Source organism: Pseudomonas sp. P179, from assembly GCF_000478485.2.
Lineage (GTDB): Bacteria > Pseudomonadota > Gammaproteobacteria > Pseudomonadales > Pseudomonadaceae > Pseudomonas > Pseudomonas aeruginosa.
Genome location: NZ_KI517354.1, coordinates 1,277,496 through 1,334,043 on the forward strand (window position 1 = coordinate 1,277,496; position 56,548 = coordinate 1,334,043).

Below are 56,548 nucleotides of genomic sequence, written 5' to 3' on the forward strand. Positions count from 1 at the left end.
CGCCTGCGCCTGCCTGGCGCGCCACCGCAGCGCCAACGACCGGGTGCTGATCGTCTCCGCATCCGGGGTGCACCTGGTCAAGCCGATCGCGGCGCGGATCGGCGTCGACGAAGTCCTCGCCATCGATCTCGAAGTGCTCGACGGACACTACACCGGCCGCACCCTCGGCACCCTCACCTATCGCGAAGGCAAGGTATTGCGTCTGCTCGACCTGCTGGAAGGAGACGATCGCCAACTGGCCGACGCCTGGTTCTATTCGGACTCGCGCAACGACCTGCCGCTGCTGAAGCTGGTCGGCCATCCGAATACGGTCAATCCGGACCCGACCCTGCTCGCCTACGCCAAGGAAATGGGCTGGCCGGTCAACACCTGGCGCTGACAGGCTCGCTGCGAAAGCGCGAGCGGATCGCGCTTTCCATCGCCTCGCCGAAGCGGCCCTTCAGGCCAGCGACGGGTCCACCACCAGCACGACCTTGCCCTGCACCTGGTTGCTCGCCAACGCCTCGAACGCCGCCTCGGCGTCGCCGATCGGGAAGGTTCGCTCCAGCTGCGCGCGGAGTTTCCCGGCGGAGAACAATGGCCAGACCTTCAACCCCAGTTCGGCGATCAACTGCGCCTTGAACTCGGCATCACGGGTACGCAGGGTCGAGCCGGTCAACTGGATGCGTTTGCCTAGCAGTTGAGCCAGGTCCAGTTGCGCCTCGCGGCCGCCCATCAGGCCGATGATCACCCAGCGCCCGTCGCGCCGCAGCAACTCCAGGTTCAACCCGGCATAGCGGGCGCCGACCGGATCGAGGATCACGTCGAACGGGGCGAAATCGCGCAGCGATTCCAGGCTCTGCTTGCGCAGCACGCCGCCGGCGGCGCCCAGGGATTCGCAGTAGGCCAGGCGTTCGGCGGAACCGACGCTGACCCAGCAGGGGTTGCCGAACGCCTTGCACAATTGGATGCCGGCCGAACCGACGCCGCTGGCGCCGGCGTGCAGCAGCACTTTCTCGCCGGGCTGCAACGCCGCCAACTGGAACAGGTTCAGCCAGGCCGTGGCGTAGACCTCCGGAATCCCCGCCGCCTCCGCCAGGCTCAGCCCTGCCGGGACCGGCAGTACGTGGCGCGCGTCCACCACCACTTCCTCGGCCATGCCGCCGCCGGCGAGCAGCGCGCAGACCCGGTCGCCGACCTGCCAGGTGCTGCCCGCGCCCACCTCGCTGACCACACCCGCACACTCGAGCCCCAGCGCCGGGCTGGCGCCGGGTGGCGGCGGGTAGAGCCCGGCCTTCTGCAACAGGTCGGCGCGGTTGAGTCCGGCGGCCGCCACGCGGATGCGGATTTCGCCCTGACCGCAGGACGGGGCGGCGATTTCCGACCACTCGACACGACCTTCGATACCTTGCAATGCGTTCACGCTGCCTCCATAGTGGGGTTGTCACGGCCCGATCACCCAGAGTCGGGCTTTTTGCATTGCGCCAAGGGAACCCGGCGCCGGCTAATAAGGCCTAATATGCGTCATTACTCCGCGATCAGTCGAATCAGCATGAAGCGTTTTCTGCCCCGTACCGCCCTGTTGCTCCTCCTCGGCGCCAGTTCGCTGCCGCTGTTCGCCTCGACCGCCGTCTCCGTCGGCAGCGCCCAGAATTCCTGGGACAGCCTGCAGCCGGACCGCGAGCAGGTCATCGCCAGCCTCAACGTCGTGGAACTGCTCAAGCGGCACCACTACAACAAGCCGCCGCTGAACGATGAACGCTCGGCCAAGATCTACGACAGCTACCTGAAGATGCTCGATCCGGCGCGGATGTACTTCACCGCCGGCGACATCGCCGAGTTCGATCGCTGGCGCAACAGGTTCGACGACTTCCTCAAGAGCGGCGACCTCGATCCCGGCTTCGTCATCTACAAGCGCCACCTCGACCGCCTGGAAGGTCGGCTCGACTATGCCCTGGCGATGCTCGACAAGGGCGTCGACAAGATCGACTTCAGCGTCGACGAGAGCCTGCTGATCGACCGCGAAAAGGCCCCCTGGGCGAAGGACACCGCAGAGCTCGACGACCTCTGGCGCAAGAAGGTGAAGGACGAGGTCCTGCGCCTGAAGATCACCGGCAAGGACGACAAGGCGATCCAGGAACAGCTCACCAAGCGCTACAAGAACCAGCTGTCGCGCCTGAAGCAGACCCGCAGCGAAGACATCTTCCAGGCCTACATCAACGCCTTCGCCCAGTCCTACGATCCGCACACCCAGTACCTGTCGCCGGACAACGCGGAAAACTTCGACATCAACATGAGCCTCTCGCTGGAAGGCATCGGCGCGGTGCTGCAGAGCGACAACGACTACGTCAAGGTCGTACGCCTGGTGCCGGCCGGCCCGGCGGCGAAGAGCAAGCAGATCGCCACCTCCGACAAGATCATCGGCGTCGCCCAGGGCAAGGGCGAAATGGTCGACGTGGTCGGCTGGCGCCTGGATGAAGTGGTCAAGCTGATCCGTGGGCCGAAAGGTTCCCAGGTACGCCTGGAAGTGATTCCGGCGAGCAACGCGCCGAACGACCAGACCAGCAAGATCGTCGCCATCACCCGCGAGGCGGTGAAGCTGGAGGACCAGGCGGCGAAGAAATCCATCATCAAGGTCGACCACGAAGGCCGCAGCTACAAGCTCGGCGTGATCGACCTGCCGGCCTTCTACCTGGACTTCAAGGCCTACCGCGCCGGCGACCCGAACTACAAGAGCACCACCCGCGACGTGAAGAAGCTGGTCGCCGAGTTGCAGAAGGACAAGGTCGATGGCATCGTCCTCGACCTGCGCAACAACGGCGGCGGCTCCCTGCAGGAGGCCACCGAGCTGACCGGCCTGTTCATCGACCAGGGCCCGACCGTACTGGTGCGCAACAGCGACGGCCGCGTCGACGTGCTCAACGACGACGAAGGCAAGGCCTTCTATACCGGCCCGCTGGCGGTACTGGTCAACCGTCTCTCGGCCTCCGCCTCGGAGATCTTCGCCGGCGCCATGCAGGACTACCACCGCGCGCTGATCCTCGGTGGACAGACCTTCGGCAAGGGCACCGTGCAGACCATCCAGCCGCTCAACCACGGCGAACTGAAGCTGACCCTGGCGAAGTTCTACCGAGTCTCCGGTCAGAGCACCCAGCACCAGGGCGTGATCCCGGACATCAGCTACCCGTCCATCGTCGACGACAAGGAAATCGGCGAAAGCGCCCTGCCCGACTCGATGCCCTGGGACACCATCCGCCCGGTGGTGAAGGACGAGGCCAACCCGTTCAAGCCGTTCCTCGCGCAACTCAAGGCCCAGCACGACGCGCGCACCGAGAACAACGCCGACTTCGTCTACGCCCGCGAGCGCCTGGCGCTGGCCCAGGAGCTGATGAAGGAGAAGACCGTCAGCCTGAACGAGGCCAAGCGCCGCGCCCAGCAGACCAGCATCGAGAACCGCCAGTTGGCCATGGAGAACGCCCTGCGCAAGTCCAAGGGCCAGGAGCCGCTGAAGGAACTCAAGCGCGAGGACGAGAACGCCCTGCCGGAAGAGGACGACAAGACCAAGCCGCAGGACGACGCCTACCTCACCGAGTCCGGGCACATCCTGCTGGACTACCTGAACCTCAACTCGGCGGTGGCCAAGCACTGAGTTCAGCGGGAGCGTCATAAAACAGTCATGGGACTGTCGTGAAATACGGGGCCGGTTGCACAACCGGCCCTTTTTCATTGCAACGAGAGCGTTCCATGACCGTCACCGAGCAGTTGAGCGCCCTGGACAGCATCCTGGCCCACGGCGACCTGCACTGCCTGTTCCAGCCCATCCTCTCGCTTTCCGAACGGCGCCTGGTCGGCTACGAAGCGCTGACCCGCGGTCCGTCCAACAGCCCGCTGCACTCGCCCCTGGCGCTGTTCGCCGTGGCCCGCCAATGCGGACGGCTGAGCGAACTGGAACTACTCTGCCGACAACGCGCCTTCAGCCGCTTCCGCGACATCCAGGGCGACGCCATGCTGTTCCTCAACATCTCCCCGGAGTCCCTCCTCGAGGCCGGCCATCCGCCCGGCCGCACCCTGCAATTGCTGCAACAGCTGGGGATCTCGCCGAACCGGGTGGTGATCGAACTGACCGAACAGACCCCCATCGACGACTTCGACCTGCTCGACACCGCGCTGCACCACTATCGCGCCATGGGCTTCTCCATCGCCCTCGACGACCTCGGCGCTGGCTACTCCAGCCTGCGCCTGTGGTCGGAACTGCGTCCGGACTACGTGAAGATCGACCGCCACTTCGTCGACGGCATCCACCTGGACACCGTGAAACGCGAGTTCGTCGGCTCCATCCTGAAGATGGCGCGGGCCTCTCGCGCCCAGGTCATCGCCGAAGGCATCGAACTGCCCGAGGAACTCGCGGTGCTTAGCGAGATGGGGGTCGACCTGGTGCAAGGCTATCTGTTCGGCCGCCCGCAGGAACACCCGGCGAGCGACGTACAACAGATGCTGCCCAGCGCTGGCGCCCCCAGCCAGTCATCCGGCGACGAGCACGGCGACCTGCGTGCGCTGCTGCTGGAACAGCGCGCGGTCGACGTTCGCACCTCGCCCCAGGAAGTGGTGGAAATCTTCCGCCACCAGGCCAACCTGAACTCCCTGGCGATCCTCGACGAAGAAAGGCGTCCCATCGGCATCGTCCATCGCCACGCGCTCACCGACGCCTTGCTCCGGCCCTTCGCCTGCGACCTGTTCCTGCGCAAGCCGATCAGCCGCCTGATGAGCGACGATTTTCTCGCCGTGGAACTCGGTCAGACCCTGCAGCAGGTCAGCCGCCTGCTGACCAGCCGCGCACGCCAGCGTATCGAGGAAGACTTCATCGTCACCCGCGGCGGGCACTATGCGGGAATGGGCCGGGTGATCGACGTGCTCAGGCTGATCACCGAGGAAAAGCTCCAGCAGGCGCGGCACGCCAATCCGCTCACCTTGCTTCCCGGCAACGTGCCGATCCAGCAATGCCTCGAACGCCTGCTGCAGCAAAGGCGCGAGGCGGTGATCTGCTACATCGATGTCGACAGCTTCAAACCCTTCAACGACTTGGGTGGGCTTCACTATGGCCTGAAATCGCTCACTTCTACTGTCTGGATATGCAAATGCTGCGGAGGTACTAACAGAGCAGAGTTGGCTCCGTGTGGAGACTCAGCTAAATCTGCACGGGCCAGAGTTGACCTTACCCTTCAGTGCTGCCCCCTGCCCCCATCCGGGAAGGCGTAAGCCAGGCAAGGCATAGCGGCATATCGACAGCATGGTCAGCTTTCAGTTAGGGTTCGGTCATAGAAACACCCGAACAACCTAAGTAATGGATTACACGTCGATATGACGCAGATAATAAACCGGGATGCTGCTGACAAAACAAAAGGCTTCCGGCTCCAAAAGCTCCGGGCTGCAACGCTTCTACTGAAAGCAGCAAATGACTTGTCGAATGTAAACTTCTACTACGCAGCGATTGAAGCGGAAGAAGATGTAACAATAATAAAAACTGTAAATCTAAGCACAGAGCAAATAATTGAAGAAGACAAAAACTATAGCTCTGATAGCAACTTCACCATATACTCAGAAGCCGTACTAAACACCCTCGTAAGCTTTTTCGATATCTATATAGGCAAGTGGCATAAAAGCCAATCCACAGTATTCAATTTTAGCTTTTACACCACGACGAACTTCGGAAAAGAGAAAAAGAAAGAACTTGCAGACGGAACAACCATAGAGCTTCCCGACAAGCCTATCCTTGAAATCCTTAAAAATTCATCTGAAATCCCCGACAACATATCCAGTATTGTCAAAGCCATTCTGCTTTCAGAATACAAAAAGCAATATGAAAAAATCCCCGGCAATGGCTACCTCAAAGCTCTAGAAGACATTTCTTTAGAAGACTTCAAGATTTTTCTTAAGAAAATAAACTGGCTATCTGGGCAAGAAGACGAGTCAGAACTCCAAGACAGTGCAGAGAAACTGATAAAGAGCTGTAAATATTATCAACTCAGCATGAGCGGAAAGGAGCAACTGATCCTCGCCAAAATTCTCGACAAAATTGATGAAAAGCAACACTTCGAAGACTTTGCAGAGAGATTTATAAACTCGGCCGAGGTAGAGCTAATTTTCAAAATGGCAGAATCCGAAGTCAGTGAACAACTGCTCGACCCCATATGGAAAGAACTTCAAGAGCTATCAGCCAAAATCACCGACAAACGCAATTTAGAAGAAAAAATACTAGATAGTTGCCCTGCATACCCAAAATCAAAAATTGCAACCCTTGCAAGAAAAGCCTGTAGTTCGAAAACAGAAGAAGAAGCAAGCAACAGAAGCTTTTTATCATTAAAGTATCGAGTTTTTGAAGCCTGCGAAGACTATTTTTTCGATAACAACAAATTCAGCGACACCGTTAATCAAACTTCAATCGACACCACAATAAAATCATTACAGCAAAAAGCAGCAGACACGATTAAAGAACTAAAAAAGGATTACACATACACAGTATCAAACAAAGAAACCATCAACGGAATAGTAGTAAACTTAATAGATTCATGTTTCATATGCTTCGACGAGGAGAAATCCGAATGAACGAGGCAGCCAAAAAGAACTTAATGTTCATATCATCTGATGACTTCTATCTACTAACATACGCGACAATAATTATCCTTGACTGCCTTAACTGCACCAAGGGGCGAGTCTTTAAAGACTACAGAAAAATTCCATTCATAATAGAATTAATAACTAACAATCGAAACATACTAATATTAGAATCCTCAGCCACAGAGAAGCTACACAAAGGCGATAAAGACTTTCTTTTTCACAGCTATACAAATGGTCTTGCAAAAAGAAGCGAAACATTAAAAATTTTATTCACTCTTGAAAAAAAGGGATATATATCTCTCCACAAGGGGGACACAGAATCACTAGTCAACATAGCCCTAAACAAAGAAGAGCTACCCTCGGGCTTTCTATCCAAGGAAGTCTTCAAGAGCGAGTACATGAATTGCGAGAAATTCAAGAGGACAATTCAGAGAAGCACAGCTATTACTCTTGATACATTTCTTAGCAAGACATATCGGGACAGAGGTATAAAAATATGGGAAGTTTAAGAATTCAGAAGGTAGTTTATGAGGGCGCAAATTACCATTTCGAATCCCCCCTATTTGATGAAAACCTCATTCTTATAGAAGGTGACAACGGAACGGGCAAGAGCACCTTCTGCAATTTGATCTATTATGGGCTTGGCGGGCGAGTTAGCGAATTCAGCCGTAAAGAGAAGAAAGAGCAGCACAAACAAATTACAGAAGACAAAGACAATCGCGTAGAGCTTTACATAAAAATAAACAATGAAAGCTACAAATTAACTCGCCATATAGACGACAACGATATAGCTGTATCATCTACCCTAGAAGCCTGCGACATCGGAACCAAATCACCAGTATTAATATACAACAACGATGAGCCCACCTCCATATTTCAGGTATTTCGTTCTCCTGAAGTTGAGTATATATTTTCCGACTGGATTCTCTCGAAGCTTGGAATAACCGTTGTAGAGCTATACCAAGGCTATAGAAATTTCAAAATTAATTTTACTGATCTTATGCGGCTTATCTATCACGACCAGCAGCCCGACCCTAAAGGGGTTTACAAAAAGATAGATACCCAAAGCAATTTCATGAATGACTCAGAGCTTCTGAGAAAAGCCATCTTTGAGCTTTTAGTCGGGAAAACATTTTCGGAATACTACGAATCCCTTTCTAAGTCAAAAGCACTAGAAAAAGATAAAAATATTGCAGCGGGGCTTCTGAAAGAATATTCCCGAATCATTGAAGAGCTATCTGGAAGCTCAGAACCGCTAAATATTTCGTTCCTTCAGACGTCCCTGCAAGAAAAAGAGAATCAATTAGAACGTTTGCACAACGCTAGGAACAAATTCAAAAGCAATAGAGAGGTCAGAGGCACAGTAGTAGACCATGCACTGATAGACATCAAAAATCAAATCACCGAAAAACAACTAAAATTAAGCAAATCAAATCAAGACCTGATCTCAACCTTAGGTGAAAAACAACAACTAAATACCGTAAAAGAAAATACTCTAAGAGAAATCTCTCAAATCGTAAAAATCATACACTCGCATGATCAACTAAATTTATTCTCGGCAGACACATGCCCTTACTGCTTAGGAAAGGTTGAGCGAGCAACAGGTCATTGTGTATGCGGCTCAGAAATACAAGAGGAACAATATCAACGCTTCTTCTACACATCAAAAGAATACAAAGAAATCTATAAAGCAAAAATCAAGACAACCCAAACCATTGAAATAGCGATAGCTGATTGCGACCAAGACCTAAATACTATTCAGAATGACATTCGCAGACTAGAAACAGAAATTCCAGAGTTAATGCGAAAAATAGAAGAACGGATTGACAACCTAGATACTCCAGTAGACCTAGACACAATTAATGATATTGACGATGAAATTCTAAACACTCGTCAAGACATAGAAAAAATACGCCAGCAAATTGAAGCAGAAAGCAAAAATGTTCGCCTAACAAATGATTATGAGCGAAAGAGAAGCGAGCATGAAAATTCAAAGCTGCAAACAGATGAGTTAGAAGCAAAAGCAAAAATAGATATTCAAGAGAAGGTAGGGAAGCTCAGCTCCATCTACAACAAGTTAATGACCGACTCTCTACCTGACTGCAACACTGCTCGCATAAGCTTAGATGACTACCTCCCGATAGTTGGTAGCGGGGAGTATAGAGAGGCCAGCTCAGCCGTATCAAGGCGACTCATGTATTATCTCGCCCTCATGAATCTATCCCTCTCACAAGAAGACGTACCATTCCCTAGATTCTTGCTTATCGATACACCAGAAACATCAGGAATTGAGCTAGATAATCTTAAACGTTGCCTTGAAAAAATTGGCGAGCTTGGTAGCTATGGAAAATCTTATCAAGTCATACTCACTACCGGCCTCAAAAAATATCCTGACAGTTTTAAAGAGCATAGAAAAATATATCTTCCAGATAAGCAGCATCGCTTATTAGTCAAAAACTAAAATCCCAGTAAGGGGGCTACACTTTTTTCACAAATTGTGCCCCCAACGTCTTGTAAAGATCTGCTTGTGCCGCAGAGTATGAAATTTCACGAATTGAGCCGTTGACCGATCTCTACGGCTACGCCCGCGGCGACGACTTCATGCTGGTGCTCGGCCCCGAGGACTGGCGCACACGGATCGACCGATTGCTGGAAACCTTCCAGAGCCAATGCCGACGCTTCTACAGCCGCGAGCACCTGGACGCCGGCTGTTTCGTTGCACACAATCGCCATGGCCAGCGCGAGGAGTACCCGCTGCTGTCATTGTCCGTCGGCGTGGTGCATCTACCGGCCGAAGCCTGCCAGGGAATGGATGCCGCGCACCTGGCGACGCTGGCCTCCGAGGCCAAGCGCCAGGCGAAGGCGCTGCCAGGCTACAGCCTGCACCTGATCGAGGCCGCCTGAACCGTTCGTTCAGCTATAGACCGAGCGCGGACGCCCGTTGCGCATAGTGCTCGGCGCGCTCGCTGTCCGGCGCCAGGCCCGGGCCTCCATCGCGGTAGAGTTCCGCCAGCTTGCGCGCCGCCAGCGGGTGGCCCGCCTCTGCCGCTTGCGCCCAGTGGCGGCTGGCTGCCAGCGCGTCGGGCGCTTGCCGGCTGTCGCCCTTGAGCGCCTGCACGCCGAGCTGGTAGGCCGCTTTCCCATCGCCCGCGCTGGCAGCCAGGCGCAGCAGGCGCAGGCCCTCCTCGCGTGCGCCGAAGCCCTGTCCACGGAACAGCAGCAGGTGACCGTAGAACGCCTGGGCGTCGCGGTGTCCGAGGTTGGCCATGCGCGAGAACTGCCCTTGCATCCACTGCCAGGCTCGCGGCTGCTTGACCAGCCAGGGCCAGCCCAGCAACTGCCGGGCCACGCCGTAACCGAGGCGGGCGCGCAGGCGCCAGATCCATTCAGAGTTCATCGGGATACTCGAATTCGAAGACACGGACCACTTCCGCCGCATGCCAGCCAGCCGCGGCCGGGCCGTCCGGCGGACCGGAAAAACGCCCGAGGCGCTCCACGCACTCGAAGAAACCGGTGCGCGGCAAGCGGCTTGCGCCCTGGCTGATGACCAGCGAACTGCGCAACGGACGCCCCGAGCGCGCATCCAGCGATGCCAGGTGCTCGAGAGCCGCGGTGAGGGTGGTCATCGCCGGAGTCGGCAGTTGCAGGCGCTCGATCAGCGCCCGGTAGGTGAGCAGATGACGCTGGCGACGCGCATCCTCGATTTCCAGCAGCAGGCTATCCCAGTGTTTACGGCTGATCAGCACACTCAAGGTCAGGCCCCCGTCGCTTTGCCCAGCACACGCTCCAGGGCGAACAGGATGGCCTCGCTGGCCTCGCGTTCGCCGCGTTCGATCATCGTCATGTAGGAAGGACTGATACCGACCTCCCGGGCCACCTGTTCCAGGCTCAGGCCGCGCGCCTCGCGGCGCTCCAGCAGGCTCGCGGATGGCACCGCCGGCGCGGTCGTCTCCACCGCGACACTGGCGGCCGGGCGACCGGCGGCGGCCAGCAACGCCTGGTATTCGGCCCAGGGCAACACCGCGTATTCCGCCTCGCCGTCTCGCGTGATCACTTGGACATTCATGTCGGTCTCCTTGCAAGCCGCCATCTTATCAGGCACCGCGCCGCTGCGGACTGGCTATACTGCTGCCCTGGTCACACAGTCTGCCTGGTGGAGGAGCCCACGGGTGCGCCGGAGAAGTCTTGGTTTGTGCATCCTGCTGGGAGTCGGACAGGCCTTCGCCGGCGAGCTGCGCTGGGGCTTCAGCCCCGCCGACGGCATGCCCTACGTGGACATCGTCGATCACCAGCTGCAAGGCGGCTTCACCCGCCAGTTGGGGGAGCGGGTCGCGCAGCGGCTGGGATTGTCGCTGCGTTTCGTGGAAACGCCGAACCGAAGGATCGACGGCTTCATGGCCAGCGGACATATTCACGTGATCTGCAACTCCAACCCCGGATGGGATAGCAAACCCGAACGCTACCATTGGTCTCCTGCCCTCTTCGAAGAGCAGGACGTCCTGCTGCAGCGCGACGACCGTCCGGCGATCCGCGACTTCGCCGAGCTGCGCGGCAAGACCCTGGGTACAAGTCTAGGCTATGTCTACGCGGACGATCTCATGCAGGCCTTCGCTGCCGGGGAAATTCGCCGCGAAGATACCCGCGACCTGGCCAGTCGCGTGCAGATGCTCAAGCGTTCGCGCCTGGACGCCGCGGTGGACATGCGCCGCCCGCTGCTCTACCTGACGCGCCAGCATCCCGAGCTGGGCCTGAGCGTCAGTCCGCTGGTACTGCAGAGCTATCGGATGCACTGCATCTATGGCGGACAACTGCCGGTCCCCGTCGAAAGTATGGACCGGGTGCTCGACGAGATGGTCAGGGACGGCAGCATCGAGCGCCTGCTGGAAAACAGCCTGCGAACCCCTCAGGAACCCTGAACGCGCTCCGCCCTGGGAGCCGGCAGCTCTCGCAGCGCCTGCTGCGTCTCGACGGCCTGGGCGTCGCGCCAGACCTTGAAGGCATCCAGCTCGGACTGCCAGCGACGCACTACCCAGGCAAGGACGGCGAGATCGTCGAGCAAGCCGACACCGAAGATGAAGTCGGGGACGATATCCACCGGCGAAAGGAAATAGGCCAGCGCCGCGATCACCGAGAGCAACGCCTGGCGGCTGAGTCCGCGGTATTCGCCGCGAACCCAGGCCACCAGCAGTTCCTGCAGCAGGCGCAGGTCGCTCTTCACCAGCTTCAGGCGCGAGCGCTTGCGTGCTACCGCAATCAACAAGGCGGGCACCCGGCCACGGGCCAGGAAACGTTCCGCGATCCCCAGGTAACGACTGAATCCTCGTGGTGCATCCATCCTTCCACCTCGCTCAAGCGCTTGCCGCCGAGGCTCTCCGGGTTATCCACGCATACTGTGGATAACCTTGTGAACAGCCCCCCCTTCCGTCGGCGAGAAGCCCGTCGCTACAGGCTTTCCGACAGATCGGACACTTTTTAGACAATGCTCTAAAAGCATTGAAAATCAAGGGTTTGACCTAGCGCAACGGACAACCCGAGGTCAATACCGTAGGTCGGGTCGACGTGCGACAAATGTGTGCATAAGGGTAACACCGGCCGTGCCCTCGACCTGTTTTCAGACCCTCGCGGCAGCGCCTGGGTTCAGCCGAATCCGCAAATGAAAACGCCCCGTCATGGACGGGGCGTTTCATGCATCGCGGCGGAAGAATTACTTCTTCGCGTCCGCCTTGGCTTCGGGCTGCGCTGCGGCACCGGCCTCGGGCTCCGCGTCCGGCTTGGACGGATCCTTGATGCCGAGCAGTTCCATGTCGAAGACCAGTACCGAGTTGGCCGGGATCGCCGGGCTCGGGCTCTGCGCGCCGTAGGCCAGCTCGCTGGGGATGTACAGCTTGATCTTCTCGCCGACGTGCATCAGTTGCAGGGCTTCGACCCAACCCGGGATCACGCCGCTGACCGGCAGGTCGATCGGGCTGCCGCGCTCGATGGAGCTGTCGAAGACGGTGCCATCGGTCAGGCGGCCTTCGTAGTGGACGGTCACCACGTCGGTGGCCTTCGGTTGCGGGCCATCGGCCTTCTTCACGATTTCGTACTGGAGGCCGGAAGCGGTGGTGGTCACGCCGTCGCGCTTGCCGTTTTCCTCGAGGAATTTCTTGCCGGCCTTGGCGTTTTCGTCGCCGATGGCCGCCATGCGCTCCTCGGCACGTTTCTGCAGGAAGGCGAAGGCTTCGGTCAGCTCTTCATCGGTGAGCTGCTGCTTCTTCTTGCCGAGGGCGTCTTCGATGCCCTTGGCGACGGCTTTCGAATCCAGGTCGTCCATGCCTTCCTGGGACAGGCTCTTGCCCATGTTCAGGCCGATACCATAGGAAGCTTTCTGCGCCGGGGTCTTCAACTCAACGTTGGTCTGCGAATCGCAGCCGGAGAGAACCAGACCGACCAGTGCGATCGCTGCTGCCAACCGATGTTGTTTCATGCTGAGTCCTTTAATCTGTTCGCCGCTCGGGCATATTCGATGAAGCCGCGAGCTTAGCAGGCTGTCGCGACCAGTGGCTATGGGCAATAGGAACAGGTGCGCGCGGATAAGTTCAAGGCCGAACTTTCCGAAAAATGAAGGAGATAGCAGAACGAACGCGTGGAACGAGGACAGAAGAACAGCGGAAAGGAAGCGTCGAGAAACGTCGAATTATGAAGCGGGAAGGAAGCGCAAGAGATACAGCTGAGGAAGGAAATGGCGCAGCGGACGGGACTCGAACCCGCGACCCCCGGCGTGACAGGCCGGTATTCTAACCGACTGAACTACCGCTGCGCGTAACTTGCGAGATTGGTGGGTGATGACGGGATCGAACCGCCGACCCTCTGCTTGTAAGGCAGATGCTCTCCCAGCTGAGCTAATCACCCTTCACTCTCGAAGTGGGGCGCATTCTACGGAGCGATTCGCCCCCTGGCAAGCCCCTCGATGAAAAAAATTTTCTGCCGTTCCAAGGAGTTAGCGACGGACCGGGGTTGGCCTGAGCCGCCAGCGGCGGAATAATGGGTCCTTTGTGCCCGGAGAGAACGACCCCATGTGGTTCCGCAATCTGCTCGTCTACCGCCTCACCCAGGATCTGCAACTGGATGCCGATTCCCTCGAGAAAGCCCTCGGCGAAAAACCCGCCCGCCCCTGCGCCAGCCAGGAGCTGACCACCTACGGCTTCACCGCGCCGTTCGGCAAAGGCCCGGACGCACCGCTGGTACACGTCAGCCAGGACTTCTTCCTGATCTCGGCACGCAAGGAAGAGCGCATCCTGCCGGGCAGCGTCGTGCGTGACGCACTGAAGGAAAAGGTCGACGAGATCGAAGCCCAGCAGATGCGCAAGGTCTACAAGAAGGAACGCGACCAGTTGAAGGACGAGATCGTCCAGACCCTGCTGCCGCGCGCCTTCATCCGCCGCTCCAGCACCTTCGCCGCGATCGCGCCGAGCCTCGGCCTGATCCTGGTCGACTCGGCCAGCGCGAAGAAGGCCGAAGACCTGCTCTCGACGCTGCGCGAAGCGCTCGGCTCCCTGCCGGTACGCCCGCTGAGCGTGAAGGTCGCGCCGACCGCGACCCTCACCGACTGGGTCAAGACCCAGGAAGCCGCCGGCGACTTCCACGTGCTCGACGAATGCGAGCTGCGCGACACCCACGAGGATGGCGGCGTGGTCCGCTGCAAGCGCCAGGACCTGACCAGCGAGGAAATCCAGCTGCATCTCACCGCCGGCAAGCTGGTCACCCAGTTGTCCCTGGCCTGGTCGGACAAGCTGTCCTTCGTCCTCGACGACAAGTTGGCGGTCAAGCGCCTGCGCTTCGAAGACCTGCTGCAGGAGCAGGCGGAAAAGGACGGCGGCGAAGACGCCCTCGGCCAGCTCGATGCCAGCTTCACCCTGATGATGCTGACCTTCGCCGAATTCCTTCCGGCGCTCTTCGAGGCCCTCGGCGGCGAAGAAATCCCCCAGGGCGTCTGACGCCCCGCTCTCCCGGCGGCGCCCGCCGCTGGGAGAGTCGCGCCCGGCATGGCAGACTGGCGGCCGTCCAATAACAAGGAAAGCCCATGCGTGCCCTGACCGCCCTGAGCCGCTTCGTCAGCGCCAGCTTCCCGTTCTGGGTCCTGCTGTTCGCCATCCTCGCCTTCTTCCGCCCTGCCTGGTTCCTCCCGCTCACCGCAGCCATCGCGCCACTGCTCGGCCTGGTGATGTTCGGCATGGGCCTGACGCTCAAGGGCGAAGACTTCCGCGAGGTCGCCCGGCACCCCATACGGGTGCTGATCGGCGTGCTGGCCCAGTTCGTCATCATGCCCGGCCTGGCCTGGCTGCTCTGCCGCCTGTTGCAGTTGCCGGCGGAGATCGCGGTGGGCGTGATCCTGGTCGGCTGCTGCCCCGGCGGCACCGCTTCCAACGTGATGACCTGGCTGTCCCGTGGCGATGTCGCCCTGTCGGTGGCGATCACCTCGGTGACCACCCTGCTCGCCCCGCTGGTCACGCCGGCGCTGGTCTGGCTGCTGGCTTCGGCCTGGCTGCCGGTGTCGTTCGCGGCAATGTTCCTGTCGATCCTCCAGGTGGTGCTGGTGCCCATCGCCCTCGGCCTGCTGGCACAGCGCCTGCTCGGCGAGCGCACCCGGCAGGTGGCGGAGGTGCTGCCGCTGGTCTCGGTATTCAGCATCGTGGTGATCATCGCCGCGGTGGTGGCCGCCAGCCAGGCGCGGATCGCCGAGTCCGGCCTGCTGATCATGGCCGTGGTGATGCTGCACAACGGCTTCGGCCTGTTGCTCGGCTATCTCACCGGCAAGCTGACCGGCATGCCGCTGGCGCAGCGCAAGGCCCTGGCCATCGAAGTCGGCATGCAGAACTCGGGGCTCGGCGCGGCGCTGGCCAACGCCCATTTCTCGCCCCTGGCAGCGGTGCCCAGCGCGCTGTTCAGCGTCTGGCACAATCTCTCCGGTTCGCTGCTGGCCGCCCTGTTCCGGCGCCTGGATGATACGCCGCGTTGAACTGGGTCCCGGTCGGGAAGCCTTGTCCCGACCGATGAACCATGCAAAATACCGCACGCAGTGAGGACGACCTCACCACCCGCCTCCGGCCGGTGATCGAATGGGGACGGCCCCGCCACCCGTTGCCCTGGAGATCGCCATGTCCTGGATCATCCTGTTTTTTGCCGGCCTGTTCGAAGTGGGCTGGGCCGTTGGTCTGAAATACACCGAGGGCTTCAGCAAGCCGCTTCCCACGGTCCTCACGGCGCTCGCCATGCTGGTCAGCCTGGGCCTGCTCGGCCTGGCCATGAAGCACCTGCCGCTGGGCACCGCCTATGCCGTCTGGACCGGGGTCGGCGCGGTCGGCACGGTAATCGCCGGGATCGTCCTGTTCGGCGAATCCATGGCATTGCTGCGCCTGGCCAGCGTCGCGCTGATCGTCTGCGGACTGGTCGGCCTCAAGCTGAGCCATTAGACATCCATCGAATATGCTCCGAGGGGTATCGCTTTCCGCAGTTTTATCGCGTACTCTGCGACCACTGTGCTTGCTTGGGTCACAGTGAATCGTGACCTGGTGTGGTAGATCTCGGTCCGCTCATCGCCTCGGCTCCTCGTACTCTTTGCAACTCAGTACCTACCGGCTCGGATATTTCCGTCGCCGCAATCAACTTTGTTTCAGGAGTTACACCATGTCGAATCGTCAGAACGGCACCGTAAAATGGTTCAACGACGCCAAAGGCTTCGGCTTCATCACCCCGGAAAGCGGTAACGACCTGTTCGTTCACTTCCGTTCCATCCAGGGCACCGGCTTCAAGAGCCTGCAGGAAGGCCAGAAGGTTTCCTTCGTGGTCGTCAACGGCCAGAAAGGCCTGCAAGCCGACGAAGTACAAGTTATCTAACTTGTAGTTCGCCAAAAAAAGCCCCGGCATCGCCGGGGCTTTTTCGTTTCTGCGGATCGATCAACGAGCTTCGCCGCGCAAGCTCGTCACCCGCGCCTGCAGGTCGAGGCGCTCCACCGCCCCCGGCGCCACCGATTCGCCGGCCACCAGGCTTACCCGCGACCACAGGCGGCGGAAGAAGCCCTTGTTCGGGTCGCGGCTGAAGAAGCTGCCCCACAGGCCCTGCAGCGCCATGGGGACCACCGGAACCGGGGTTTCCTCGATGATCCGCTCGATCCCGGCGCGGAACTCATTCATCTCGCCGTCGGCGGTCAGCTTGCCCTCAGGGAAGATGCACACCAGCTCCCCGTCCCTCAGGTAGTCGGCGATGCGCTGGAAGGCTCGTTCGTAGATCCCTTCGTCCTCGTGGCGCGCCGCTATGGGCACCGCGCCGGCGGTGCGGAAGACGAAGTTGAGCACCGGCAGCGAGAAGATCCTGTAGTACATGACGAAGCGCACCGGCCGCCGGATCGAGCCGGCGATCAGCAGCGCGTCCACGTACGAGACGTGGTTGCACACCAGCACCGCCGCTCCCTCGTCCGGGATCGCCTCCAGGTTCACATGCCGGACCCGGTACATGGTGTGGCTGAGCAGCCAGACCAGGAAGCGCATGGTGAACTCCGGGACGATCTTGAAGATGTACACGTTCACCGCGACGTTCATCAGCGACAGGGCGAGGAACAGTTGTGGGATCGACAGCTTGGCGACGCTGAGGAAGAGGATCGAGACCAGCGCCGCGGCGACCATGAACAGAGCGTTGAGGATGTTGTTGGCGGCGATCACCCGGGCCCGCTTGTCTTCGTCGGTGCGCGCCTGGATCAGGGCGTACAGCGGTACGATGTAGAAGCCGCCGAAAATGCCGATGAACAGGATGTCGGCCAGCACCGCCCAGGTCTCATGGTGGCGCAGCACCGCCAGCCAGTCGTAGGGCGCCTCGCCTGGGGGAATGCCGCCGGCGTGCCACCAGAGGAGGATGCCGAAGACGGTCAGGCCGATCGAGCCGAACGGCACCAGGCCGATCTCCACCTTGCGACCGGAAAGCTTCTCGCACAGCATCGAGCCCAGCGCGATGCCCACCGAGAACACGGTGAGGATCAGGGTCACCACGCTTTCGTCGCCGTGCAGCCATTCCTTGGCGAAGGTCGGGATCTGCGTCAGGTAGACCGCGCCGAGGAACCAGAACCAGGAGTTGCCCACCAGCGAGCGCGAGACCGCCGGGCGCTGGCCGAGCCCCAGGCGGAGGATGCTCCAGGACTGGGCGAAGATGTTCCAGTCGAGCTTCAACCCCGGCAGCGCCGCCGCCGCTCGCGGAATGCCGCGGCTGGCCAGGTAGCCGCAGGCGGCCACCAGCACCACCGCGGTGGCCACCGCCGCCGCGTAATGCGCATGGGACATCAGCACGCCGGCGCCGATGGTGCCGGCCAGGATCGCCAGGAAGGTGCCCATCTCCACCAGCGCGTTGCCGCCGACCAGTTCGTCCTCGTGCAGGTGCTGGGGCAGGATCGAATACTTCACCGGGCCAAATAGCGCCGAGTGGGTGCCCATGGCGAACAGCGCGACGAACATCAGCGGCAGGCTGCCGAAGACGAAGCCGGCAGCGCCGACCAGCATGATGCCTACCTCGGCCAGCTTCAGCGCGCGCATCAGCGCGTCCTTGTTGTACTTCTCGCCGAACTGTCCGCCCAGTGCCGAGAACAGGAAGAACGGCAGGATGAACAGCAGTGCGCAGAGGTTGACCAGCAGGCTGCGGTCGCCGCTGACGCTGAGGTGATAGAGGATGGCGAGGATCAGCGACTGCTTGAAGATGTTGTCGTTGAAGGCGCCGAGCAGCTGGGTGATGAAGAACGGCAGGAAACGCCGCTTGCCCAGCAGGGCGAATTGCGAATGTTGGGTCATCGTCCTTGTTACCTTGCGTGGCCGCCGAAAGGAAGCCCGTCATCGATTGGACTGCATGGACCGCGGATCAGGCCACAGCGTTCCGATGGAAATTCCGCGCCCATCATAGAACAGGCGTCCGCGTTACCGCAGGACGCCTGTCGTCGGACGATGCGCCAAGTCGCATCCGAATATTCAGAAACCGACGCTGGCCTGCATGAACAGCGTTCGCGGCTGACCCACGTAGATTCCCGAATTGTTGTCGCTGGAGCGGGTGAAATACTGCTTGTCGAACAGGTTCTTCACCCCGAGTCCGAGCTTCAGGTTCGACACCTGCGGGCCGAAGTCGTAGCCGACGCGGGCATTCCAGGTCACGTAGCCGGGAATGTCGCCGTACTGGCCGTCGGCGCTGGGCTCGGTGATGTAGTTGTGGGTGAAGTTGCCCTGGCTGTCGGTGCTCAGCCCTGGCGCGCGCTGCATGGACTGGGCGAAGGCGTCGAGGTTGTAGGTCCAGCGGTCGACCTCGTAGCGCACCCCGGCGGTGGCCACCTGGCGCGAGTAGAGCGGCAGGTCGCGCCCCTTGAAGGAGGGAATGTCGCCTTCGTAGGTGGCACGGGTATAGGTGAGGCTGCCGTAGACCGACAGGCCGTCCAGGCGCGGATCGAGAGCGGCGAAGTCATAGTGGCCGGAAGTCTCGATGCCCTGGTGCTTGGTGGCGCCGAGGTTGGTCCAGCCGACGTCGTTGCTGACGTACTGCAGCTCGTCGTCGAAGTCGATGTAGAACAGCGTGATCTCGCCGCCCCAGCTGCCGTTGTCGTAGCGCGTGCCCAGTTCGTAGGTCTTGGCCTTCTCCGGCTCCAGGCCGGCGGCGGTATCGTTGCCGCTGCCGCCCTGGCCGAGCTGGAAGTACTGCAGGCTGCCGAACGATTCGGAGTAGTTGGCGAACAGCTTCCACTCGTCGCTCAAGTGATACATCAGGCTCAGCGCCGGCAGCGGTTCGTTGTAGTCCTTGCTGCGCTTCTTCTCCTGCACCGGCTTGCCGTTCAGGCCGAGCACCGGGCGGTCGCGCCAGTCGCTGTCGATCTTCTCGAAGCGGATGCCGGGGGTGATGGTCCAGTTGCCGACATCGATCTTGTCGTCGATGTAGAAGGCGCTGGCCTCGGTACCGCCGGTACGGTCCTGGTAGGTATGGCCGTCCGAGCCGGGACGCACGGTCGGCACATTGTCGACCAGGGCCAGCTGGCTGGCGCGCTCGTTCATCGCTTCCTTCAGGTAGCGGTAGCCGATGCCGACCTCCTGGGTGGTCGGGCCGGCGAAGAAGATCCGCGAGACCCGCGGCTCCACCGCGAACACATGGTAGTCGCGCGGGTACGAGGTGATGGTCCTGAGGTTGCGCGCGGCGATGCTGCTGCCGCGGAAACTGTCGCTGTAGTAGGTGAGCACCTCGAACTGGGTGAGGTCGTCGACCTGGCGGGTGTACTTCAGCGAGAAGTCCTTGCGCCGACCACGGAAATTGTCCCAGTCGCGTACCGACTGGAAGGGATCGTCGTCGTACTGCGCCTGGGTCAGGCCGCCTGGCATATCGGCGTAGGCGTCGTAGTAGTGGAAGTTGGCCGCCAACTGGTCGCTGTCGGTGAGCTGCCAATGGGTCTTGAGCAGCACGTCGTCGATATCGTTGTCGTTGTTGCCGTCGCGGTAGTCGGCGCCCTTCACCCCGGAATACAGCAGCGCCACGCCCAGGCCGTTGTCGGCGGTCCCGCCGAGGAACGCCTGGTTGAGCTTCTTCCAGCCGCCGTGGCCGGCATGCTCGATGGTGGTGCCGATTTCGCCGGAGAACTTCTCCGGAATCGCCCGGGTCACGAAGTTGATCACCCCGCCGACGTTCTGCGGGCCGTAGCGCACCGAGCCGGCGCCGCGCACGACGTCGATGCTCTCCAGGTTGCCGATGGACAGCGGCATCATCGACAGCTGCGGCTGGCCGTAGGGCGCCACCGCCGCCGGCACGCCGTCGATCATCACCGTCGAGCGCGGCGACAGGCGTGAAGTCAGGCCACGCACCCCGACGTTCAGGGAGATGTCGCTGCCGCCGGTACCGTTGTTGTCCTGCACTTGCACGCCGGGCACCTTGCGCAGCACGTCGCGGACGTTCTGCGCACCGCTCTCGAGCATTTCCCGACGACGCACCACGCTGCGCGCGCCGGGATGGTTCTGCACCACCGCCTGGTCGGCTTCGCCCAGCCAGTCGCCGACCACGGTGACCGTGCCCAGCTCCTTGGCTTCCTCTTCGGCCTGCGCCGCCTGCATGGACACACCCAGCGCGATGGCGACGGCCAGGCGCGACAACGAACTCACGGACGACATCGAGGCTCCCCCAGGGACGCAGGAAAAAGTGGGGCGCAAAATTACGGCAAATCGTAAAGAACGTAAATACAAATGATTTGCAAATGTGAGCTTGACTTATTCGTATGTCGTCAAGGACGAGCGCGCGCAGGCCGAGCGGTATTCACCCGGTGCCACCCCGTAGGCCTGCTTGAACTGGCGACCGAGGTGGCTCTGGTCGGCGAAGCCCAGCTCCAGGGCCACCTCCAGCGGCGCCCGGCCGCTCTTGAGCAGTGCCCTGGCCTGCTCCAGGCGGCGCTGTCTGAGCCAGGCGTGGGGCGGCATGCCGGTGGCGCGACGGAAGACCCGGGCAAAATGGAACGGGGACAGATTGACCGCCGCCGCCAGTTCCTCCAGAGAAGGCGGATCGAGCAACCGCGCCGCCAGCAGTTCGCGGGCGCGGGCCACCGCCAACGGCTCCTGCCCGGCCTTCGGCGCTTCTGGCAGGCGGGCGTGGCGACGGAACAGGGCGAGCATCGTCTCGCGCCAGCGGGTCTGGGTTTCCAGGCTGCCGGCATGCTCGGCCAGCAGGCGGTGCAAGTGGACGAAGGCGCGTGCCAGGGGCTGGTCGTGGATCACGCTGTCGGCGAAACGCGGCACGCCGCCATGATGGATTTCCAGCTCGTCGAGAATCCCGTCGATCTGTTCCATTTCCGGGTAGTAGCCGCGATAGAGCCAACCGGCATCATGGGCCTTGGAGCCGGTGTGCACTTCGTCGGGGTTGATCAGCACCATGCTGCCCAGCGGGGCTAGGTGCTCGCCGCCACGATGGCGGAAGCGCTGCGCGCCCTGCTCGATGATGACTAGGGCGAAGCTGCTGTGCACGTGCGGCGCGAAGCGCTGCTCCACATAGCGCGCGTGCAGCAGTTCGACGCCGCCCAGTTCGGCGGCGCGCCAGAAATGCGTGTGTTCTCCGCTCGTCTCGTCCGGCACTGCCGTCTCCTCGTTCGCCCGTCCGGACGGGCCGCCCAGCATACCGCAGGAGCGACGGAACCGGCTTCAGCCGGTGAAGCTGGCTTCCAGCGCCGCCTTGACCTGCGGCCATTCGTGGTCGGTGATGCTGTAGACGAAGGTGTCGTCTAGCCGCCCGCCGGCCAGCCGCCGGTGGTTGCGCAGCACGCCCTCGCGCTGCGCGCCGAGCTTGTCGATGGCGCCCTGGGCGCGCAGGTTGCTCGCCGCCGTGCTGAGCTGCACGCGGACCATGCGCAGGTTGTCGAAGGCATGCTTGAGCATCAGGTACTTGATCATGCGGTTCAGGCCGCTGCCGTGCTGGGCCTGGTCGAGCCAGGTCCAGCCGATCTCGCAGGCCGGCAAGGCGGGAAGGAACTCGGCGAAGCGCGTGGTCCCGACCAGTTGCACGCCGAGGCGGACGGCGAGCGGCAACGCCCTGCCCTCGCGCTGCTCGGCGAGGCTCTGGCGGTACCAGTCCGGCCGCGTCGGTCCGTCCATGTACTGCAGCGCCTCGCGGTTGGCTTCGGCGAGGCTCACCAGCTCGGGAATGTCCGCTTCCACCAGCGGCTCGAGACGCAAGGCTCCGCGCTGCAGGGTGATCGGTAGCGGCTTGAACATGGGCGCCCTCCTCGACATCGACGCAAAACTCCGCTCCCATCAGAGCGTAGCGGCCGCGTTTAGTGCCGCAGCCGAAACCGGCTACGATGAACGGACAGCCGGCCGCCGGGGCCGTCCGCGCTCACGCAGCCCGGCACGCTACCAACTCCGCGCGTCCGGCTCAAGCATGCGTGCGACCTTGGTCGCAGGCAGCCTGACGCGCGGGCCGACAAGTGCGAAACTGGCGCGAAAGCAAGACCCCCGCCTCACGCCAGCTTCACGCGGGGACATCATCGGAGTTCGCATGTCGCTGTCCATCGGGCTGATCGCCGTGGTCGCCCTGGTCTACATGGCCATCCTGTTCGCCATCGCCTTCTATGGCGACCGTCGCCGCACCCCGCTCTCACCCCGCCTGCGCGCCTGGGTCTACAGCCTCTCCCTGGCAGTGTACTGCACCAGCTGGACCTTCTTCGGCGCGGTCGGCCAGGCCACCGACCAGCTCTGGTCGTTCCTGCCGATCTACCTCGGACCGGTGTTGCTGATGCTGTTCGCGCCCTGGGTGCTGCAGAAGATGATCATGATCAGCAAGCAGGAGAACATCACCTCCATCGCCGACTTCATCGCCGCCCGCTACGGCAAGTCGCAGGCGCTGGCGGTGGTGGTGGCGCTGATCTGCATGGTCGGCGTGCTGCCCTACATCGCCCTGCAACTGAAAGGCATCGTCCTCGGGGTGAACCTGCTGATCGGCTCCGGCGCCGACTCCACCGGTACCCGCGCCCAGGACACGGCGCTGATCGTGTCACTGGTGCTGGCGCTGTTCACCATCGTCTTCGGTACCCGCAGCCTGGATGTCACCGAACACCACCGCGGCATGGTCCTGGCCATCGCCTTCGAGTCGCTGGTCAAGCTCACCGCCTTCCTCGCCGTGGGCATCTTCGTCACCTTCGGCCTCTACGACGGCTTCGCCGATCTCTTCTCCCAGGCCCGCGCCGCGCCGCAGTTGGCCGACTACTGGGAAGAGACCGTGCACTGGCCGGCGATGCTGCTGCAGACCGGCGTGGCGATGACCGCGATCATGTGCCTGCCGCGGCAATTCCACGTCACCGTGGTGGAGAACATCGAGCCGCGCGACCTCAACCTGGCGCGCTGGGTGTTCCCCATCTACCTGGTGCTGGCCGCGTTGTTCGTGGTGCCGATCGCCCTCGCCGGCCAATTGCACCTGCCCGCCGGGGTAATGCCGGACTCCTTCGTCATCAGCCTGCCGCTGGCCGAGGCGCACCCGGCGCTGGCCCTGCTGGCATTCATTGGCGGCGCCTCGGCCGCCACCGGAATGGTCATCGTCGCCAGCGTCGCGCTGTCGACCATGGTCTCCAACGACATGCTCCTGCCGTGGCTGCTGCGACGCCGGGAAAAGGACACCGAACGGCCCTTCGAGGCCTTCCGTCACTGGCTGCTGACCGTACGCCGGGTGAGCATCGCGGTGATCCTGCTGCTCGCCTACGTGGCCTACCGCCTGCTCGGCTCCAGCGCCAGCCTGGCGACCATCGGCCAGATCGCCTTCGCCGCCATCGCCCAGCTCGGCCCGGCGATGATCGGCGCGCTGTACTGGAAACAGGCCAACCGCCGCGGGGTCTTCGCCGGCCTCGCCGCCGGCTCGCTGCTGTGGGCCTATACGCTGGTCCTGCCGGTGGTGGCCAAGGGCCTCGGCTGGCCGCTGGAGCGCATCCCCGGCCTGACCTGGCTGGCAAGCAATCCCTTCGGCCTGCCGATCGAGCCGCTGACCCAGGGCGTGCTGATCTCGCTGGTCGGCAACTTCGCCCTGTTCGGCCTGGTCTCGGTGCTCTCGCGCACCCGCGTGTCCGAGCACTGGCAGGCCAGCCGCTTCATCGGCCAGGAGATCTCCCAGCGGCAGAACTCGCGCTTCATGCTCGCGGTGCAGGTGGAAGACCTGCTGATGCTCGCCGCGCGTTTCGTCGGCGAGGAACGCGCGCGGCAAAGCTTCATCCGCTTCGCCTACCGCCAGGGCAAGGGCTTCACCCCGAACCAGACCGCCAACAACGAGTGGATCGCGCACACCGAGCGCCTGCTCGCCGGGGTCCTCGGCGCGTCCTCGGCGCGGGCGGTGGTGAAGGCCGCCATCGAAGGGCGCGAGATGCAGGTGGAGGACGTGGTGCGGATCGCCGACGAAGCCTCCGAGGTGCTGCAATTCAACCGCGCCCTGCTGCAGGGCGCGATCGAGAACATCACCCAGGGCATCAGCGTGGTCGACCAGTCGCTGCGCCTGGTGGCCTGGAACCACCGCTACCTGGAGCTGTTCGAGTACCCGGACGGGCTGATCTACGTCGGCCGGCCGATCGCCGACATCATCCGCTACAACGCCGATCGCGGCCTGTGCGGGCCCGGCGATCCGGACATGCACGTGGCCAAGCGCCTGTACTGGATGCGCCAGGGCACTCCGCACACCTCCGAGCGGCTGTTCCCCAACGGCCGGGTCATCGAGCTGATCGGCAACCCGATGCCCGGCGGCGGCTTCGTCATGAGCTTCACCGATATCACCGCCTACCGCGAGGCCGAACAGGGCCTCAAGGGCGCCAACGAGTCGCTGGAACAGCGGGTCCAGGAGCGTACCCAGGAACTCTCGCAGTTGAACCAGGAACTCAGCGAGGCGAAGAGCAACGCCGAGGCCGCCAACCAGTCGAAGACCCGCTTCCTCGCCGCCGTCAGCCACGACCTGATGCAGCCGCTGAACGCCGCGCGGCTGTTCTCCGCCGCCCTCGCCCACCAGGACGCGCTGCCCGGCGAGGTCCGCGACCTGGTGCAGCACCTCGACTCGTCGCTGCGTTCCGCCGAGGACCTGATCACCGACCTGCTGGACATCTCGCGCCTGGAAAGCGGCCGGGTCAGCGCCGAACGCAACCCGTTCCCGCTGAACAACCTCTACGATGCCCTCGGCGTCGAGTTCAAGGCGCTGGCCCAGGAACAGGGCCTGCATTTCCGCCTGCGCGGCAGCCAACTGCGGGTGGACAGCGACATCAAGCTGCTGCGGCGCATCCTGCAGAACTTCCTGACCAACGCTTTCCGCTACGCCAAGGGCCACGTGCTGCTCGGCGTGCGCCGCGAGGACGGCTACCTGCGCCTGGAGGTCTGGGACCAGGGGCCGGGCATCCCACCGGACAAGCAGAAAGTCATCTTCGAAGAGTTCAAGCGCCTGGACAGCCACCAGACCCGCGCGGAGAAAGGCCTCGGTCTCGGCCTGGCGATCGCCGACCGGCTCTGCAAGGTCCTCGGCCATCCGCTGGAAGTACGTTCCTGGCCGGGCAAGGGCAGCGTCTTCAGCGTCCGCGTACCGCTGGCGCGGCAGGCGCCGCCGGCCCTGGCCAACGGCCACAAGGCCGAACCGGCGCAGGCGCTGAACGGCGCCCAGGTGCTCTGCGTGGACAACGAGGACAGCATCCTCGCCGGCATGAACAGCCTGCTCAGCCGCTGGGGCTGCCAGGTCTGGACCGCGCGCAGCCGCGAGGAATGCGCCACGCTGCTGGACAGCGAGATGCGCCCGCAACTGGCGTTGATCGACTATCACCTCGACGACGGCGAGACCGGTACGCAATTGATGGCCTGGCTGCGCACGCGCCTGGGCGAGCCGGTGCCGGGGGTGGTGATCAGCGCCGACGCGCGGCCGGAACTGGTGGCGGAGATCCACGCCGCCGGCCTCGACTACCTGTCCAAGCCGGTCAAGCCGGCCGCGTTGAGGGCCCTGCTCAGCCGCCATCTGAGCCTGCGCTGAGCGGGCCTCAGTGACGGCGGATCAGCAGCGCACGGATTTGCTGCGCGGTCTCGCCGTCGACTTCCGCGAGCATCCGCACCTTGCCGGCTACCAGCGCCGCCAGCGGCGCTCCGTCTCGATAGAGCAGGCGGTTGCCGGTCACCGCCGGCACCCGTTCGCCGGGTAGCAGGCCGCCGACCAGGTTCAACGGATCGACTGCCGACACCACCAGCATCGCCCCATCCGGCGGTCGCTTGCGCACCTCGCGCAACAGGCCGACCGCTTCCGCCAAGGCGAACTGCTCGCCGGCCAGGCCGGCGATGAAGCGCCCGCCGCGAATCTCGCCGCGCGCTTCCAGGCGATGGTAGACGCGCAGCAACTCGCGCCACGGCGGCAGCCAGTCGGCCTCGCGCTCCAGCAGGCGCCAGGCGACCACCCCATAGCGCCGCAGCAAGGTCCGGGCGACATGTTCGAGAACCTCCGCCGGCAAACGCTGCCCCGCCTCTTCCGCCTTCGCCCGGCGCAGCGGCGCCCAGCGCCCGGCGTCCTGCATGCCGCCCGGCAGGCCGCGCGAGCGGCGCTCCTGGCGGCTGCGCTTGTCCGCCGGCATCAGCAGGGTGCGCAGCCCGGCGAAGCTGTCGGCGTTGACCCGGCCGACCGAGACCAGCTCGCCGAGGGCGTTCTCCAGCTCGCTGCGCAGCAGGTGGGCACCCTGGCTCAGTTCGTCGAAGAACGATGCACCCTGCTCGCGCAGCACCTCCAGTACCCTGGCCGCGCGCGGCGACAGTTCCGGCTCCGGCGCGTCGCGCTGCAGGACGCTCCAGAGCCCCAGCTCGCGGCGCGGCAGGAGCACGATCGGCGCGCTGCGCAGCGGACCGCCGGCGGCCTTGCTGCGTCCGGCCAGGCGCGCCCAGACGATGCGTCCGGAACGGCACAGCTGGTCCAGCCAATGGCTGGCGTAGTCGGCCACCCGCGCTGCCAGCAGTTCGCTTTCCCAGGCGGCCGCCGCGGCCTGGAAGCCTTCCAGCTGCTCGACCACCGTAGCCAGGGACTCCGCACCCCGGCCACGGGTGCCCGGCGCCAGGCGCTGCCAGTCGAACAGGAAACGCATGAAATCGGCGCGCTCCACCGGCTCGATTTCCCGGCGCAGGCGCTTCACCGTATAGCGATGGATGCGCGCCAGCAGATGGCGTTCGCACCACTCCTCTTCCGTCGCGCCAGGACTGAAGCGGCCACGCAGCACATAGCCTTCGCGCTCCAGGGCGGCCAAGGCGTACTGCTGGTCGGCCAGGCCGATGCCCAGGTCGGCCGCCAACTGCCCGGCCGTGCGTGGCCCGAAGCCACCCAGGCGGGCGCGGGTCAGCTCCACGGTCGCCGCTTCCGCCGAGTCCGGCGGCGGATAGCCGCGAGGCGCCTGGAAAGCGTCGGGCACCTTCGCCGCGGGATGCACCAGGCGCATCGCCGGCAGGCGCTCCGCCGCCAGCCAGAGAGTGCTGCCTGCGCAGTCCAGGCGTCCGGCGCGGCGTTGCTCCGACAGTTGCGCAAGCCATTCCCCCCAGCCCGGATTGGCCTCGGCCTCGCCCGAGGTGAGGAAGCCCAGGCTGTTCAGCGCCTCATGCATCTCGTCGGCGTTGCGCGCTTCCGGCCAGGCCTCGCCACGCACCGCCTCGATCGCCTCAAGGTCCAGGGCGCCGAGGTCGTCGGCGGACTCGGGATCGCTCCAGCGGCGATTCTGTACCGCCTGGGTACGCCGCTCCTCCAGCGGCGCATCGTCGAGATAGGCGTAGGGACGCGCGGTGAGTATCTCCGCCGCCAACGCCGAAGGCGCCGGCAGGTCGCGCGCCAGCAAGTCCACCGCGCCGCTCTCCATGTCGCGCAGCAGGGCCAGCCAGCCCTCGCAATCCATCGCCTCGTGCAGGCAGTCGTCAAGGGTCTGCGCCACCAGCGGGTGATCGGGCACCTCGCGCTCGCCGACGATATTCTCCAGGCACGCCACCTGGTCGGGGAACACGCTGGCCAGCAGATCCTCGCTCTTCATCCGCAGCAGTTGCGGCGGCACCTTGCGACCGCCGGCATAGCGCGGCAAACCGAGCGAGGTGGTCAGGTTCCAGCGCCAGCGCACGCCGAACAGCGGCGCGTCGAGCACGGCCTGTACCAACAGGTGCTCGGCGCTCGCCGAATGCAGGTAGCGCCAGACCTCGTCGAGGGGAAAGCTGTGGCTGGTGGACAGCGAGAGGATGATCGCGTCCTCGGTGGCCGCCGCCTGCAGCTCGAAGTTGAAGCTGCGGCAGAAACGCTTGCGCAGCGCCAGGCCCCAGGCGCGGTTGAGGCGGCTGCCGTGGGGACTGTGGATGATCAGTTGCATGCCGCCGGATTCGTCGAAGAAGCGTTCCATCACCAGCCGCCGGCTCCCGGGCAGGCCACCCAGGGCCTGGCGGGCGCGGGCCAGGTACTCGACGATCTGCCGCGCGGCGCCATCGTCCAGCCCGAGGGTGGCGCCGAGCCAGGCGATGGCTGGCTCCAGCCGCTGCCCTTCCGGCAATGCCTGGCCTTCGCCGAGCAGCTCGTCGAGGGTGTCGCGCAGGCGCGCCACGCTGGCCGACAGCTCGTCGCTGCGCCCCGGCGCCTCACCCAGCCAGAACGGAATGTTCGGCGGCTGGCCCTGGGCGTCCTCGACCCGTACCCGTCCCGGCTCGATGCGGATGATCCGGTACGAGGTGTTGCCCAGCTGGAACACATCGCCGGCCAGGCTCTCCACCGCGAAATCTTCGTTGACCGTCCCCACCAGCAGGCCCTGCGGCTCCAGCAGCACGCTGTAGTCGCCGGTATCGGGAATGGTCCCGCCCGAGGTCAGCGCGGTCAGCCGCGCGCCACGGCGGCCACGGAGCAGGCCGTTGAGCGCATCGCGATGGAGATAGGCGCCGCGCACGCCGAGGCGTGAGTGGTAGCCCTCGGCAAGCATCCGCAGGACTTCGTCGAAGCGCTCGCGCTCCAGCCCGGCGTAGGGTTCGGCGCGGATCACCAGCCGATAGAGGTCGTCCTCGCGCCACTCCTGGCAGGCCACTTCGGCGACGATCTGCTGCGCCAGCACGTCCAGCGGCTGGCGTGGCAGCACCAGGCTGTCCAGCTCGCCACGGCGCACGCTGTCGAGCAGCGCCGCGCATTCCACCAGGTCGTCGCGGGAGGTCGGGAACAACCGGCCCTTGGGGGTGCCGCCGACACTGTGCCCGGAACGCCCGACCCGTTGCAGGAAGGCGGCGATGGAGCGCGGCGACGACAACTGGCAGACCAACTCGACGTCGCCGATATCGATGCCCAGCTCCAGCGAGGCGGTCGCCACCAGTACCTTCAATTGCCCGGCCTTGAGGCGCTGCTCGGCATCCAGGCGCAGCTCCTTGGCCAGGCTGCCGTGGTGGGCCGCCACCTGGCGGCTGCCGAGGCGTTCGGCGAGGAAGCGGGTGACCCGCTCGGCCATGCGCCGGGTGTTGACGAACACCAGGGTGGTGCGGTGCTCGCCGGCCAGGTGCGCCAGGCGGTCGTAGACCAGCTCCCAGGTGTCGTTGGACATCACCGCTTCCAGCGCCACCGGCGGTACCTCGATGCCCAGGTCGCGGGGGCGCGTATAGCCGATGTCGACGATCCGGCAGGCCGGATCGCGCGGATTGCCGCTGGCGCCGACGAGGAAGCGCGCGACCTTCTCGATCGGTTTCTGCGTGGCGGACAGCCCGATCCGCAGCAGCGGTCGCGGACACAGCGCCTGCAGGCGCTCCAGCGACAGCGCCAGGTGGCTGCCGCGCTTGCTGCCGGCCAGGGCATGGATCTCGTCGACGATCACGCTGCGCACCCCGGCAAGCATCTGCCGGCCCGACTCCGAGCCGAGCAGGATGTACAGCGATTCGGGCGTGGTGACCAGGATGTGCGGCGGGCGCTTGCGCATCGATCCGCGCTCGACCTGCGGCGTATCGCCGGTGCGCACCGCGCTACGGATATCGACGTCGGGCAGGCCGAGACGCGCCAGTTCCTCGCGGATGCCAGCCAGCGGTTGCTCCAGGTTGATGCGGATGTCGTTGGACAGCGCTTTCAGCGGCGAGACATAGACCACCTGGGTGGCATCCGCCAACTCGCCGCCGGCGGCCAGCCCCTCCACCACCAGGGCATCGATGGCGGCGAGGAAGGCGGTCAGGGTCTTGCCCGAACCGGTGGGCGCGGCGACCAGGGTCGAAAGCCCCTCGCGGATCGCCGGCCAGGCCTCGACCTGGGCCGGCGTGGGCGCGGCGAAGTGGCGTTCGAACCACTGGCGGACGGCGGGATGGAACTCCGCCAGGGGCCGCGGAGCCGGCTCGGCGCGGCGGGCGGAAGAGGATGAAATAGGCATCATGCTCCGCACTATGGTGGCGCCGCGGGCGACTCACAAGCCCCGCCGATCGCCCGTCGGGCGCAGTTTCAGAGCCCGGCGACGAAACGGTCGAAGCGCTCGGCGTGCAGCGCTTCGCTGCCGTTCTCCTCGAGCAGCCGGCGAGCCTCGGCGGCCTTCGGCGTCTCGCCGCCGATCAGGCCGAGCAGGCGCTCGCCGCGCGGCGTGAGGACGAAGTTCTCGCCATTGCCGCCCTGCTCTTCCGGACGCGGCTCGATGAAGCCGCCCTCCAGCAGGATCGCCTCGTAGTCGGCGGCCTTCTGCTTCAACGCATCCATGTCGCCGACCCGCTGCCCGGCCTGGGAGCGTTCCTCGGCCAGGCGTTCGGCATGGGCGCGCGGGGCGAAGTTCTCATGGGCGGACTGCCGGACCTCCAGCAGCAACCGTTCGACCAGATCCCAATCGTGAGTCATGGCATACCTCCTGCGGCATAAGCAACGAGGGTCCTTCGCACCCTCTCTATGCGTGCGACCCGCAACCCGCCGCGAGGGTTCGAATCGGTCGCCGTCCGGCGTTGCGGCTGAACTTTGTCGGCTCGACCGGGCTCCACCGCTCAGGACCACCCCACAGGAGTACGCCATGAAACCGCTTTTCGCCCTCGCCAGCGCCTGCGCCTTGCTGGTCGCCACGCCGGTCTTCGCCTGTTCCGAAGCGGAGGCGGAAAAGATGGGCAAGGAAGTCGCCACCAAGGTCGCCTCGATCACCCAGAAGAACCCGCAACGGGCCAGGGAACTCAACGAGCAGTTGCGCCAGCGCCAGGAAGCCCGCTCGGAACAGAACCGGCCGAGCGATTGCGATGCCTACGCGCAGATGCTCAAGGAACTGGATCAGGAAAAAGGTGACGTACAGCGCAACACTTCGCAGTGATCCGCCGGTTCGGGGTGCGGTGGCCCGGGACGGCGGGGTCCGGCGCCCGTGACGGGCGCGCCACCTACCCCGCCTGAGTCACTGAGACAGGCGCGGGCCGAACAGCACGACGCTGGCACCGACCACGCACAAGGCCACGCCCAGCCAGTCGCTCCATAGCGGCCGCGAGCGCTCGACGAAAGCCAGCCAGAACAGCGACGCGGCGACGTAGATGCCGCCATAGGCGGCATAGGCGCGGCCGGCGTAGCTGGCCTCCACGCGGGTCAGCAGCAAGGCGAACAGGGTCAGGCTGAGCAGGCCGGGCAGCACCCACAGGGCGCTCTTGCCCAGCCGCAGCCAGAGATAGAAAGCGTAGCAGCCGGCGATCTCGCAGAACGCCGCGAGGACGAACCAGAAGTAGTTGATCACCGCCGCCCGCCCTCCCGCTCCCAGGCGCAGCGGACCTGCAGGTCGCTCTCCTGGGGGGTATGGAAGCCACGCTCGGACTCCCAGCGAAAGGTATGGCTGCCGTTCACTTCGGTCTCCAGGTGGACCACCGCGCTGGCCCAGTAGAGGCGCCTGAGCAACGCCTCGAACTGCTCGACCCACAGGCTCCACTCGTACTCGATGGCCTGGTAGCTGGCACCGAAGTGGATGATCTGGGTCTGGTAGAGCCCGGCCCCGGACTGCTCGCAGCGGCTGAACATCTCGCGTCCGAGGAACGGCCAGGCCTCGCCGCCCGGCAGGCTGTCCAGCACGCGGCGGTTGGCGGCACGACGCATGCGCCGCTCCATCGAATCGCCCGGCCAGTCGCGGATGCAGCCATAGACGATGGATTCAGACTCCACAGGGGTACTCCAGAACAGAACGGACTCGCAGAGGCAGCCTTCTAGCACAGGGCGCGAGGGCGGAAAAGCAAAAAGCCTCGCAAATGAGCGAGGCTTCTTGTGGGGTCCAACGTACTTCGGCAGGCAGGCCGGTGACTCAAGCTACTCGATCGCACCGCCTTGGGCAAGCACTATCTGCGCCGCACCGCAATGGTGCAAAGCCGCGCCCCTGCTGGCCTGCAGCCATTTCCACTCAGGCCTGGCGCTGACGCTTGGCCTGCATCTTGCCGGCCATCGCGGTCATCTCGTCATAGATCGCCTGGGGATTCTGCTGCTTGATCCTCCAGGCCATCCGCGCCTGCTCGTGGGGCAGGATCAGGAAACTGCCCTTGGCCACTTCGGCGTGGATGTAGTCGGCGATGTCGGCGGCGCTGATCGGCGAACTCTCCAGCAACTTGCCGACCTGGTGCTTCATCTCGGGGCTCGGGCCGCGGAAAGAGTCCAGCAGGTTGGTCTGGAAGAACGAAGGGCAGACCACATGGACGCCGACCTCGACCAGCGCCAGCTCTACCAGCAGGCTTTCCGAAAGCGCCACCACCCCGGCCTTGGCCACGTTGTAGTTGCTCATCGCCGGGCCCTGCATCAACGCCGCCATCGAGGCGATGTTGACGATCTTGCCCTTGCTTCGCTCCAGCAACGGCAGGAAGGCCTTGCAGCCCTTGACCACGCCCATCAGGTTGATCGCGATCTGCCAGTCCCAGTCCTCCAGGGACAACTCGCCGAAGAAGCCGCCGGAGGCCACCCCGGCGTTGTTGACGATGACGTCGATGCCGCCGAACTTCTCCTCGCAGCTCTGCGCCAGCGCGGTCAGTTGACTGTAGTCGCGTACGTCGCAACGCTGGGTAAAGCCATCGCCACCCGCCTCGCGCACCAGTTTCAGGCTTTCCGCCAGGCCGGCCTCGTTGACGTCGGCCAGCGCCAGGCGCCAGCCGTCACGCGCCCAGCGCAGGGCGATTTCGCGCCCCAGCCCGGAGCCGGCACCGGTGATCATCATGCGGTTTTGCATAGGGGGTCCTGCCTTCCTGTTCGTGTGATGAAGGCCAGTGTAACCAAGGGTTTCAGCGCCCTCCGGCTAAATCAGGAAGCTGAATGCCTCGGGCAAACCCGGACATGCCGGGCCGCGCGAGGGGCTCAGGCGAGCAGCAGGACGCAGAGCTTGCCCAGGACCAGGGCGATGCCGCAGGAAACCAGCAGGTAGGAGGCGCCATCGAGACGCCGGCGGTACAACTGGGCGAAGGAACCCACGTGATGCTGCAGGACGAACATTCCCAGTGCCACCAGGATCGCCGGGATCAGGAAGACGAATTGCCAGAAGTGTTCGACCGCCAGCGTCGCTTCGCCGTCGTCCGCGAGCAGCAGGGCGCCCCCCAGCAACTGGCCCAGCAACAGCAGCCCCCCGACGCCAATACAGGCACGTCCCCAGCCGATCATCAGTCCCTCCCAGAGCGTTTCCGAGGGACCAGCATAGCCAGATGCCGCCATGCGATCTGTGCCCTGGGTCAAGCTGGGCGGCCCGCCCGGACATCCACCAGGCAATTTCATGACGCGGGTAACATCCTGCGGAAACGAGCCCCGCCCGCCGGACGGGGCCCGAGCGCCTCAGAACACGTACTGCAGGCGCATCACCAGGCCATCGCCGCTATCGTCGCCGTTGGCATTGCTGATCTTGTCGGTCTTCGCCTTGACGTAGTTGGCGGAAACCTTCACCGCCTCGTTGGCGTACCAGTTGACGCCCAGGGTATGGGTCTTGCCCTTGGCGTCGCCGACCTCGCGGGTGGCGCTGTCGACGACGATGTTGTCATCCTCGACCTTGATCGAGTCGTAGCGGTAGAACAGCTCCCAGGCGCCGATTTCCTTGTTCTCCGGCTTGATGGTGTCGAACTTGGCGCCGTCCAGCTTGTAGAGGCGCGGCTCGCCGGTGAGGGTGTAGGCCAGTTGCGCGTAATAGCCGGAGGCCTTGAGATCCTCGCGGTCGCGCTCGGCCTTGACCGTGCGCCGCAGGTACTCGGCCTGGGCCGAGAAGGCACCCAGCGCCCAGGCGCCTTCCAGGCCCCAGACCGAGTCGTCCTTCCACAGCCCCTCGACTGCCGAACTGCCGCCGAACAGACCGCGGTTGCCATTGCTGCCGGCATCGTTGCCGCCATTGGTGGAGACGCCGCGCATGCCCATGCGCGGGCGGATCCGGGTATCCACCGCGCTGTCCTCCAGGTCGCGATAGGCGTATTGCAGGCCCAGGTGCACCACGTTGCCCGGCTCGTGCAGCGGCGCGAACACGCCGCGCAGGTTGTAGCGCTTGACGCTGTCGCCGTCGGTATCGTTGTTGTTCTCGCTGAACACGCTGCCCGAGAGGAAAGCCATGCCGCCCACCACCGAGCTGGCTTGGATACCGGTACCGACGTTGTCGTTGACCCAGTCGGCGATGTCGTAGGTGAGGTTGCGCTCCAGCGCGGTGACCCATTTGGAGCTGGTGGCCTTTTCCAGGCCGAAGTCGGTGTAGAAGCGGCCGAACTTCAGGTTGACCGGGTTGAAGCCGGTATAGGTGACCGAAGCTTCGTCAAAGTAGCCGGCGCTGTCGTTGCCGACGTTGCGCGACAGGTCGTAGTTGATCTGGTACTTCCAGTCCCGGTAGACGGTGCCGCCGAACTCCAGGTAGGCGCGGCGGAAGTAGGCGGCATCGGCGGTATTGCCGTTGTTCGTGTAGTAGCCGTCGAAGCGGCCGTAGTCGGCCTGCAGGCGGCCGCCGAGCTTGAAGCTGAATTCCTTGTCGGTGGTGGCGACTTCGAGGCCGCCCTTGGTCTTGATCACGATGTCGGCACCGTCGGTGGTCACGGTCCCGGCCAGGCTCTGCGCGGAAATCGCCAGGCCCAGCAAACTCCAGGCAACACTGCTCCCCACCCCTTTGCACGAGTGTCTGCGAATCATCAGGTAAGTCCCCTGTTCGGATTTCGAATGGTCTTGAGCAGCGCGGAAACGGCCGGTTCTGTCGCCGGCCGGCGCTGCTGGAGGGGGATCATCTGGATGGGTTGTGACAGCGAGACTGCAAAGCGCGAAAGCTTTTGTGACAGGCAGCCGGATAGCGCCTGGATGAGGCCGTCGGATAAGGGCGCAGGCCTAGAGGCATCAGGTCCGGGCGACAGATGTAACAGTTTGTTTCATATATTACGGCAACCTTGCGAAGATTGCATGACTGCAATGAAAACCAAGAGTTTCTGCCGATAACCGTCTGGCTTTCGGATATTCCTGCCAGTACCTGCGGGTAGACCTGTAACGAAAGAAAGACCCGGTTGCAGGCTGCCAACATCGCCACAACCGGGTAAGGAAGCGATTAAAAAGACCTCGCCGGAGCGAGGCCGAAAACAGGAGCAGATCGTTGTCGCTTCTTAGAACACGTACTGCAAACGGGTCACGAAGCCGTCGCCGTCATCGTCGCCATTGTTGTTGGTGATCTTGTCGGTCTTCGCCTTGACGTAGGCCGCGCTGATCTTCACCGCATCGTTGACGTACCAGTTCACGCCCAGGTTGTGGGCCTTGGCCTTGGTGTCGCCGACTTCGCGAGTGGCGGTATCGGCGACCACGTTGTCGTCTTCCACCTTGATGTTGTCGTAGCGGTAGAACACTTCCCAGGCGCCGATTTCCTTGTTTTCCGGCTTGACGGAGTCGAACTTGGCACCTTCCAGCTTGTACTGGCGGGACTCGCCGGTCAGGGTGTAGGCCAGTTGCGCGTAGTAACCCTTGGCCTTGATGTCCTTGTAGGCGTTGTCATCGGCCTTCAGCTTGCGTGCCAGGTATTCGGCCTGGGCCGAGAATGGGCCCATCGCCCAGGCGCCTTCCAGGCCCCAGACGCTGTCGTCCTTGTAGGAACCGGCCGGCGAGTTGGAGACACCGCCGAAGGTCGCGCGGTTACCGTTGTCACCGGCGTCGTTGCCGCCGCTGGTGGCGATGCCGCGCATGCCCAGGCGCGGACGGATGCGCGAGTCGAAGGCGGTGTCGTCGAGGTCGCGGTAGGCATAGTTCACGCCGACATGCAGAACATTGCCGGCTTCGTGCATCGGCGCGAACACGCCGCGGAAGTTGAACTGCTTGACGCTGTCGCCGTCGCTGTCGTCGGCGTCCTTGGCGGATACGCCGGCGGACAGGTAGGCCATGTCGGCGAGGGTCGAGTTGACCTGGGCGCCCATGCCGTCCTGGTGGGTGTTGATCCAGTCGGCCAGTTCGTAGGCGGCGTTACGCTCGGGAGCGGTCACCCACTTGGAGCTGGTGGCCTTTTCCAGGCCGAAGTCGGGGTCGAAGCGACCGAACTTCAGGTTGACCGGGTTGAAGCCGGTGTAGGTGACCGAAGCTTCGTCGAAATAGCCGTTGTCGGAGCTGCCGGTGTTGTGCGACAGGTCGAAGTTGATCTGGTATTTCCAGTCCTTGTACGCGGTGCCGCCGAGTTCGATGAAGGCGCGGCGGAAGTAGGCGGCGTCGGCGGTGTTGCCATTCTTGGTATAGAAACCGTCGAAACGGCTGTAGTCGGCCTGCAGGCGACCGCCCAGCTTGAAGCTGAATTCCTTGTCGGTGGTGGCGACTTCGAGGCCACCCTTGGTCTTGATCACGATATCGGCGCCGTCGGTGGTCACGGTGCCGGCGAACGCCTGGGCAGATACGGCCAGAGCCAGAGCGCTGGCAACGAAGCCGAGCGAGTGCTTACGGATCATCGAAGATTTCCCCTTAATGGTGTGTGCATTGGCAACACGCGAGTGCCTGGCTACAGCGCGCCCCTTGTTCCGCGCTGGCCGTAAGGCGGCCCCTTTGTGTTGGGGGGAATCTTGGCGATGGCAGATTGCAGCCAAATTGCATGGAGATAAATGTTTCATTACAGAGGAACTTTTTATCTCCAATGCGAATAACGCGAAAAGCCCTCTACTACGGGCCTTTCGGGTTATTCGATATGGGTAGAAATCTCAGCGCAATTTTTGAGCAATCCAGAAGTCAGCAGAAAGCCACTTGCCGGCGCCGCCGAAGAACAGCGCGAGCAACATCACCAGGTAGGTCGCGGCGAACTCAATGCCGTTGTTGACGATGGCGAAGCTTCCGCTCGACGTCAGCCAGTCGTAGTTGCCGTATTCGCGCAGGATTTCCCGGGCTCGCGCCAGCTTCTCGCCAGCCTCCAGCACCTGGGCGTTGGCGAACGGCGCGGACGGATCGGCGATCGCCTGCCAGCCGTTCGGCCAGTGCACGGCGAAGATCGCTACCAGCATGGTCACCATCAGCGGCAGGCTGATCCAGCGCACGGCCAGGCCGCACAACAGCAACACGGCGCCACCGGCCTCGCTCAGCGCGGCGAGCCAGGCCAGCAGTTCGGGAAACGGCAGGCCGAGTCCCCAGTCGGGATTGCCGAACCACTCGATGGTGGCCGGCATGTCCGCCAGCTTCTGGCAGCCGGCCATCCAGAACACCGGCGCCAGGTACAGGCGTAGCGCCAGCGGGGCGAGGAAATCCGCTCGACGGGTGACGTCGAGGGCATGCTGTAAACGCAGGAAGACAGTCTTCATCATCACTCCAGAGCGCCCTCGCCCATGAGGATGCCCTGGGCGTGCCAGTCCTCCAGCAAGGCGAAGGCATTTTCGAAATACTCCACGTCGGCGCTCAGGCCGCAGCTTCCGGCCAACTCGCGCAACAACGGCAGCAGCGCCACCGGCGCCTCGCCCTCCTCGCTCAGGCGCTGCGCGAGGCGATAGGCGAATGGCGACAGGTGCAGGAAGCGCACCCGCTCCGCCGGATCGCGCCAGACCAGCAGGCAGGTCGGCTCGGCCGGCGGCTCCATCGGCCGATGGCTCGGCCCCAGGCGATGGACCGGCCAGCGATAGGCCAGCGGCCAGGCCAGTGGCGACCACGACCAGGCCTGCGGCAGCGTCTCGACAGGCGCCTCGGCCAGCGACAGGGCCAGCTCGACCCACTCGTAGTGAGCCAGCTCCAGCAGGAAGGGCGGATCGCCCTCCTCCGCGCGGTAGCCGTCCTGCAGCCAGCCGATGAACTCCTCGCCCAATTGGCTGAAGTACGGTGTGCGGCAGCGATGCTCGCGCATGAAGGCACGCACCAGGCGATGCCAGCGCGGCTCGTCGAACAACTGGCGCAGGACCGGGAAACCGCTGCTGATGAAACCGTCCAGGTTGTTGAAGAACAGTTCCTCGTAGATCGCCATGCGCTCCGTCGCGATGCCGGGCGGCAAGGCCTGCTGCGGATCGCGGATACGTGCGGCGAAACGCCGTTGCAAGGTCGTGTGGTTCATGTGCCGTACCCCAGGCTGCGCAGTTGCGCTTCACCGCTGCGCCGCTGCAGCTCGCGGATGCGATCGGTTTCGGCATACAGCTCGCTCAGTGGCGGGAGGTTGAAATCGCGCTCCAGCAGCGTCGGGCGTTCGCCATGGCAGGCATAGGCATGTGCCAGCAGTTCCCAGACCGGATCGCAGACCGGCGCGCCATGGGTGTCGATCTTCAGGCTGGCGCCCTGCTCGTCGTGCCCGGCCATGTGCAGGTAGGCGATCCTCCGGCTGGGCATCGCGGCGATGTAGGCGTGGGCGTCGAAACCGAAGTTGCAGGCGTTGACGTAGACGTTGTTGACGTCCAGCAGCAATTGGCAATCGGCTTCCTCCAGTACCGCGCGGACGAAATCGACCTCTTCCAGCTCGCCCGGCAAGCGCGCATACGCCGAGACGTTCTCGACGATCAACGGCCGCTCGAGGACGTCCTGTACCACCCGGACCCGTTCGGCGACCCGGCGCACCGATTCGTCGCTGAACGGTAGCGGCATCAGGTCGTAGAGCTGGCCGTCGTCGGCGCAGGCCGACAGGTGCTCGCTGTAGGCACGGATGTCATGCTGCTCGATGAAACCCTTGATCGCGCGCAGCAACGACATGTCCAGCGGGGCGTAGCCGCCGAGGTTGAGAGACAGACCATGGCAGAGGAACGGCAGGCGCTCGGTCAGCTCGCGGAACTGGCGGCCGAGACGGCCGCCGATGCCGATCCAGTTCTCCGGGGCGACCTCGAGGAAGTCGACCCGGACCTCATCGCCGGCGCCGAGCGGCTCCAGCAGCGCGCGACGCAGGCCTAGCCCGGCGCCGCTGACGAATTCCCGTTGCATGGTCCGTCTCCTCAGGCCTTACGACTTCTTCTTGTCGGCGCCGCAGTTGCCTTCGCCGGCCTTCTTCTCGCCACCGCAGGAACCTTCCTTGGCCTTGCGATCCGCACCGCAGCTGCCTTCATGACCTGCCTTGGAGGCTTCGCGCTTGCCCTTGTCGGCACCGCACTTGGCCTCGCCGCAGGAACCTTCCTTGGCTTTCTCGGCGGCAGCCACGCTGTAGCCGCTGCTCAGCTCCTGCACGGCGAAGGGATTCTGCGCGGCATGCGCGCCGACACTGGCTACGCCGAGCAGAGCAGCGCCGACGACGGAAGAAGCGAGGGAAATCTTTTTCATGGGTAACTCCTGAAGTTGGTAGCGGGCGCCGGTATGGCGTCCTCGCTCCAATGGACGGAGCACCCCTGACGGCGTTACAGCGGAGTCGAAAAAAATTTCCCGTCCCTTTGCCTGAACTCAGGGATTGCCCCTGCTGGAGAAATATCGGTCGGCGATATTCGCCAGGTCCCAGGCGTTCTCCTCGACTTCGGATGCTCGCCCAGCGAAACGGATTGCCGCCCCTCCGTAGGGTGCATATCGCGCAGCGATATCCGCCAAGCCCAGCCACACTCCTCGACCTCGTCACGCGGAAGGGAGAGCCACCCATGCCAGGCCGGGTTCGGTTCGCCCACGCCGGATAGCGGAAACGAAAAAGCCGCCGCCCACGAATCGCGGGCGGCGGCTTGGTGTCGAGGGTACCCCGGCTCAGCGCCGCGCGGCGTCCTTGCGCAATTCGGAGAGATGCGCGGCCAGGCGGTCGAGTTCCGGCCCCTGCCCTTCCGGCAGATGGCGCACGGTCGCCTGGGTCAGGCGCATCTGGCGGATGAAGCGCCGGCAATGCCGGCACATGAGCAGGTGGCTGCGCACCGCCAGTTGTCCGCGGAAGTCCAGTTGCCCATCGAGAAAGTCGCTGGACCGGGCGACCAGTTCCTTGCAACTCAGCATTGGCCGGTCTCCTCGAAATGCTCCAGGGTGGCGAAGACCTTCAGGCGGGCGCGATGCAGCAGCACCCGGACATTGGAAAGCGTGATATCCAGGAGATCACGGATTTCCTCCAGCTCCAAGCCCTGGCGTTCGCGCAGGGTCAGCACGCTGCGCTGCAGCTCGGACAGACCGTTGAGGGTCTTGTCCAGGCAATCGCGCAGTTCGCCCTCGGCGAGCAGGGCTTCCGGCGAATCCTCGTGCCAGGCGTGCGGCGGCTGGCTCCAGTGACCGTCGGCGGCAAAGCGCTGGTCATCCACCGTACCATGGGGCCCCGGCAGGTCGTCGAGGAAAACTTCCCGGCGAACCTGGCGCAAGCGGCTCTTGGCGGTATTGGCGGTAATGGTCAGCAGCCAGGTCTTCAGGCTCGAACGCCCCTGGAACCCGTCCAGCCCGCGAACCGCCGCGAGCCAGGCGTCCTGCACCACTTCCTCGGTATGCGATCTGCCGATGATCGCCCAGGCCACGGCCCGCATGGCGCCCTGGTAGGCGCCAACCAGCTCGCGGAAGGCTCGCTGCTCGCCGGCCAGCAGGCGCGGCAGCAGCTCGGCGTCGGTAGGCGCCGCCACGATCAGTGTTTACGCAGGATCACGCTACCGATCGAGTAACCGGCGCCGAACGAGCTGAGCACCCCGATGGCGCCGCTGGGCAGGTCGTCCTGGTGCTTGTGCAGGGCGATCACCGAGCCGGCGGAACTGGTATTCGCGTAGCTGTCGAGGATCACCGGCGCCTCGTGCGCCTCGGCGTCGCGGCCGAGCAGCTTGCGGGTGATCAGCAGGTTCATGTTCAGGTTGGCCTGGTGCAGCCAGAAGCGCTTGACCTCGGCGACCTGGATTTCATTGGCCGCCAGGTGCTCGCCGATCAGCTCGGCGACCATCGGGCAGACATCCTTGAACACCTTGCGGCCTTCCTGGACGAACAGCTTGTCGCGCTTGCCGATACCGCTCTCGTCGGCGCGGTTGAGGAAGCCGAAGTTGTTGCGGATGTTGTTAGAGAACTGGGTCAGCAGCCTGGTGCTGACGATGTCGAACTGGTGCTTCGACACGGCCAGGTCGGCGCGCTCGACGATCACCGCGGTGCAGGCGTCGCCGAAGATGAAGTGGCTGTCGCGGTCGCGGAAGTTCAGGTGGCCGGTGCAGATCTCCGGGTTGACCATCAGGATCGCCCGCGCCTGGCCGGTCTGGATCGCGGTGGTGGCGGCCTGGATACCGAAGGTGGCCGAGGAGCAGGCCACGTTCATGTCGTAGCCGTAGCCCTGGATGCCCAGCGCGGCCTGCACCTCCACCGCGATCGCCGGGTAGGCGCGCTGCAGGTTGGAGCAGGCGACGATCACCCCGTCGATGTCGGCGGCGCTGCGGCCGGCACGCTGCAGCGCCTCCCTGGCGGCGGCCACGGCCATCTCGCAGAGGATCGACCACTCGTCGTTGCTGCGCTCGGGAAGGTACGGAACCATGCGCTGCGGGTCGAGGATGCCTTCCTTGTTCATCACGAAGCGGCTCTTGATGCCGGACGCCTTCTCGATGAACGCCGAGCTGGACTCGGCCAGCGCCTCCAGTTCGCCCTTGGCGATGGCCTCGGCGTGCTGGTCGTTGTACTGGCGCACGAAGGTATTGAAGCTCTCCACCAGCTCATCGTTGGAGATGCTGTAGGGCGGAGTATAAAGACCGGTTCCGCTGATGACGGCTTTATGCACAGTTGTTCCTCTTCTCTCGCTGGGCCGCCGTCGAACGGGGCCGATTAGGCATAGCGGTGCCCGCCTGGGGCCGGCACCGGAAACGGGTTCGCTCGCGGCGATGCCGGGCGCTCTACGAAAAGACGTTGGCGACGCGCTTTCGTACAGGGCCCGGGCAAGGTCGGCCATTGCGCAGTGTGCCACCGCCTCGCTTCGGCAAGCGCGCGCACCGCTCAGTGGTATCGAAGGCGCCAAGGATATTCCAGAGTGCGCGCCGGGCACAGCCGATAGGCGCACGATCGGTTTATTTTCCCCGTTTTCGCCACCGATATCCGTATCGAACTGTAAAGACGACGCAACCAGGCCGGCTTCCGGTCACAGCAGGCTGGCACCTTCCCACCCCAACCATCGATTGAATTTGCCAACCCGCCCCATAGGCAATGCTCAACAGCCCACCTCGGCAAGGCCGCCTATCATTCGGCAAACCCGGTATTCACAAGGAAGCAGCCCCATGACCGATAGCCCTCGTCCAGAACTGGATATGGAAACCCAGGAGTTCGTCCACCAGCTGTTCGACCTGGCCCGCCAGGGCAACAGCCAGCGCCTCGAGCAACTGCTGCAACAGGGCCTGCCGCCGAACCTGCGCAACCACAAGGGCGACAGCCTGCTGATGCTGGCCAGCTACCATGGCCACGCCGACACGGTACGCCTGCTGCTGGCCTACAAGGCCGACCCGGACCTGCGCAACCTGGCCGGGCAGACACCGCTGGCCGGCGCTGCGTTCAAGGGCGACCTGGCGATGGTCGAACTGCTCCTCGCCGGCGGCGCCGACGTCGAGGGCGCCTCGGCCGACGGCAAGACCGCACTGATGATGGCGGCCATGTTCAACCAGGCCGAGGTCGCCGCCAGCCTGCTGGCCCACGGCGCCCGTCGTGACGCCCAGGACGCCGCCGGGCTGACGCCGCTGGCGGCAGCGCGGATGATGAATGCCGAGGCCACGGTCGCGCTGCTCAGCCGGCCCCACTGAGCCTCAATCCGCCAGCACCTCGGCCAGGCTGACGACCTGGCCGAAATGATGCTTCCACAGGCGCACACCCAGCTCCCCCGAGCGATCCAGCGAGGAGCCGAGCACCAGGTCGCCGATCAGGGTCGGTTGCAGGCCGGCGTCGAACAGGGCGAAGCCGGCGGCGAGCACGCAGGTGTCGGCCTGGATGCCGCATACCAGCACCCGTTCCGCTCGCAGCGCACGCAGATGGTCGACGAGTTCCGCCGTCGGCAGGTAGCCATGCTTGACGAAGACCCGGTCGGCCGCCACCAGGCAGGCATCGTCGAGCGGCGGTCGCCAGCCGAGCTGGCGCTGGAACGGCGTACGGGATTCGTCATGGCGCTCGACGCTGGCCACCGAGGGCATCCGCCCGAGCAGTTGGCCGATGCCTTCCAGCAGCCAGTCCGGCGGGGCGAAACAGGGTTGCACGTCGACGATCAGCAGGGCCTGGCGCATCGGTAGTCGGCTCCGGAAGAACAGGCCAGGCATTCTAGCCCACTCCGCCCCGTCGCTCCGCGCTCCAGCGAAACTGGGCTAGCCTGAGGGAACCTTTCGACGGAGAGCCTTCATGCGCCCGATGTACGCCGTAGCGATCCTTTTCCTCCTGGCCGGCTGTTCCTCGGTTCCCGCCGAGAAGACCCGGGCGATCCCCGCCGAACGCCTGCTCGGCTACCAGCAACCGGTGAGCGGTGGCGGCCGGCTGGAAGTCCACCGCGACTATGGCTACCTGGGCGGCGGCTGCTACGTGGCGTTCCTTATCGACCGCCAGGTCGCCGCGCGCATCGGCGTCGGCGAGGAAGCCAGCTTCCAGGTGCCGGCGGGCGAGCATGTGGTCGGTATCGGCATCGATACCCAGGACGACACTCTCTGCGGCAAGGGCCTGCTGAACCGCGAGCTGAGAACCCGGATCGCCGCGGACGGCAACGCGCGCTTCCGTATCGTCAGCGAGGCCAGCAGCGGGTTCGACATCCGCACCGAATGATCCGGGGCGACAGGTCGGCCGCGTTCGCCGGTCGAGGTTCAAAGCGATTCCATCAGGTCCTTGCCGCGCTGCAGCCAGCCCGGCGCCGAGCCGGGGTCCGGCGGTTGCGCCTGCTCCGTACCCATGTCCTGCAAGGCCTGCTTCGCCTCGGCGAGCCAGGCCGGCGTCGCCGCCGCGGGCGCCTGGGTGAGTTCGGCCTTGGCCACCAGCCCGGCCAGGCTGCCCAGGTCGCGCGCGTTGAGCGCCTCCACGGTCTGCTGAGCCAGCAGCACCTGCTGCAATGCGGGCGATTGCACCGCCGCGACCGCCAGCGGCGGCGGTGGCGGCAACTGGCCGATCTGCTCGACCTTGTCGCCAGGCTCGCAGGTGAAGGCCCGCAGGTTGTCCAGCGCCGCCCCGCCGACCATCGGCAAGGCGATCCCGGTCAGCGGGTCGAAGGCGCTGATCTCCGGCAGGCCGACCTTGCCGCTCAGCAGCGGACGCGCCAGCGATGGCAGGAACAGCCCGAGCAGCATCCGCGGATCGCGACGCTTGACGCTGAGGCCGACGCTGGCCAGCATCACCCCTACGCCTACCACCCGCCCGGCGGTGGCCAGTACCGAGAGCCGCTTGTTCGACTCGTTGTCGAAATGCACCAGGCGATAGCGGAAGTAGTCGGTGAAGGGTTCTCGCGGGCCTATCGCCGAAGTGTTCATGAACCAGGCGCGGGAGTCGTGCACCTGTTCATCGAACAGCGCCACCAGCTTTTCCTGGCCCGGCGCCACCCGGTCGGGAGCGCTGAACAACTGGTGGTAGCGCGCGCTGCCGTCGCGGTGGATCTGGCTGTATTCCTCGGCTTCGTCTTCCTCGTTGATCAGGAATACGGTGCCGCCGAGCAGCAGGTCGATCACTCCGCCCACCGTCATGCCGTCGTCGAGCACGCCCCAGTCGCCCTTGTAGTCATGGGCGAACTCGGCGGCGGCGCCGAGTAGTTGGCGCTGGTCCAGCGGCGGATCGAACTGCTTCTCCACCCGCAGGTCGCGCAGTTTGTCCTCGCCGCCGATCAGCGCCACGTTGCGATCCCACTCCGCCTGTTCGGCGGCGCTCATCGGCGGGAGCGGCTCGCCCTGCTGGGCGGCCGCGTACTCCCGGCTACGCCGCTTGTGCAGGGCCTCCCAGGCCTTCTGCTGGGCTTCCGGCATGTCCGGCGGGACATTGGCGAAGAACGCCTTGTTGCGCAGCCCGCCGGCATAGCGGTCGATGCGCCAGGCGGTGATCAACGCGGTCTCGCGACGGATCACCTCTTCCAGGGGGCCGGCCTTGGCCTGGGCCTGCCAGGCGTTGAAACGGGTGGCAAGTTCTTCGGAGACGCTGAACTCCGCTTCGGTTTCAGGCGTCATCTCCCGCCAGACTTCATGAAAGTCCGGATGAACGGCTGATTTGGGAACCTGCAAAGGAGCACCGGCATCAAAAGCTTCCGCATACATATGCTGCAGCGCTATCTGGGATAGCAGGAATTCCGAACCTCCCACCGCCTTACCCTGGTTGCCAACGCCATAACCCCCTCCAACATCCGAGTGAACACCAGGGTATGCATATTCCACCGTACCCTGCCGATAGCAGGAAGGCCCCGTACGACGTCCGTTGGCATCCAGGTCGCGACGGCGGATCGAATCCAGCGGAAAACTGGCACGCTGCTCATGGCATGAGATCAAATGCACGCAACGTTTCAGAAAAGCGCAGTCTTCCGGCAATGTGGTCGGTAGGCACTGAACCTGGGCTTCGTCGGGCAGCCGCATGGTGCCGTCGGCCCAATCCATATGTCCGGCGGCGAACGGCGCGCTATCCGCCAGTCCAACTGCCGCCACGGTATCGAAAAGGCCGAGGAACTCGATGGAGATCGGCAGGCCGGCGAAGCGATATTCCACCCGGCCATCGGCACCGCTGGCCCGAGTCAGCTCCTGCAGCCAGTTGGCGAAGGCTCGTGCCTCCGCCGCCCCACGGGAGAATCCATAGATATACAAACGCATGGCCAGGATATGCGGTTTCTGCCCTGAGTCCTGACGCTGGCGAAGCTTTTCCTCCAGTTCCTTGAGTTTTGGCTCCAAGGCAGCTCGGCGTTTTTTCTCGCCGTTCTCCAACAACCCACCGGTTAGAACCTTGGCAATTCCATTGGTTGCCATGTTCTTAATCATTGTTTGAGACTCATCTAGCAGAAGAGGACTTTCTGGGGTAAGCGTTCCTTGCAAAACATCAACCAAGCGGGTTATTCCCCAGTTTACTCTGTTCTCCCCACCTGCCGCCGCAATCAAACCGAGACTCGACGGAGTATATTCCCGAATATCTGGAAATACCGTACCAACCCCAGGGCAGTAATATCGAAAGAAACCCAACCCTTCCTGCACGGAGCCTTCTCCGACAGAAGCATGAAATAGCTTTGCCACATTACTTCTAGAAGGCGACAATGATGCACCATCAGCCCGATCATTATTATTAGTGCCATCATAGCCTATGCTCACATGCAGAGTTTTACAACAAGGTATTCCACTGCTTTCTCCGCCACCCTCCCTATCCCGCTTGATTTTTTCCTCATTATACTTCCGCTCTTCTTTTACCTGCCGACTTATATTCTTAGAGAGAACACTTGGCTCAAGCGGAAGAAGCCTTTCCTTCGGAAATTCAGGAGCAACACTGACAGTCACACGAATATCTTCTCGCAAGACATTTATTTCTTCGGACATTCTGCCACTCTCTCCATAACCATCGGATAGTTATAAGGATATCCAGGGTACCCCGGAGAAGTGGCCGCAGCAGTTACACGAACCTGATTGCAAGGCAGAAAGTGAACTCTTATCGGCCCAGGCCTTTCATACCTAGGTATTTCAACAACCGCCTTGTGATGCGTGTAATTTTTAGCATGTCGTCGATAGTCCTGCATATCCAGACTCCCGTACCGATCTCGCTTTAGCTCAGCCTTAGGATTAGGATCAATTTCCCACTCTACAATCGCCTCCAAACCCGGCACCCAGTACTTTGGAATCACGCCACAACATACTTGCCCACCTCCGCCCTGATGAGGGCCCAGGTTTGGCCCCCCGGCACCATTCACCGTAAATTCGTTAATCGCCGCCGAAGTATGGTTGTAACCCATGACAGGTGCAGACAGCACTTCAGGCCCAGCCTGGCATGCCACCAGCCCAAAGAAGGTGCTGAGAAAAACCACCAACCCAATGGACTTTTTAGTTCCCACACAGATCAAACTCATCAACTTCTGCATGACATACCCCTCATATCAAAGTAACCTTTATTCGGATATTCAGGATGAAACGGCGTATAACAGGCAGCTGAAGTAGCAACCTTATCACATGGAAGAAAGTGTATTTTTAGCGAACAAATCTCCTTACTATCACAAGGAGGTATATCGACGGCTTCCTTATGACGAACATACAAGAGCCCATGCTCTCTCATACGTTTTCTCCAGCCATCTGAAAATATCTTTCCGGCCAGTATTTATAAGCCCCTGGCTCAGGAACTACCTCCCACTCTACGGTTGCCTTCAAGCCCGACTTCCAAACTCTAGGAACGACACCACAACATACCTGCCATGCTCCCCCTGAAATGGACCAAGGTTTAATCCGCCAGCACCATTTACACTGAATCTGTTAATAGCCGCCGAAGTATGGTTGTATCCTCCGATAGGAGTAGACACCATATCAGAGCCTGCCTGACACGCTTGTAAAAACAAAAAACCTATCAGTAAAGCAATCAGCCAATCAGGTGTCCTTAACCCCTTTGCATTCAAGAGCTTTTGCATGAAGGCTCTCTCTTCTGAAAATACTTTCTATCTGGGTACTCTGGATGCCCCTGGCTGTAATAGGTTGTTGAGACCGCGACCTGGTCACACGGGAGGAAATGCACCTGCAACAGGCATATTTTTTCACTATATCTAGGTATATCCACGATCATCTTGTGTCGGGTGTAGCTTGAGGCATGTCTCAAGTAATCATCTTTATCCAGCCGTCCATATTTATCTCGCCTTATAGCGGCGTGCGGTTTGGGATCTTTCTCCCATTCCACGACAGCTTTCAAATTTGGATTCCACTTCTTTGGAATCACTCCGCAACAAACCTGGCTACCATCCCCCTGATAAGGGCCTAAACGCGGTCCACCCGCCCCATTCACCGAAAACCAATTGATCGCCGCGGACGTATGGTTGTAACCCATCACCGGCGCCGCCAGCATGTCCGGCCCGCTCTGGCAGCTCGCGGCCAGCAGGGGCCCCGGAAGCAGGGCGGGAAGGCCGATGCCGCGCCCGTTCATGCGCGACTCGTTCCCGCCGGGGAAAAGCCGGGGCCGGGGGTCTGTTCGCGTAGCCATTGGGCGACGAAGGCATCGCGCTGGTCGAAGTCCTGCAAGCCCTGGCGGTCGGCGGCCAGGTGCGCCTGGACCAGATGCTGGAGCAGGCTTTCCTGGCTGCCCAGGCCATGCTCGCGGGGCAGCACGAAGTATTCGCGGCGGTAGGCTTCGGCCTCGCTCCAGGCGCGCAAGGCAGCGACCTGGTGCGCTTCCAGGCGGAGGGCCGCTTGCAGCGGCGGCGTCTCGTGGGCCTGGTAATGACCGGCCAGCGCCCTCGGCCGGCCGTCGCGGTCCAGCCAGTGCCAGCTGGAAACCGGGGCATGCAGGTAACGGCTCTGCCGGGGATCGAGCATGTCGCTGACGGCCATGAACAGGCCCGGCTCGTAGAAACGCAGTACGCCGCTGGAACGACCCTGGTTCCACTCGGCCTGGGTGCAGCTGCGCAGGTGCTCGCCCAGGCGCGGCAACGGCCAGGGGCTGAACAGGAGCATCAGGTGGCGGCGGCAGTCGATGCGTTCGAGCAGTTCGTCCAGCCAGGCCGCGTGGCCGTCTTCCAGGCGCAGCAGCAGCGGGCCCTCGTCGGCCAGGGCGGCCTCCGGGGTTTGCTCCAGCAATTTGAACAGCGCCGGAGGATCGCTTTGCCGCGCATGCTCGGCGAGCAAGGGATAGTCGTCCAGCCCGGTGGCATCGACCAATACATCGATGTGGGTCTGCAAGCCGCGATCGCGGGAGCGCTGCCACAGCTCACGGGCCCAATGGCGGGGGTTCGGCGTCATCGCGGTTCCTCAGCGCTCGGCGAGCGCCTGGCCTCTTTTCTTCGCCTGTAGCAGGCACTCTTCGCAGACCGGTTGCCGCGGCGGCAGGTTGGCCGCGACCGCCTCGGGTGGCGCGCCGGAGCTGTCCTGGTCGGCCATGCCCGGCACCCGCGGCATCTTGATCGCGATCCCCGAGCCGCTTCCCGGCGCACCGCCTGCATTGATCCGTGCCAGCGGGCCGCTGATGGCGATGCCGCTTGCGTCGAGCCGGATGAAGCTGCCGCCGGCCTTCACCGTCAGTTCGCTGTCAGCCTCGATCACCATCTTCTGCCCGGCCTTCAGGTGGATCTCGCGCCCGGCCCTGGCCAGGTAGGCACGACCGAGCTTCACGTGCTGGCTGTCGCCGACCGTCAGGTGGTCATCGGCCTTCAGCTCGACCTTGCGCTCTCCGTGCACGGTGTGATGCTCCTCGGCCTTGAACTCGCTGTAGCTGTTCGCCTCCACGGTGTCGTGGCGTTCGTGGCCGACGCGGATCTTCTGGTCATGCTCGATGTTCTCGTCCCAGTCGCGCTGGGCATGGACGAAGATCTGTTCCTGGCCCTTGCGATCCTCGATGCGCAGCTCGTTGTAGCCACCGCCGCCAGGGCTGCTGAGGCTCTTGAAGACGCTGCGGGTCTGGTTCGCCGGCAACTCGTAGGGCACCGGGTGGGCGGCGTGGTAGACGCAGCCGCTGACCAGCGGCTGGTCGGGATCGCCTTCGAGGAAGTCCACCAGCACTTCCATGCCGACCCGCGGAATGACGATGCCGCCATAGCCGTTGCCGGCCCAACCGCTGGCTACGCGCAGCCAGCAACTGCTCTTATCGTCGCCCTGGCCCTCGCGGTCCCAGTGGAACTGCACCCTGACCCGGCCGTAGCGGTCGCAGTGGATTTCCTCGCCTGGCGGGCCGGTCACCACCGCGGTCTGGCTGCCCAGCACGCGCGGCTTCGGGTGCTCCAGCGGCGGGCGGAAGAACACCTCCCAGGGCGTCGCGAGGAAGCGGTTGCGGTAGCCCTGCTGGAAGTCGTCCGTGCTGGCCGACGTGTCGGAGGTAACGTTCTCTTCCAGCACCTGCGGCTGCTTGCCTTCGTGGAAGACTTCGCTGAGCAGCCACAGGTCGTTCCACTCCGCGCGCGGGTGCTCGGCGATCTCCAGGAAGTGCCCGCTGACCAGCAGCGGCTGGTCGCTGACCCCTTCGCCCAGGCGCCGGTCGGCGCGGTGGCGCTCCAGGGCGCGCTGGCTGAGCAGCTTGCCGCGCTGGCGATCGACGAAGCGACCGGGGTAGTCGTAGTCCTCCAGGTCCGGCTCGGCCGGGGCGTCGGCAGCGGGGCGATTGCCGGCCTCCAGCAGCAGCCGCGGCTTCTCGAAGTCGTAGTCGCGGCGGGTGGTGCGCGTGGTGCGGCTGGCCAGGCGCAGGCTGAAGCGCTTGATCACCGGTTCGTCGGCGACCAGCCCGCTGTCGTGCACGTAGGCGGTGGGACGGCCCAGGCGGGGGAACACCGTCTGGTCGTCGCCGAACACCAGCAGGTGCGCCTCGGCGCTGTGCCGGAAATGGAAATGGATGCCCTCTTCGGCACAGAGGCGCTGGACGAAATGCAGGTCGCTTTCGTCGTACTGCACGCAGTATTCGCGCTCGGGATACCGGGTGCCGAGCTGGAAGCGGTAGGCGTCGGCGAGGATGCCGTGCTCCTCGAGGACCAGGGCGACGATCTGCGGCACCGTGAGGTGCTGGAAGATCCGCTGGTTGTTGCGCTGGGCGAGGTAGGCCAGGTGCGGGACGAGGGTGAGGCGATAGCAGGTCAGGCGCTTGCCGGCATCGCCCTGGGCAGCGCCGTAGACCAGGCCGTGGACACCCTGGCCCTGCGGGGTGAAGGCGAGGAAGGCGGGCCGGTGGAGGAACGTTTCGAGGTCGAGGCCGGCGCGCTCTCCGACCAGTTCGAGTTCGAAACGGTAGGGGCGACTGATGCCTTCGTGGCCGTTGAAGGCGAGGACCTGCAGGTCGTGGCGGAGGCCGTCGAGGGTGAGGCTGAAGTGGGTCTGGTTGGCCGGGTTGAACATCCGCTGTCCCCTGTTGCTCGAAAAACCTGCACGGCTGGCGTCCCTGTTCGCCGTGGTCGCTCCGAAGAGCGGGATGTCGCGGATGCTACGTCAAAAAAACTGTGCAAATTGTTGCGCACATCGCCGGAAAACCGCGGCGCGCCTGACCCTCGACAGTATGTAACAAAATATTTCAGAAAAATCCGACGAGCGAAGGACCGCCCCCGAACCGGGCCGGCCCATGCGCAATCAGCCTTGCAGACGCTGCGCCAAACGCTCCTGAAGTTGTGCGAGCACTTCCGGGTCGCCCTGCTTCGCCGCATGGATGCCGAGATTCTCGCCGCTGAAGCGCGGGATGACGTGGAAATGGATGTGGAAGACCGTCTGCCCGGCAGGGGCGCCGTTGAACTGGGCGATCTGCACGCCGTCCGGCTGCACCTCCTCGACCAGGGCGCGGGTCAGGCGCTGGACCACGGCCATGACCTTGGCCAGGTTCTGCGCATCGATCTCGAGCAGGTTGCGCGCCTCGGCGTGCTTGGGAATCACCAGGGTATGCCCGTAGGACTGCGGGAACAGATCGAGGAAGGCGAGCACGTCCTCGTCTTCGTAGACCTTGTAGCAGGGAGCTTCGCCGCGAATGATCTTGGCGAAGATGTTCTGGGAATCGTAAACGCCGTGCAGACTCATGGAGGCTTTCCTTGAACGAACCGGAATAGACCTGCGCACCATACCGGCTCGCTCCCCGCTCGTCACGACGTGATGCGTCGCGCGCGCCACACACTTCGAAAGAAATTGTCACAAGCCCGTCATCACCCTTCCCTACTTTCGTAGCACTCGCCGGATGGCCCTGCCGTCTCGCACAGCCACCTCCTCAACATAGGGAAATGCGTCATGACCCCAGGTTATCCCCTCGCCCTCTCTCTTGCCGTCTCCATGGCCGTGCTCGGCAGCGCCTTGCCGGCCCAGGCGCGCCAGGACGATCCGTCGCTGTTCAACCGCCAGGCCCGTGGCGAACTCAGCGAGTACGGCGGCGCACGGCGCGTCGAGCAGGACCTGACCCAGGCCCTGAAGCAGTCGCTGTCGAAGAAGAAGGCGAAGAACGTGATCCTGCTGATCGGCGACGGCATGGGCGACTCCGAGATCACCGTGGCGCGCAACTACGCGCGCGGCGCGGGCGGCTACTTCAAGGGTATCGATGCGCTGCCGCTGACCGGCCAGTACACCCACTACTCCCTGCACAAGGACAGCGGCCTGCCGGACTACGTGACCGATTCCGCCGCCTCCGCCACCGCCTGGACCACCGGGGTCAAGTCGTACAACGGCGCGATCGGCGTGGATATCCACGAACAGCCGCACCGCAACCTGCTGGAGCTGGCCAAGCTCAACGGCAAGGCCACCGGCAACGTCTCCACCGCCGAGCTGCAGGACGCCACCCCCGCCGCCCTGCTCGCCCACGTCACCGCTCGCAAGTGCTACGGTCCCGAGGCCACCAGCAAGCAGTGCCCGAGCAATGCCCTGGAGAACGGCGGCGCCGGCTCGATCACCGAGCAGTGGCTGAAGACCCGCCCTGACGTGGTTCTCGGCGGCGGCGCCGCGACCTTCGCGGAAACCGCCAAGGCTGGCCGCTATGCCGGCAAGACCCTCCGCGCCCAGGCCGAAGCCCGCGGCTACCGGATCGTCGAGGACCTCGACGAGCTGAAAGCCGTGCGCCGCGCCAACCAGAAGCAGCCGCTGATCGGCCTGTTCGCGCCGGGCAACATGCCAGTGCGCTGGCTCGGTCCGACCGCCACCTACCACGGCAACCTGAACCAGCCGGCGGTGAGCTGCGAGGCGAACCCGAAGCGCACCGCCGACATCCCGACCCTGGCGCAAATGACCAGCAAGGCCATCGAGCTGCTGAAGGACAATCCGAACGGCTTCTTCCTGCAGGTCGAGGGCGCGTCCATCGACAAGCAGGACCATGCCGCGAATCCGTGCGGCCAGATCGGCGAGACCGTCGACCTCGACGAAGCCGTGCAGAAGGCCCTGGCCTTCGCCAAGGCCGATGGCGAGACCCTGGTGATCGTCACCGCCGACCACGCCCACTCCAGCCAGATCATCCCGCCGGAAACCGCCGCGCCGGGGCTGACCCAACTGCTCACGACCAAGGACGGCGCGCCGCTGGCGATCAGCTACGGCAACTCCGAGGAAGGCTCCCAGGAGCACACCGGCACCCAGTTGCGCATCGCCGCCTACGGCCCGCAGGCCGCCAATGTCACCGGCCTGACCGACCAGACCGACCTGTTCTTCACCATCCGTCGCGCACTGAACCTGCGCGACTGATCGGACCAGAACGAAAAAGGCGCGCCGGTTTCGACCGGCGCGCCTTTTTCATTTCGCGCGGTATCCCTGGAACTAGCCCTCGACCTGGCTCCACTGCTTGGCCAGGCGCTTGTCCGAGACCGGCAGCCGGGTTCCCAGTTGCTGGGCGAACAGCGAGACCCGGTACTCCTCCAGCATCCAGCGATACACCTGCAACTCGGCGTCGCGCTTGCCTTCCTGGGCGTGCTTGGCGAGGCGCGCCTGGTATTGCGCCCAGAGTTCGCCCAGCTCGCCGCTCCACACCCGGTCGCGCTGGACCTGGCCGGCGACCTTGTCCAGGCGCTGCTCGATGGCCTTGAGGTAACGCGGATACTCCTTCAACCACTCCAGCGGGGTGGCGCGGACGAACCCCGGATACACCAGGTTGGCCAGTTGGCCCTTGACGTCGTTCAGCGGCACGGTCATGGCCAGCTCGACCTTGCCCTTGAAGCGCTTCTGCAGGCCGTGCCAGAGCTTGAGGATATCCAGCACCAGGCGTGCCAGGCGCTCGGCGTGCTCGTTCCAGGCAGCGCGCTTGCGCTCGGCCAGCGCGGCCAGGGCGGCGCCGTCGCGCGGCAGGCTTTCGCCCTGCAGCACGCAACTGTCGAGACTGGCCAGGAGGATGTCCTCGACCAGCGCCTCGACCCGTCCCAGCTCGCGGTACAGCAGGCCCATCTCGGTCTGCCCCGGCAGCTTGGCGCGCAGGTACTTGGCCGGCTCGGCCAGTTGCTGCAACAGCAGTCGTTGCAGGGCGCGGCGGTGTTGGTAGTCGGCCTCGGCCTGGGTCGGGAAGCGCCCTTCCTTGACCTCGCCCTGCTCCTCCACCAGCGCCGGGTATACCGTCATCGACAATCCGGCGACCTTCTGCTGGGCCTTCTCGGCGACGCTGGCGAAGGCCTTGGCCTCCACCGGACGCTGCTGTTCCTTGTCGGCCTGGGGTATCGCCAGCGCCGCCTGGCTGGCTTCGGCGAAACGCGCGGTGAGTTCGGCCAGGTCGCGGCCCTCGCCGAGGAACTTGCCCTGGGCGTCGACCACCTCAATGTTCATCCGCAGGTGATCGTCCAACTGCGTCGCCGCCTCGGCCCAGGCCTCGTCGGCTACCCGCACGCCGGTCATGCGCTGAAGCTCGCGGCCCAGCACCTGCGGCAGCGAACCTTCGCCGAAGGTGATGCGCTCCAGGGCGGCGCGGACGAAGTCCGGTACCGGCACGAAGCTCTTGCGGATCGCCTTCGGCAGGTTGCGCACCAACGCCACCGCCTTGTCGTAGAGCAGGCCGGGCACCAGCCAGTCGATGCGTTCGGCCGGCAATTGCGGCAGCAGCGGCGCCGGTACCCGCACGGTGACGCCGTCGCGCGCGGTGCCGGGCTCGAACTGGTAGCTCAGCGACAGGTGCAGGTCGCCCAGGCGCAGGCGATCCGGGTACTGCGCCGCAGTGACTTCGCTGGCTTCGCGGGCCAGCACGTCTTCCTCGCGCATCAGCAGCAGGTCCGGCTGATTCTGCCGCTCGCGGGCGTACCATTTCTCGAAACTGGCGGTCTGGTAGATGTCCGCCGGCAGGCGCGCGTCGTAATAGGCGAACAGGGTTTCCTCGTCGGCCAGGATGTCGCGCCGGCGTGCCTTGGCTTCCAGCTCGTCGAGCTTTTCCAGCAACTGCCGGTTGGCGCTCAGGCACTTGGCGCGGCTGTTGATCTCGCCGCGCACCAGGCCTTCGCGGATGAACAGCTCGCGCGCCACCGGCGGGTCGATCGGACCGTAGTGCACCGGACGTCGACCGATGACGATGAGGCCGTAGAGGGTGACCTGCTCGAACGCCACCACCTGGCCGCGACGCTTCTCCCAGTGCGGCTCGAAGTGGTTGGTCTTGATCAGGTGCCCAGCCAGCGGCTCCAGCCAGTCCGGCTCGATCTTCGCGACCATTCGGGCGAACAGCTTGGTGGTCTCCACCAGTTCCGCGGCCATGATCCATTGCGGGCGCTTGCGAGCGATGCCGCTGGACGGATGGATCCAGAAACGTCGCTGGCGAGCGCCGAGGTAGTCGCCTTCCTCGGCCTTCTGCCCGATCTGGCTGAGCAGGCCGGACAGGATCGCTTTGTGGACCGCCGCGTAATCGATCCCCGGTACCTCGCGTTCGTTGTCGGCCGACGCGCCTTTCTTCGCCTCCGGCTTGCGCGCCTCGGCCTTGGCCGGACGCCCGAACGGCAGCTTCAGTTCGCGGCAGATCAGGGTCAGTTGGCGGTGGGCGTCGCGCCACTCACGCAGGCGCAGGTAGTTGAGGAAGTTCTTCCGGCACCAGCTGCGCAGGGCATTGGAACCCAGCGCCTGGCGCTGCTCCTCGAAGCCACGCCAGAGATTGATCAGCGCGGCGAAGTCGGAATCCGGGTCCTTCCATTGCGCGTGCGCCTGGTCGGCGGCCTGCTGCCGCTCCACCGGACGCTCGCGCGGGTCCTGCACGGACAGCGCGCTGGCCACCGTCAACACTTCCTCGAGGCTACCCTGCTGGGCCGCCTCCAGCAGCATGCGGCCCAGCCTCGGGTCGATCGGCAGGCGCGCCAGTTGGCGCCCCAGCGGGGTCAGCTGGCCTTCGCGGTTGACCGCCGACAGTTCCTGCAGAAGGGTGAAGCCGTCCTTGATCGCCTTGCCGTCCGGCGGCTCGATGAAGGGGAACGCCTCGATGTCGCCGAGGCGCAGGTGCAGCATCTGCAGGATCACCGCGGCCAGGTTGGTGCGGAGGATTTCCGGGTCGGTGAAGGCCGGACGCGCGTTGAAGTCCTCCTCGCTGTAGAGACGCACGCATATGCCCGGCTCGACCCGTCCGCAACGGCCCTTGCGCTGGTTGGCGCTGGCCTGCGACACCGCCTCGATGGGCAGCCGCTGGACCTTGGCGCGGTAGCTGTAGCGGCTGATCCGCGCGGTGCCGCTGTCGATCACGTAACGGATGCCCGGCACCGTCAGCGAGGTTTCCGCGACGTTGGTGGACAGCACGATC

General features: G+C 63.8%; 49 protein-coding genes, 2 tRNA genes and 3 pseudogenes (2 of these 54 only partly in view). 17 read left to right on the top strand and 37 right to left on the bottom strand.

Annotated elements, in window-relative coordinates; translation table 11 throughout:
- A protein-coding gene (locus tag HMPREF1224_RS18600; RefSeq protein WP_009876814.1) for an HAD family hydrolase crosses the window boundary here: on the top strand, positions 1-379 show its 3' portion. Its footprint begins 272 nt before the window's first position; the window shows 379 of its 651 coding nt (coding positions 273-651); its start codon lies off the left edge, out of view; its stop codon occupies positions 377-379.
- A 60-nt stretch (positions 380-439) separates the two neighbouring features.
- On the opposite strand, the gene HMPREF1224_RS18605 is transcribed toward HMPREF1224_RS18600, so the two are convergent.
- A complete protein-coding gene (locus tag HMPREF1224_RS18605) occupies positions 440-1,402 on the bottom strand; it encodes an NAD(P)H-quinone oxidoreductase (protein ID WP_003119687.1) in 963 nt (320 codons plus the stop codon).
- A 129-nt stretch (positions 1,403-1,531) separates the two neighbouring features.
- Here HMPREF1224_RS18605 and HMPREF1224_RS18610 point away from each other — a divergent pair, with 129 nt between their 5' ends.
- From HMPREF1224_RS18610 to HMPREF1224_RS18620, 6 genes and pseudogenes are all read left to right on the top strand, one after another.
- Positions 1,532-3,628 carry a carboxy terminal-processing peptidase gene (locus HMPREF1224_RS18610; RefSeq protein WP_074198717.1) on the top strand — a complete coding sequence of 699 codons (2,097 nt, stop codon included), beginning with the start codon at positions 1,532-1,534 and terminating at the stop codon, positions 3,626-3,628.
- 95 nt (positions 3,629-3,723) lie between these two features.
- Positions 3,724-5,079: pseudogene (locus tag HMPREF1224_RS18615) on the top strand (EAL domain-containing protein); the annotation flags it as partial.
- 258 nt (positions 5,080-5,337) lie between these two features.
- A complete protein-coding gene (locus tag HMPREF1224_RS45330; RefSeq protein ID WP_004345025.1) occupies positions 5,338-6,582 on the top strand; it encodes a hypothetical protein in 1,245 nt (414 codons plus the stop codon).
- On the top strand, positions 6,579-7,103 hold the full coding sequence (locus HMPREF1224_RS45335; protein WP_123823005.1) for a hypothetical protein: 525 nt from the start codon (positions 6,579-6,581) through the stop codon (positions 7,101-7,103). Before HMPREF1224_RS45330 ends, HMPREF1224_RS45335 begins: the two co-directional genes overlap by 4 nt.
- On the top strand, positions 7,091-9,055 hold the full coding sequence (locus tag HMPREF1224_RS44115) for an AAA family ATPase (protein WP_004345027.1): 1,965 nt from the start codon (positions 7,091-7,093) through the stop codon (positions 9,053-9,055). Before HMPREF1224_RS45335 ends, HMPREF1224_RS44115 begins: the two co-directional genes overlap by 13 nt.
- A gap of 122 nt (positions 9,056-9,177) precedes the next feature.
- Positions 9,178-9,498, top strand: a pseudogene (locus tag HMPREF1224_RS18620) (diguanylate phosphodiesterase); the annotation flags it as partial.
- Positions 9,499-9,511: 13 nt separating this feature from the next.
- On the opposite strand, the gene HMPREF1224_RS18625 reads toward HMPREF1224_RS18620, so the two are convergent.
- From HMPREF1224_RS18625 to HMPREF1224_RS18635, 3 genes are read right to left on the bottom strand one after another with little or no spacing between them, the layout of a single operon-like run.
- Positions 9,512-9,991: a tetratricopeptide repeat protein gene (locus HMPREF1224_RS18625; protein WP_003091595.1), complete on the bottom strand. Its 480-nt coding sequence runs from the start codon at positions 9,989-9,991 to the stop codon at positions 9,512-9,514.
- Positions 9,981-10,346: a hypothetical protein gene (locus tag HMPREF1224_RS18630; RefSeq protein WP_003114793.1), complete on the bottom strand. Its 366-nt coding sequence runs from the start codon at positions 10,344-10,346 to the stop codon at positions 9,981-9,983. Before HMPREF1224_RS18630 ends, HMPREF1224_RS18625 begins: the two co-directional genes overlap by 11 nt.
- Before the next feature lie 2 nt (positions 10,347-10,348).
- Positions 10,349-10,660 (bottom strand): helix-turn-helix domain-containing protein, encoded by a 312-nt coding sequence (locus HMPREF1224_RS18635; protein ID WP_010793243.1) that lies wholly within the window; start codon positions 10,658-10,660, stop codon positions 10,349-10,351.
- Positions 10,661-10,763: 103 nt separating this feature from the next.
- Between HMPREF1224_RS18635 and HMPREF1224_RS18640 the strand changes: the two genes are divergently transcribed.
- Positions 10,764-11,510: a substrate-binding periplasmic protein gene (locus HMPREF1224_RS18640; RefSeq protein WP_003091598.1), complete on the top strand. Its 747-nt coding sequence runs from the start codon at positions 10,764-10,766 to the stop codon at positions 11,508-11,510.
- Here HMPREF1224_RS18640 and HMPREF1224_RS18645 read toward each other — a convergent pair.
- The 4 genes from HMPREF1224_RS18645 to HMPREF1224_RS18660 form a co-directional block, all read right to left on the bottom strand.
- On the bottom strand, positions 11,498-11,929 hold the full coding sequence (locus HMPREF1224_RS18645) for a YkvA family protein (RefSeq protein WP_003091599.1): 432 nt from the start codon (positions 11,927-11,929) through the stop codon (positions 11,498-11,500). The genes HMPREF1224_RS18640 and HMPREF1224_RS18645 overlap by 13 nt on opposite strands.
- A gap of 369 nt (positions 11,930-12,298) precedes the next feature.
- Positions 12,299-13,060, bottom strand: coding sequence for a BamJ family beta-barrel-assembly machinery protein (locus HMPREF1224_RS18650; RefSeq protein ID WP_003091600.1), 762 nt, complete (start codon positions 13,058-13,060; stop codon positions 12,299-12,301).
- Positions 13,061-13,316: 256 nt separating this feature from the next.
- A tRNA-Asp gene (locus HMPREF1224_RS18655) sits at positions 13,317-13,393 on the bottom strand.
- A 16-nt stretch (positions 13,394-13,409) separates the two neighbouring features.
- Positions 13,410-13,485: transfer RNA gene (locus tag HMPREF1224_RS18660), tRNA-Val, on the bottom strand.
- Between the two features lie 164 nt (positions 13,486-13,649).
- Here HMPREF1224_RS18660 and rdgC point away from each other — a divergent pair.
- From rdgC to HMPREF1224_RS18680, 4 genes are all read left to right on the top strand, one after another.
- Positions 13,650-14,570 (top strand): recombination-associated protein RdgC, encoded by a 921-nt coding sequence (gene rdgC, locus HMPREF1224_RS18665; protein ID WP_003091601.1) that lies wholly within the window; start codon positions 13,650-13,652, stop codon positions 14,568-14,570.
- A gap of 86 nt (positions 14,571-14,656) precedes the next feature.
- The gene (locus tag HMPREF1224_RS18670; RefSeq protein ID WP_003115569.1) at positions 14,657-15,592 is read left to right on the top strand and encodes a bile acid:sodium symporter family protein; all 936 of its coding nucleotides are present in this window, start codon (positions 14,657-14,659) and stop codon (positions 15,590-15,592) included.
- A gap of 139 nt (positions 15,593-15,731) precedes the next feature.
- Entirely contained in the window at positions 15,732-16,046 is a 315-nt protein-coding gene (sugE, locus tag HMPREF1224_RS18675) for a quaternary ammonium compound efflux SMR transporter SugE (protein WP_003091603.1), read from the top strand.
- 214 nt (positions 16,047-16,260) lie between these two features.
- Entirely contained in the window at positions 16,261-16,470 is a 210-nt protein-coding gene (locus HMPREF1224_RS18680) for a cold-shock protein (protein ID WP_003091604.1), read from the top strand.
- A 60-nt stretch (positions 16,471-16,530) separates the two neighbouring features.
- Here the strand turns inward: HMPREF1224_RS18680 and HMPREF1224_RS18685 are convergent, their stop codons facing one another.
- The 4 genes from HMPREF1224_RS18685 to HMPREF1224_RS18700 all read right to left on the bottom strand — a co-directional run bounded on the left by HMPREF1224_RS18685 (position 16,531) and on the right by HMPREF1224_RS18700 (position 22,350).
- Positions 16,531-18,405: an MFS transporter gene (locus tag HMPREF1224_RS18685; protein WP_010793244.1), complete on the bottom strand. Its 1,875-nt coding sequence runs from the start codon at positions 18,403-18,405 to the stop codon at positions 16,531-16,533.
- Between the two features lie 174 nt (positions 18,406-18,579).
- On the bottom strand, positions 18,580-20,745 hold the full coding sequence (locus tag HMPREF1224_RS18690) for a TonB-dependent receptor family protein (RefSeq protein WP_010793245.1): 2,166 nt from the start codon (positions 20,743-20,745) through the stop codon (positions 18,580-18,582).
- 96 nt (positions 20,746-20,841) lie between these two features.
- Positions 20,842-21,696: an AraC family transcriptional regulator gene (locus HMPREF1224_RS18695; RefSeq protein WP_003091607.1), complete on the bottom strand. Its 855-nt coding sequence runs from the start codon at positions 21,694-21,696 to the stop codon at positions 20,842-20,844.
- Between the two features lie 66 nt (positions 21,697-21,762).
- Positions 21,763-22,350, bottom strand: coding sequence for a GNAT family N-acetyltransferase (locus HMPREF1224_RS18700; protein WP_003119682.1), 588 nt, complete (start codon positions 22,348-22,350; stop codon positions 21,763-21,765).
- A gap of 265 nt (positions 22,351-22,615) precedes the next feature.
- Between HMPREF1224_RS18700 and HMPREF1224_RS18705 the strand changes: the two genes are divergently transcribed.
- Positions 22,616-26,095 (top strand): PAS domain-containing hybrid sensor histidine kinase/response regulator, encoded by a 3,480-nt coding sequence (locus HMPREF1224_RS18705; RefSeq protein ID WP_003117605.1) that lies wholly within the window; start codon positions 22,616-22,618, stop codon positions 26,093-26,095.
- A gap of 7 nt (positions 26,096-26,102) precedes the next feature.
- Here HMPREF1224_RS18705 and HMPREF1224_RS18710 read toward each other — a convergent pair whose 3' ends face one another.
- Positions 26,103-30,449, bottom strand: a complete 4,347-nt coding sequence (locus HMPREF1224_RS18710; protein WP_010793246.1) for a DEAD/DEAH box helicase — start codon at positions 30,447-30,449, stop codon at positions 26,103-26,105.
- Between the two features lie 68 nt (positions 30,450-30,517).
- Positions 30,518-30,901, bottom strand: a complete 384-nt coding sequence (locus HMPREF1224_RS18715) for a hypothetical protein (protein ID WP_003091614.1) — start codon at positions 30,899-30,901, stop codon at positions 30,518-30,520.
- 166 nt (positions 30,902-31,067) lie between these two features.
- Here HMPREF1224_RS18715 and HMPREF1224_RS18720 point away from each other — a divergent pair, with 166 nt between their 5' ends.
- A complete protein-coding gene (locus HMPREF1224_RS18720) occupies positions 31,068-31,355 on the top strand; it encodes a hypothetical protein (protein ID WP_003091615.1) in 288 nt (95 codons plus the stop codon).
- A gap of 78 nt (positions 31,356-31,433) precedes the next feature.
- On the opposite strand, the gene HMPREF1224_RS18725 is transcribed toward HMPREF1224_RS18720, so the two are convergent.
- From HMPREF1224_RS18725 to HMPREF1224_RS18785, 13 genes are all read right to left on the bottom strand, one after another.
- A complete protein-coding gene (locus HMPREF1224_RS18725) occupies positions 31,434-31,763 on the bottom strand; it encodes a YnfA family protein (protein WP_003111657.1) in 330 nt (109 codons plus the stop codon).
- On the bottom strand, positions 31,760-32,182 hold the full coding sequence (locus HMPREF1224_RS18730; RefSeq protein WP_003091617.1) for a hypothetical protein: 423 nt from the start codon (positions 32,180-32,182) through the stop codon (positions 31,760-31,762). The genes HMPREF1224_RS18725 and HMPREF1224_RS18730 overlap by 4 nt, the downstream gene beginning before the upstream one ends.
- A gap of 232 nt (positions 32,183-32,414) precedes the next feature.
- A complete protein-coding gene (locus HMPREF1224_RS18735) occupies positions 32,415-33,227 on the bottom strand; it encodes an SDR family oxidoreductase (protein WP_003091619.1) in 813 nt (270 codons plus the stop codon).
- Between the two features lie 125 nt (positions 33,228-33,352).
- Entirely contained in the window at positions 33,353-33,652 is a 300-nt protein-coding gene (locus HMPREF1224_RS18740; RefSeq protein ID WP_003091621.1) for a hypothetical protein, read from the bottom strand.
- A gap of 168 nt (positions 33,653-33,820) precedes the next feature.
- On the bottom strand, positions 33,821-35,143 hold the full coding sequence (oprP, locus tag HMPREF1224_RS18745) for an outer membrane porin OprP (RefSeq protein ID WP_003122437.1): 1,323 nt from the start codon (positions 35,141-35,143) through the stop codon (positions 33,821-33,823).
- Positions 35,144-35,601: 458 nt separating this feature from the next.
- Positions 35,602-36,918, bottom strand: coding sequence for an outer membrane porin OprO (gene oprO, locus HMPREF1224_RS18750; RefSeq protein WP_003104423.1), 1,317 nt, complete (start codon positions 36,916-36,918; stop codon positions 35,602-35,604).
- 246 nt (positions 36,919-37,164) lie between these two features.
- A complete protein-coding gene (locus HMPREF1224_RS18755) occupies positions 37,165-37,755 on the bottom strand; it encodes an HvfX family Cu-binding RiPP maturation protein (protein ID WP_003119673.1) in 591 nt (196 codons plus the stop codon).
- A 2-nt stretch (positions 37,756-37,757) separates the two neighbouring features.
- The gene (locus HMPREF1224_RS18760) at positions 37,758-38,492 is read right to left on the bottom strand and encodes an HvfC family RiPP maturation protein (RefSeq protein ID WP_003114075.1); all 735 of its coding nucleotides are present in this window, start codon (positions 38,490-38,492) and stop codon (positions 37,758-37,760) included.
- Positions 38,489-39,343 carry an HvfB family MNIO-type RiPP peptide maturase gene (locus tag HMPREF1224_RS18765; RefSeq protein ID WP_003104429.1) on the bottom strand — a complete coding sequence of 285 codons (855 nt, stop codon included), beginning with the start codon at positions 39,341-39,343 and terminating at the stop codon, positions 38,489-38,491. The genes HMPREF1224_RS18760 and HMPREF1224_RS18765 overlap by 4 nt, the downstream gene beginning before the upstream one ends.
- An 18-nt stretch (positions 39,344-39,361) precedes the next feature.
- On the bottom strand, positions 39,362-39,676 hold the full coding sequence (locus HMPREF1224_RS18770) for an HvfA family oxazolone/thioamide-modified RiPP metallophore (RefSeq protein ID WP_003091625.1): 315 nt from the start codon (positions 39,674-39,676) through the stop codon (positions 39,362-39,364).
- A gap of 405 nt (positions 39,677-40,081) precedes the next feature.
- A complete protein-coding gene (locus HMPREF1224_RS18775; protein ID WP_003091627.1) occupies positions 40,082-40,321 on the bottom strand; it encodes an anti-sigma factor family protein in 240 nt (79 codons plus the stop codon).
- Positions 40,315-40,926 (bottom strand): RNA polymerase sigma factor, encoded by a 612-nt coding sequence (locus HMPREF1224_RS18780; RefSeq protein ID WP_003104434.1) that lies wholly within the window; start codon positions 40,924-40,926, stop codon positions 40,315-40,317. The genes HMPREF1224_RS18775 and HMPREF1224_RS18780 overlap by 7 nt, the downstream gene beginning before the upstream one ends.
- 2 nt (positions 40,927-40,928) lie before the next feature.
- Positions 40,929-42,050, bottom strand: coding sequence for a beta-ketoacyl-ACP synthase III (locus tag HMPREF1224_RS18785; protein WP_003104436.1), 1,122 nt, complete (start codon positions 42,048-42,050; stop codon positions 40,929-40,931).
- A 490-nt stretch (positions 42,051-42,540) separates the two neighbouring features.
- Here HMPREF1224_RS18785 and HMPREF1224_RS18790 point away from each other — a divergent pair, with 490 nt between their 5' ends.
- Positions 42,541-43,056, top strand: a complete 516-nt coding sequence (locus HMPREF1224_RS18790) for an ankyrin repeat domain-containing protein (RefSeq protein WP_003091630.1) — start codon at positions 42,541-42,543, stop codon at positions 43,054-43,056.
- 3 nt (positions 43,057-43,059) lie between these two features.
- Here the strand turns inward: HMPREF1224_RS18790 and HMPREF1224_RS18795 are convergent, their stop codons facing one another.
- Positions 43,060-43,563 (bottom strand): cysteine hydrolase family protein, encoded by a 504-nt coding sequence (locus HMPREF1224_RS18795; protein ID WP_003119669.1) that lies wholly within the window; start codon positions 43,561-43,563, stop codon positions 43,060-43,062.
- Positions 43,564-43,642: 79 nt separating this feature from the next.
- On the opposite strand from HMPREF1224_RS18795, the gene HMPREF1224_RS18800 reads away from it, so the two are divergent.
- Positions 43,643-44,056 carry a hypothetical protein gene (locus HMPREF1224_RS18800; RefSeq protein ID WP_003104441.1) on the top strand — a complete coding sequence of 138 codons (414 nt, stop codon included), beginning with the start codon at positions 43,643-43,645 and terminating at the stop codon, positions 44,054-44,056.
- Between the two features lie 38 nt (positions 44,057-44,094).
- On the opposite strand, the gene HMPREF1224_RS44125 is transcribed toward HMPREF1224_RS18800, so the two are convergent.
- From HMPREF1224_RS44125 to HMPREF1224_RS18815, 8 genes and pseudogenes are all read right to left on the bottom strand, one after another.
- Positions 44,095-46,230, bottom strand: coding sequence for a T6SS phospholipase effector Tle1-like catalytic domain-containing protein (locus HMPREF1224_RS44125; RefSeq protein ID WP_010793247.1), 2,136 nt, complete (start codon positions 46,228-46,230; stop codon positions 44,095-44,097).
- Positions 46,231-46,760: 530 nt separating this feature from the next.
- The gene (locus HMPREF1224_RS44130; RefSeq protein WP_033875117.1) at positions 46,761-47,312 is read right to left on the bottom strand and encodes a Tli1a family immunity protein; all 552 of its coding nucleotides are present in this window, start codon (positions 47,310-47,312) and stop codon (positions 46,761-46,763) included.
- Positions 47,300-47,503 (bottom strand): DUF3304 domain-containing protein, encoded by a 204-nt coding sequence (locus HMPREF1224_RS44135; RefSeq protein WP_071543491.1) that lies wholly within the window; start codon positions 47,501-47,503, stop codon positions 47,300-47,302. The genes HMPREF1224_RS44130 and HMPREF1224_RS44135 overlap by 13 nt, the downstream gene beginning before the upstream one ends.
- A pseudogene (locus HMPREF1224_RS45575) lies at positions 47,500-47,849 on the bottom strand (DUF3304 domain-containing protein). Before HMPREF1224_RS45575 ends, HMPREF1224_RS44135 begins: the two are co-directional and overlap by 4 nt.
- Positions 47,834-48,355: a Tli1a family immunity protein gene (locus HMPREF1224_RS45580; protein ID WP_004351092.1), complete on the bottom strand. Its 522-nt coding sequence runs from the start codon at positions 48,353-48,355 to the stop codon at positions 47,834-47,836. The pseudogene HMPREF1224_RS45575 and the gene HMPREF1224_RS45580 overlap by 16 nt, the downstream one beginning before the upstream one ends.
- Positions 48,352-49,167 (bottom strand): toxin Tle1 chaperone Tla1, encoded by an 816-nt coding sequence (locus HMPREF1224_RS18805; RefSeq protein ID WP_003107607.1) that lies wholly within the window; start codon positions 49,165-49,167, stop codon positions 48,352-48,354. The genes HMPREF1224_RS45580 and HMPREF1224_RS18805 overlap by 4 nt, the downstream gene beginning before the upstream one ends.
- Before the next feature lie 9 nt (positions 49,168-49,176).
- Positions 49,177-51,243: a type VI secretion system Vgr family protein gene (gene tssI / locus HMPREF1224_RS18810; protein WP_010793248.1), complete on the bottom strand. Its 2,067-nt coding sequence runs from the start codon at positions 51,241-51,243 to the stop codon at positions 49,177-49,179.
- Positions 51,244-51,471: 228 nt separating this feature from the next.
- The gene (locus HMPREF1224_RS18815) at positions 51,472-51,909 is read right to left on the bottom strand and encodes an HIT family protein (RefSeq protein WP_003160751.1); all 438 of its coding nucleotides are present in this window, start codon (positions 51,907-51,909) and stop codon (positions 51,472-51,474) included.
- A 204-nt stretch (positions 51,910-52,113) separates the two neighbouring features.
- On the opposite strand from HMPREF1224_RS18815, the gene phoA reads away from it, so the two are divergent.
- Positions 52,114-53,544 (top strand): alkaline phosphatase, encoded by a 1,431-nt coding sequence (phoA, locus tag HMPREF1224_RS18820; RefSeq protein WP_003160752.1) that lies wholly within the window; start codon positions 52,114-52,116, stop codon positions 53,542-53,544.
- A gap of 72 nt (positions 53,545-53,616) precedes the next feature.
- Here the strand turns inward: phoA and hrpA are convergent, their stop codons facing one another.
- Positions 53,617-56,548: the 3' portion of an ATP-dependent RNA helicase HrpA gene (hrpA, locus tag HMPREF1224_RS18825; protein ID WP_003105494.1), read on the bottom strand. It continues 1,049 nt past the right edge of the window; 2,932 of the gene's 3,981 nt are visible here — the last part of the coding sequence; its start codon lies off the right edge, out of view; the stop codon is at positions 53,617-53,619.

Bases quoted from the DNA above. Each gene is read 5' to 3' on its own strand.
- HMPREF1224_RS18760 (WP_003114075.1), bottom strand. From the start codon at position 38,492: ATGAACCACACGACCTTGCAACGGCGTTTCGCCGCACGTATCCGCGAT.
- HMPREF1224_RS18635 (WP_010793243.1), bottom strand. From the start codon at position 10,660: ATGAATGTCCAAGTGATCACGCGAGACGGCGAGGCGGAATACGCGGTG.
- phoA (WP_003160752.1), top strand. From the start codon at position 52,114: ATGACCCCAGGTTATCCCCTCGCCCTCTCTCTTGCCGTCTCCATGGCC.
- HMPREF1224_RS18715 (WP_003091614.1), bottom strand. From the start codon at position 30,901: ATGACTCACGATTGGGATCTGGTCGAACGGTTGCTGCTGGAGGTCCGG.
- HMPREF1224_RS44125 (WP_010793247.1), bottom strand. From the start codon at position 46,230: ATGATTAAGAACATGGCAACCAATGGAATTGCCAAGGTTCTAACCGGT.
- HMPREF1224_RS18765 (WP_003104429.1), bottom strand. From the start codon at position 39,343: ATGCAACGGGAATTCGTCAGCGGCGCCGGGCTAGGCCTGCGTCGCGCG.
- HMPREF1224_RS44135 (WP_071543491.1), bottom strand. From the start codon at position 47,503: ATGAGAGAGCATGGGCTCTTGTATGTTCGTCATAAGGAAGCCGTCGAT.
- oprO (WP_003104423.1), bottom strand. From the start codon at position 36,918: ATGATCCGTAAGCACTCGCTCGGCTTCGTTGCCAGCGCTCTGGCTCTG.
- HMPREF1224_RS18710 (WP_010793246.1), bottom strand. From the start codon at position 30,449: ATGCCTATTTCATCCTCTTCCGCCCGCCGCGCCGAGCCGGCTCCGCGG.
- HMPREF1224_RS18740 (WP_003091621.1), bottom strand. From the start codon at position 33,652: ATGATCGGCTGGGGACGTGCCTGTATTGGCGTCGGGGGGCTGCTGTTG.
- HMPREF1224_RS18670 (WP_003115569.1), top strand. From the start codon at position 14,657: ATGCGTGCCCTGACCGCCCTGAGCCGCTTCGTCAGCGCCAGCTTCCCG.
- HMPREF1224_RS18690 (WP_010793245.1), bottom strand. From the start codon at position 20,745: ATGTCGTCCGTGAGTTCGTTGTCGCGCCTGGCCGTCGCCATCGCGCTG.
- HMPREF1224_RS18610 (WP_074198717.1), top strand. From the start codon at position 1,532: ATGAAGCGTTTTCTGCCCCGTACCGCCCTGTTGCTCCTCCTCGGCGCC.
- HMPREF1224_RS18790 (WP_003091630.1), top strand. From the start codon at position 42,541: ATGACCGATAGCCCTCGTCCAGAACTGGATATGGAAACCCAGGAGTTC.
- HMPREF1224_RS18815 (WP_003160751.1), bottom strand. From the start codon at position 51,909: ATGAGTCTGCACGGCGTTTACGATTCCCAGAACATCTTCGCCAAGATC.
- HMPREF1224_RS18705 (WP_003117605.1), top strand. From the start codon at position 22,616: ATGTCGCTGTCCATCGGGCTGATCGCCGTGGTCGCCCTGGTCTACATG.
- HMPREF1224_RS18800 (WP_003104441.1), top strand. From the start codon at position 43,643: ATGCGCCCGATGTACGCCGTAGCGATCCTTTTCCTCCTGGCCGGCTGT.
- HMPREF1224_RS18770 (WP_003091625.1), bottom strand. From the start codon at position 39,676: ATGAAAAAGATTTCCCTCGCTTCTTCCGTCGTCGGCGCTGCTCTGCTC.
- HMPREF1224_RS18775 (WP_003091627.1), bottom strand. From the start codon at position 40,321: ATGCTGAGTTGCAAGGAACTGGTCGCCCGGTCCAGCGACTTTCTCGAT.
- HMPREF1224_RS44115 (WP_004345027.1), top strand. From the start codon at position 7,091: ATGGGAAGTTTAAGAATTCAGAAGGTAGTTTATGAGGGCGCAAATTAC.
- HMPREF1224_RS18735 (WP_003091619.1), bottom strand. From the start codon at position 33,227: ATGCAAAACCGCATGATGATCACCGGTGCCGGCTCCGGGCTGGGGCGC.
- rdgC (WP_003091601.1), top strand. From the start codon at position 13,650: ATGTGGTTCCGCAATCTGCTCGTCTACCGCCTCACCCAGGATCTGCAA.
- HMPREF1224_RS18795 (WP_003119669.1), bottom strand. From the start codon at position 43,563: ATGCCTGGCCTGTTCTTCCGGAGCCGACTACCGATGCGCCAGGCCCTG.
- HMPREF1224_RS18755 (WP_003119673.1), bottom strand. From the start codon at position 37,755: ATGAAGACTGTCTTCCTGCGTTTACAGCATGCCCTCGACGTCACCCGT.
- HMPREF1224_RS18680 (WP_003091604.1), top strand. From the start codon at position 16,261: ATGTCGAATCGTCAGAACGGCACCGTAAAATGGTTCAACGACGCCAAA.
- HMPREF1224_RS44130 (WP_033875117.1), bottom strand. From the start codon at position 47,312: ATGCAGAAGTTGATGAGTTTGATCTGTGTGGGAACTAAAAAGTCCATT.
- tssI (WP_010793248.1), bottom strand. From the start codon at position 51,243: ATGTTCAACCCGGCCAACCAGACCCACTTCAGCCTCACCCTCGACGGC.
- sugE (WP_003091603.1), top strand. From the start codon at position 15,732: ATGTCCTGGATCATCCTGTTTTTTGCCGGCCTGTTCGAAGTGGGCTGG.
- HMPREF1224_RS18625 (WP_003091595.1), bottom strand. From the start codon at position 9,991: ATGAACTCTGAATGGATCTGGCGCCTGCGCGCCCGCCTCGGTTACGGC.
- HMPREF1224_RS18650 (WP_003091600.1), bottom strand. From the start codon at position 13,060: ATGAAACAACATCGGTTGGCAGCAGCGATCGCACTGGTCGGTCTGGTT.
- HMPREF1224_RS45335 (WP_123823005.1), top strand. From the start codon at position 6,579: ATGAACGAGGCAGCCAAAAAGAACTTAATGTTCATATCATCTGATGAC.
- HMPREF1224_RS45580 (WP_004351092.1), bottom strand. From the start codon at position 48,355: ATGAACGGGCGCGGCATCGGCCTTCCCGCCCTGCTTCCGGGGCCCCTG.
- HMPREF1224_RS45330 (WP_004345025.1), top strand. From the start codon at position 5,338: ATGACGCAGATAATAAACCGGGATGCTGCTGACAAAACAAAAGGCTTC.
- HMPREF1224_RS18685 (WP_010793244.1), bottom strand. From the start codon at position 18,405: ATGACCCAACATTCGCAATTCGCCCTGCTGGGCAAGCGGCGTTTCCTG.
- HMPREF1224_RS18805 (WP_003107607.1), bottom strand. From the start codon at position 49,167: ATGACGCCGAACCCCCGCCATTGGGCCCGTGAGCTGTGGCAGCGCTCC.
- oprP (WP_003122437.1), bottom strand. From the start codon at position 35,143: ATGATTCGCAGACACTCGTGCAAAGGGGTGGGGAGCAGTGTTGCCTGG.
- HMPREF1224_RS18645 (WP_003091599.1), bottom strand. From the start codon at position 11,929: ATGGATGCACCACGAGGATTCAGTCGTTACCTGGGGATCGCGGAACGT.
- HMPREF1224_RS18720 (WP_003091615.1), top strand. From the start codon at position 31,068: ATGAAACCGCTTTTCGCCCTCGCCAGCGCCTGCGCCTTGCTGGTCGCC.
- HMPREF1224_RS18700 (WP_003119682.1), bottom strand. From the start codon at position 22,350: ATGTCGAGGAGGGCGCCCATGTTCAAGCCGCTACCGATCACCCTGCAG.